Origin of the sequence: Vibrio kasasachensis, from assembly GCF_050337565.1 — a bacterium.
GTDB lineage: Bacteria > Pseudomonadota > Gammaproteobacteria > Enterobacterales > Vibrionaceae > Vibrio > Vibrio kasasachensis.
In genome coordinates this window covers 1-54,952 of record NZ_JAKJTB010000027.1, presented here as the reverse complement: position 1 = coordinate 54,952, position 54,952 = coordinate 1, and the positions used below count along the sequence as shown (strand labels likewise).

Genomic DNA, 54,952 nt, shown 5'->3' with positions numbered 1-54,952 from the left:
CGAAGATCTTAGCAACAACACCAGCACCTACTGTACGGCCACCTTCACGGATAGCGAAACGTAGGCCATCATCCATTGCGATTGGAGCGATTAGCTCTACAACCATTTGGATGTTGTCGCCAGGCATTACCATTTCTACGCCTTCTGGTAGAGAGATATCACCAGTTACGTCAGTTGTACGGAAGTAGAACTGTGGACGGTAGCCTTTGAAGAACGGAGTATGACGGCCGCCTTCATCTTTAGAAAGTACGTATACTTCTGACTCGAACTTAGTGTGTGGAGTGATTGAACCAGGCTTAGCTAGTACTTGRCCACGTTCAACGTCATCACGCTTAGTACCACGTAGAAGTGCACCAACGTTCTCACCTGCACGACCTTCGTCAAGCAGYTTACGGAACATTTCAACACCAGTACAAGTAGTAGTTGTAGTCTCTTTGATACCTACGATTGCTACTTCGTCACCTACGTTTAGGATACCGCGCTCGATACGACCAGTTACTACTGTACCACGACCTTGGATTGAGAATACGTCTTCGATTGGCATTAGGAATGGCAGATCGATTGCACGCTCAGGTTCTGGGATGTAGCTGTCTAGTGCTTCAGCTAGCTCAACGATTTTCGCTTCCCACTGCTCTTCGCCTTGTAGTGCGCCTAGTGCAGAACCTTGGATAACTGGTAGGTCATCACCTGGGAAATCGTATTCAGAAAGAAGCTCACGAACTTCCATTTCTACTAGTTCTAGTAGCTCTTCGTCATCTACCATRTCACATTTGTTCATGAATACGATGATGTAAGGGATACCAACCTGACGGCCTAGTAGGATGTGCTCACGAGTTTGAGGCATTGGACCATCTGTTGCAGCAACAACTAGGATACCACCGTCCATCTGTGCAGCACCTGTGATCATGTTTTTAACATAATCCGCGTGTCCTGGACAGTCTACGTGTGCGTAGTGACGTGCTGGAGTATCGTATTCTACGTGTGAAGTAGAGATAGTGATACCGCGCTCGCGCTCTTCTGGAGCGTTATCGATAGATGCGAAATCTTTAGCAACACCACCGTACACTTTAGCAAGAGTAGTACAGATAGCAGCAGTTAGAGTTGTTTTACCGTGGTCAACGTGGCCGATAGTACCAACGTTTACGTGCGGTTTTACACGTTCAAATTTTTCTTTAGACATGAGTTGTCCCTCTAGGTACGGATTTAAGTGGCGCAGATGACCACGTAACCAAACTTATTGGTGATAAAGTATATATCAAAAGGAAAATTTTGCTTTAGAGCTGGTGCTGATACCCAGAATCGAACTGGGGACCTCATCCTTACCAAGGATGCGCTCTACCGCCTGAGCTATATCAGCACTGTATAATAAGTGGAGCGGGCAGCGGGAATCGAACCCGCATCATCAGCTTGGAAGGCTGAGGTAATAGCCATTATACGATGCCCGCACACGTAACTCTTCGAGCTATTTCCTAAAGAATATGGTGGAGGGGGACGGATTCGAACCATCGAAGGCAGTGCCGGCAGATTTACAATCTGCTCCCTTTGGCCACTCGGGAACCCCTCCAAATTTTTATTCCATTCTCATCACTGCTGTTTCAAAAAAAAAAAAACAGAAGAGAATGGTGCCGACTACCGGAATCGAACTGGTGACCTACTGATTACAAGTCAGTTGCTCTACCTACTGAGCTAAGTCGGCATAAGTGGTGCGCATTCTATTGAATGATTTTATAGCTTGCAATAGCAAATTTAAAAAAAGTATTTATTTTACTGAGATTCCGTTCATTTGCTGAATTTTCGCACAGTTTTGCCGATAAAAAATGATTCTTGCTCGCTAGTGATTTGATTTCTTGCACTCTTGATGTATGTTCGCAGTTTTCGTGCGATAAAAACTAGTTAGGAAAACTATGACGCCATACCTCTCTTTCAATCGACAACGGTGGGCTGAATTGCGCAATTCAGTTCCTATGACTTTATCCAAAGAGGATTTGAGAGAGTTGCAAGGCGTCAACGAAAACCTGACTATGGAAGAATCGGTGGAAATCTACTTACCACTTGCACGACTGCTAAATCTTTACATTGAAGCTCGTCAAAGTCGTAATAGCGTATTGCATAATTTCCTTGGCGCAACCAATAGTTCCCCTCCCTTTATTATCGGTATTGCAGGCAGTGTCGCGGTCGGTAAAAGTACCACAGCACGTTTACTTAAGGCGTTGCTCTCTCGCTGGGAAAACCACCCAAAAGTCGAGTTGGTTACCACCGATGGCTTTCTCTACCCCAAACACGTACTTGATGAGCGTGGGATCATGCATCGCAAGGGCTTCCCTGAGTCCTATGATATAAAACGATTGGTAGAGTTTGTTTCCGATATAAAAGCGGGCAAGCCAAATTTACAAGTGCCATTATACTCCCACATTACTTACAATATCACTGACGAAGTCAAAACCATCGATCGACCGGATGTTTTAATCATTGAAGGTCTTAACGTACTGCAAAGTGGTATGGACTACCCTCACGAGCCTCATCGAGTATTTGTCTCCGACTTCCTCGATTTCACGCTGTATGTCGATGCCGATACGGATGTTATCGAAAGCTGGTATGTCGAACGATTTTTAAAGTTCCGCCAAGGAGCTTTTACTAAACCAGGCTCTTACTTCAGTCATTACACCCAACTGACTGAACAGCAAGCCATCGCAAAAGCGCGTGATATTTGGCGTAGCATTAACGGCATCAATCTAGAAGACAACATCTTACCCACTCGAGGACGAGCGCAGTTGGTATTGAAGAAAGGTGCCAATCATCTAGTCGAAGAGATATTACTACGCAAGTAAATGATGAAGGATATAAAAAGAGCAAGCTGATTAGCTTGCTCTTTTTATATGAATTTAACTATTCAACCTGAACTGATTTTTATCTAGGCTCTGGACCATACTGATTGTCACTAGCCTTCCCAGGTAGAAAACCGCACTCAATTAAAATCCACACACCACATGCTAGGGCAGCAAGCGATATCAGCATCTCTAATGTAGTGGTATCTGTGATAATAGTCGGATCCGCGGCTGGCACCGTCATTCGCCCTATGACTAGGGGAATATTGAGCAACAACCACCAACTCGATTTACCTCGGTCATGCCACCGCTTTGCAGTAATCGCCAAATCCGGTATTAAGACAAAAATTAAAAACACGGGGAAAATCAGATGAGCATACGCAGGGAAAAGTGAGTTGACCCCAACGCCAAATCCAACAATCATCAAGTAATAAAACACATTCCAAGCCCAATAGACTTTACGTCCAATTCGCCCTTGAAAGGAAAACAGTAACTCTTTCATCGACATTATTCTTACCTAAAAAATACTAAGATCTAATTAACCACTTTCTGACAACATTCTCGGTCCATATCACGAACGTTGATCGTTAAGCTACGAACATGACTGGCTTGCCCTTGCAGAACTGACATCAACTGACGAGATAGATCTCTTTTCTGTTCGGCTGATCGACCATCTAACAACTCAAACGTAACATGGATAAAATCTACACTATCAGCTTCTTCCCCTACGAGCCAATCGTGATAACGAAGTGAGCGTGACTTTAACGAGGGGGCATCAAACAAACCAGACTGGATCGCAATGTGATGTAAATCTTCCAGTAGTCGTTGAGTATTCACCCGCTCATCAACCGAATTTGAATATTCCATAACCAAATGTGGCATAACTTTCCCTGTTTGCGAATCATCGACAAGGCACTAATACCAATTTCACTCTCAAATTCCGAGCCAGTTGCTATCATTCTGTCTAAGAGATCACTGATACAACTTCAGTCTTACAACACAGTAGCGATTTGTTTTGAGCGTCAATCGAGATCCCATTAAGAAATGATACGGGTCATGATCTAGTGGATTTATTCTGTTATATTCTTACGTAGATTTTTTACATTAATACTTTAATTTTGATATGGAGATATTCCTATGCGTCGTCCTGTAGTGATGGGTAACTGGAAACTTAACGGTAGCAAAGCAATGGTAACTGAGCTGCTAACTGGTCTTAACGCTGAGCTTGAAGGTATTGAAGGTGTAGACGTAGCCGTTGCTCCACCAGCACTTTACATCGATCTAGCTGAGCGTCTAATCGCGGAAGGCGGTAACAAGATCATCCTAGGTGCACAAAACACTGACCTAAACAACAGCGGTGCATTCACTGGCGATATGTCTCCAGCGATGCTGAAAGACTTTGGTGCAACTCACATCATCATTGGTCACTCTGAGCGTCGTGAATACCACGCTGAATCTGACCAATTCGTTGCTAAGAAATTTGCTTTCCTAAAAGAAAACGGTCTAACGCCTGTTTTCTGCATCGGTGAATCTGATGCGCAAAACGAAGCCGGTGAAACTGAAGCGGTTTGTGCTCGTCAAATCAATGCAGTGATCGATGCATACGGTGTTGAAGCGCTTAACGATGCGATTATCGCATACGAACCAATCTGGGCTATCGGTACGGGTAAAGCAGCGACAGCTGAAGATGCACAACGTATCCACGCTTCTATTCGCGCTCTTATCGCCGCGAAAGATGCTGCAGTAGCAGAGCAAGTAATTATTCAATACGGCGGCTCTGTTAAGCCAGAAAACGCTGAAGCTTACTTCTCACAACCAGACATCGATGGCGCTCTAGTTGGTGGTGCAGCTCTTGATGCAAAAGGCTTCGCAGCAATCGCTCGCGCAGCAGCGGCAGCAAAAGCTTAATTTTTTCGACTTAGCTATTGTTGTGGCGATATTCGTGCCTTTCGTTCACTTGATTGTCACCTCGTCACTCAACTAATTGAAAAACGATTTGATTCAAAGGTCAGCTTAAGCTGGCCTTTTTGTCACTGCTATCTAAACAAGAAACAAGCCCAACAAGGTTTCCAGCAAATTAGTCACGAATCCCTGTCACACTGAGTTTGAATCAAGTATTCTACTCTTTTCCTTCAGTTCGACTGTTTTATGCACGATAAACACGGCCTATTAACTGGCTCCATACCTAAAGTGCTACGGCAAATGACCATTCCCATGACTGTGGGCATGATTGCCATATTGATGTTTAACCTAGTCGATACTTTCTTTATTTCCCTACTCGGTACCGAAGCGCTTGCCGCTATCAGTTATACCTTTCCGGTCACTTTCACTGTTAATTGCATCACCATGGGTATTGGCATGGGGCTCTCGACCAATATTGGTCGATTACTTGGTCAGCGCCAAGCTCAAGATGCCGCAAGGTTTACCAGCCATGGCGTATTACTTGCTGTCATATTGGTTACCTTCGCTTCAACACTGGGGTTATTTACCATTGAGCCACTGTTTCTTGCGTTAGGTGCGGAAGAAAAACTCATCCCGCTTATCGAGCAATACATGGCGATCTGGTATTTTTCTATCCCACTACTGGTGATTCCAATGGCGGGAAATAGCGCCATACGAGCAACAGGAGACACCAAAACCCCCGCTAAAATTATGTTACTCGCAGGCATGATCAATGGTCTTCTCGATCCATTACTTATCTTTGGTTACGGTCCTTTCCCTGAGCTAGGTATTCAAGGAGCCGCCATCGCGAGTGCATTCAGTTGGCTTGGCGCACTGCTTAGTTCTCTCTACGTACTGATCAAGCGCGAGAAGTTGCTCGCTTGGCCAAATCTGCGATTTATCAGCGAAGATTGGAGAATGATATTAAAGATTGGCACACCAGCAGCCCTGTCTAATGCGATGTCCCCACTTTCTGGTGCGTTGTTTATGATGATCCTTTCAACCCACGGAACGGCTGTCGTCGCAGCTTATGGGGCTGCACAGCGAATAGAGTCAATCCTGATCTTAGTTTTGATGTCTCTCACCTCTGCACTCACGCCATTCATGGCACAAAACTTTGGTGCCAATAACCCGGAGCGCAGCTTCGATGGGCTGTTCTTAAGTATGCGGTTCGCTATCATCTTTCAGTTGGGGGTATTCATTGTGATGGTGCCACTGAGCATTCCATTATCTGCTCTTTTTTCTCAAGAACAAGCCGTTCAAAATCAGCTATGGCATTACTTAATAGTGGTCCCCTTCAGTTACGGTTTTCAAGGGGTAATGATGATGTTGGTGTCAGGTCTAAATGCTTTGTACCAGCCAATTAAAGCATTTCAATGGAGTGCGATGCGCCTCTTTTTGTTCACCCTACCTTTGGCTTGGTTAGGGGGCATAATCTTTGGTGTTGAGGGCGTTTTCTTCGGCATTGCAGCGGGTAATATCTTAGGTGGGATACTCAGCTATCTTTTTGCGCTCAAATTAAGACAGCAATATAGACACAGACCGGACAGTAACAAATAAAATAGCCAGCGAATCGCTGGCTATTTTAAAAAATCAAATGTCGTTATCTTCAACCTGTTCATCTAACTCAAGGTCGATGTTGAGTGGTTCTTGAGAAAGGATAACGCCAGTATTGTCTGCGTAGAGGTAATCTTCTGGGATAAACGTAACACCACCAAAATTGACGGGGATATCAGTTTCACCATCTCCTTTACTGGTTGCGCCAACAGGGATTGAAGCAAGAGCTTGAATACCAATACTCATGTCTTCCAGCTCATCCACTTCACGCACACTGCCGTAAACAACAATGCCTTCCCATTCGTTCTCTTCGGCTAATGATGCTATTTCTGCATCTACCAGTGCACGGCGCAGCGAACCTCCGCCATCCACTAACAATACTCGACCAACGCCATCTTGTTCCAAAATCTCGCGAATGATGCCATTGTCCTCAAAACATTTAACTGTCGTGATTTGGCCAGCAAACGACGCACTGCCGCCAAAGTTACTGAACATTGGCTCCACAACGTCTACTTGTTCTAAGTAGATATCGCATAATGCTGAAGTGTTGTATTCCATAGCGTTTTTTCTCATAGCATTGGTCATATAATCGAGTATATCCAGTCACTTCATCATTGCAATGACAAGGTGTATTTAACTCACTAGAGTTTGAGCTATAACAACTCCAGCAAATAATAAGTTAGTCAACAATGAACACTTTACAATGACGGGCATCATTGGCGCAATTTCAGCTGGTCTGTTCGCTAACCAAACTGCTTTAGAGTGCTTGTAAATAACAAATATGCTCAATAGAAATGGCAACATGATCCATAACGGTGACGGTTGCAGTAGCAAGTAGGTAATAAAGGCACTCAACGCCCCAGAAAGCAAAGCAAAATGATACAGCTTTGCGCGCTTTTCCCCTAAACGAACAGCAACCGTTCGCTTGCCACACAGGTCATCGTTCTCAATGTCACGCATGTTGTTAATATTAAGTACGGCAACAGCTAATAGACCGCAGCCAATCGCAGGTAATACTAATGATAAGTCAACAATACTGGTATGAAGGAAATAGGTTCCAGCCACACCCAATAAACCAAAAAATATAAAGACCGAGATGTCACCTAATCCAGCATAACCGTATGGTTTGTTGCCTACGGTATAGGCAATCGCTGCAGCTATCGCAAGCATCCCAAGGCCGATGAAGGCAAGAATACTTTCCCAGCTATTGAGTGCATGCAATACCAATGTCAAACCCGCGACTATGGTTAAAACAACGTTCACCATAATCGCTTGCTTCATGGTTTTTGGCGTAACCGCACCAGATTGAATCGCTCTTGTCGGTCCTAAACGTGCTTCGTTGTCCGTTCCTTTGACTGCATCTCCATAATCATTCGCCAGATTCGACAAAATCTGTAATAAGGTTGCCGTGATAAATGCCAATACGGAAACCGATAAAGAAAAATGGTGGCTAGAGAACGCCAAAACACTACCAGTCAATATAGAGACTAGTGCCAATGGCAAAGTTTTTGGACGAGCGGCATCAAGCCAGATTTGCAGCGTTTGATTCATATTTATCAGTGTAGTGAGATATCCGATAATTGGAATTGTGTCATATCAAAGTTAGCATAAAAACAAAAAAGGCCACCTAAGTGACCTTTTTTGTTTTTGCTCAAATTATTTCACGCGGCTTACGTATTCAGCTGAACGAGTATCAACCCGAATCACTTCACCAATTGAGATGAATAGTGGAACACGTACTACTGCACCAGTAGATAGCGTTGCAGGTTTGCCACCCGTACCTTGAGTGTCGCCTTTTAGACCAGGATCTGTTTCTATAACTTCTAGCTCAACGAAGTTTGGTGGTGTTACAGCAATTGGGTTGCCGTTCCAAAGAGTCAGCATACAAGTGTTGTTTTCAACTAACCATTTCGAGCTTTCGCCAACCGCTTTCATATCTGCAGCGATTTGTTCAAACGATTCGCTGTTCATAAAGTGATAGAATTCGCCATCGCTGTATAGGTAATCTAGATCGATCTCCATTACGTCTGCCACTTCTACAGTGTCGCCAGACTTAAATGTTTTCTCTAGAACTTTACCAGAAAGCAGCTTACGGATTCTAACGCGGTTGAATGCCTGACCTTTGCCTGGTTTTACAAACTCGTTTTCGAGAATGACACAAGGCTCGTTATCAAGCATAATTTTAAGACCGCCTTTGAATTCATTCGTGCTAACAGTAGCCATTTTTTCCTCTTACCATTCTTCGAGTTAAATTTAATGCCGTACATCATAACCCGAAATATCGATTCTGTTGAGCAAAACTGGCTCGAACAGCTAGCGAATGGGATCTCCGATCCTACAAAACTGCTAGAACAACTAGATATTGAACCTTCACCTTGGCAACTCGGATTTGAAGCAAGAACGCTTTTTGCACAGCGTGTGCCGCAAAGTTTTGTTGATAGAATGGAAAAAGGCAATCCTTTTGATCCGCTTTTACGTCAAGTATTACCCTTATCGGATGAATTTGCGGTGCATGAAGGGTACTCAAACGACCCGCTTGATGAACAAGACAACGCGATCCCCGGTTTACTGCACAAATATCAAAATCGTGCGCTAATGATCGTTAAAGGAGGCTGTGCTGTTAATTGCCGCTATTGCTTCCGCCGTCACTTTCCTTATCAAGACAACAAAGGCAGCAAAAGAGTTTGGCAAACGAGCTTAGACTATATTCAAACGCATCCTGAACTAAATGAAATCATTTTATCCGGTGGCGATCCACTCATGGCTAAAGATGATGAACTAAAATGGCTTATAGAACGCATCGCCGACATACCACATATTAAACGGTTACGTATCCATTCACGTTTACCCGTTGTCATTCCCGCCCGTATTACACAAGAGTTGGTATCAATACTGTGCGACACTCGATTACAAGTGATACTAGTCACGCACATCAACCACGCCAATGAAATCAATCAAGAGGTGCAAGATAAAACGCTGCAACTAAAAAAAGCCGGTGTGATCTTATTAAATCAAAGCGTATTGCTAAAAGGCGTCAATGATACAGTTGAAGACTTAGTCGCACTGAGCGAAGCATTGTTTGATGCCAATGTTCTGCCCTATTACCTGCATGTATTGGATAAAGTACAAGGTGCTGCACACTTCTTTGTCAGTGATGATGAAGCCAAAGCACTCATGGCAAAATTGATTGAAAGAGTATCAGGATATTTAGTGCCGACACTCACCAGAGAAATTGGCGGTCGCTCAAGCAAAACGCCGCTCGATCTGCATTTGGAATAGTCATACGGCAAACGGTTAATAACTAGCGGCTGCTGAATACAACAACTAAAGTAAACTTAAAGACTCGAATATTTTGCTCATTTGAACGGTCAACTGTAATGATACTCCTTAGATGTTGGAGGTCGACATGCAAGCAACGTTCGAACATTATCTCGACTTAGGTCCCTTTAGCTGGGCGGCGTTACTTTGCTGCGCCTTAAATGGGCTCTTTATTGGGGTTGAACGCCAAACTCGTGGTAAACCCGTCGGGATCCGCACCTCCATTTTGGTTATATCCGGTACCTACTTTTTTATATCTTTGGCGATATCACTTTCAGAAAACACCCTCGAACAAGCCCGTGTGTTAGGACAAATTATTACAGGCGTCGGTTTTTTAGGCGCAGGCGTGATGATGACGCTAGATGGAAAAATTCACGGTGTTACTTCTGCCGCTATTATCTGGGTATTAGCGGCGCTAGGATTAATGATAGGTCTTGGCTACCTACAGCAATCTATCATCATTACCCTGTTAATGTTACTGGTATTGCTTGGTGTCGATAAAGCTGAATACCGAGTCAAATCATTACGCCGTGGTGTACACAAAAATTTTCATCCCCGCACCGCACCTCGACAACCCAGAACGGTTGTAAACAACAAGTCAAAAAAAAACCACCTCAGTTGAGGTGGCTTTCTTACATTTGTAACCCGCGACTTAAAATAGCTCTTCCGCGACTTTATATAGATCATTGCGAACTGGGCGTTTCATATTCTCGATAGCGTCAATGATATCATGGTGAACAAGCTGTTCTTTTTGGATACCAACACAACGACCACCCTCACCCTCTAACAATAGATGTACAGAGTAGTTACCCATACGAGACGCTAGTACACGGTCAAATGCAGTAGGGCGACCACCACGTTGGATGTGACCAAGAACCGTTGCACGAGTTTCACGACCTGTTGCAGCTTCAATATCTTTTGCAAGTTCATTCGCGTCCATCATTAGCTCAGTTAGAGCGATGATGGCGTGCTTTTTACCTTTAGCAATACCATCTTTGATGTTACCGATCAGTTTCTCTTTATCTAAACCAGTTTCCGGTGTGATTATGTATTCACAACCGCCCGCAATAGCAGACATAAGAGTTAGGTCACCACAATGACGACCCATGATCTCTACGATAGAGATTCGTTGGTGAGAAGATGATGTATCACGTAGACGGTCAATCGCATCAATAACTGTATTTAAAGCCGTTAGGTAACCAATAGTGTAATCAGTACCAGCGATGTCGTTGTCGATAGTGCCTGGCAGACCGACACATGGGTAACCCATTTCAGTTAGCTTTTTGGCACCCATGTAAGAACCATCACCACCGATAACAACCAGTGCATCAATATCATGTTTCTTCAGGTTTTTGATCGCTTGCTCACGAACTTCAACTTCTCTAAATTCAGGGAAACGTGCAGAGCCAAGGAACGTGCCACCTTTATTGATCACATCAGACACGCTAGAGCGGTCTAATTTTTCGATGCGACCTTCATAAAGACCTAGGTAACCGTCGTGTACACCGTACACTTCTAAACCTTCAGACAACGCGGTACGCACTACGCCGCGAATGGCTGCGTTCATACCTGGTGCGTCACCACCACTCGTCAAAACACCGATCTTTTTAATCATGCTCACCCTCGATTTTTGGGAATCTTATTTCAAACTTTACGTTAGAGGCTTACAGAAAAAGCCCCCGACAAAATTCTTTTATTTGTGCAATATGTTACATTTCCTTGTAAGGAATACTACTTATATTTGCACAACATTACGTAAGTTTTCTACTTATGTAAGAGTATTACAGTTTTGTCCGTTAACTTTGTTGATACATATCAGTATCGCGTTTATTTACCGCATTGATGAAAAGATAGCCAATTACGGGCAACTTTCCAATACCTGAATCGATTACCAATCTGCCGATTTTTGTACGCGTTCAGAGGTATGTACAACAGAGAATGGATCTTGATGGATTAGAATATCGGCTTGAGGAAAAGCTGCCAGCAATCTTATTTCTACTTGATCAGAAATTCGATGTGCTTCTATTAATGGCAAATGATCTTCCAGTTCAAGATGAAGCTGTATGAAACGTACTGGTCCTGACATGCGTGTTCTTAATTGATGTACACCCAATACGTCCTCGACTTGTGAGCAGATTTTTTTGATCTCCATCAGCTCCTCTTCTGGCAACTCGCGGTCCAATAGGGTTTGTACTGCTTCACTCACCATTTTAAACGCGCTGAACAATATATAAATACCAATAGCCACCGCAAACACAGCATCAGCTTGACCAATACCTACCCAGCTCAAACCCAACGCCACCATAATCGCAGCATTCATGTATAAATCAGTTTGATAATGTAAAGAGTCGGCGGCAATCGCCTGGCTGCCAGTCTTGCGTACTACACTTTTTTGGAACCGCACTAAAGCGAAGGTAACGACAATGGCAAAGAAACTGACATACACACCTAACTCCGGTGATTGCAGTTCATGAGGTCTAAAGAAACGTTCGATACCATTAAGAATAAGAAAGACTGCCGATCCTGAAATAAACATTGCTTGTGCAAGTGCTGCAAGTGATTCAGCTTTACCATGCCCAAAACGGTGTTCTTTATCAGCAGGTTGAAGAGAAAAGCGAATAACGACTAAATTGACCACCGACGCCGCAATATCGAGTACCGAGTCAATCAACGAAGCTAGCAAACTGACTGAGCCAGTGACCCACCAAGCAACCAGCTTAATAATTAATAAAAAGGTAGCAACCAGTGTCGCAGCCCAAGCCGCTAGCGTAACGAGCTTTCCATAATCCTGTTTCATTGCACTTTATTCGTCATCTATGATGTGGCAATTATAACCAGTGAATACGAAAATCGACAAGGCAGCCAATGGCTGCCTTGTATTAACTTAGTTATCTTAATTACGATTTTTGCGTTTCTCGGCACATTTATCCATGCGCTCCTGACTCAATTCAACAAACTTGGTCTTTTGCTCTGGCGTCAGAATGTTGAGCATTTTATGCTGTTTCTCCAGCATTTTAACTTTGCGTTCGCTTTGTTTATCGACCATCTGTTTCGCCAGGTCATTCGCTGCTGCTTGATCAAAATTCTCAGCTAGAACTAATTGCTGAACCTTCTCATGATGCGCTCTACGCACTGCTTGGCGTTCATCGTAGTTCGCTTTCATCTCTTGGTGATTAGCTTCGCGCATGTCTTTGAATTGCGTTTTTTGCTCATCAGTTAGATCCAACTGCTTCATCACGCCGCGATCCATTCCACCTTGACAGTGACCGCCGCGATGCTCGCCCTTGCCACCAAATGCAAATGCACTTGCTGAAGCAAAAGCCAATGGTACAACCGCCGCAACCAAAACAAGTTTCTTAACAGTTTTCATAATATTTACCTTTTAAGTGTATTAGTCAGGCTGCCTTTGCAGCGCTTAAACATAGATTAGTGGCTGGGAGGTAAATTGACGTCTAGAGAGCGTAAAGATACGTAAAGAGGAAAAATTACACTAATGCTTACTCAGAATAATCAGTAATATAATTAGTGTACCTAGCATACAAAGGGCATAGCATGGCACATATCTTATTGATTGATGACGATACTGAATTAACAGGCCTACTCAAAGAAGTACTCAGCTTTGAGGGCTTCGTTGTATCTGAAGCCAATGATGGTGAAGCAGGATTAGCAGCGCTAAGTAAAGAGATTGACCTTATTTTACTCGACGTCATGATGCCAAAGCTCAATGGTACCGAAACCCTCAAGCGAATTCGTGATAAATGGGAAACACCAGTTTTGATGCTAACGGCAAAAGGCGAGGAAATTGATCGCGTTATTGGTTTGGAATTAGGAGCCGACGATTATTTACCTAAGCCATTTAGTGATCGTGAACTGCTTGCCCGTATCCGTGCAGTCTTACGCCGTACCCAATTACCTAGCAATAGCAAAACAAGCGACAGTCTGGAGTATCAAGATATAACCGTATATCCGGGCAAACAAGAAGCATACTGTCAAGGTATGCTAATTGATCTCACCACCACTGAATTTGCGTTATTGAGCCACTTTGTTGTCAACCCTGGTGTAACCGTAACTAAAGAAGAACTCAGCCTTGATGTACTGGGTAAACGTCTCGCCGCTTTTGATCGCGCGATTGACATGCACGTTTCTAACCTGCGTAAAAAACTGCCCGAGCGCACGGATGGAAAACCCCGCATAAAAACACTGCGTGGACGTGGTTATTTGTTGGTGGAGGAAGATTAATGCGCTTTCCGCGTTTTACCAGTCTATATGGGCGAATTTTTGCCATTTTTTGGCTAACGATGTTGTTGGTACTCATAGCTGTGCTCACACTGCCACATCTTGATCCGAGAAAGCCACACACCATTCCAGCCAATAGCTTAGAAAAAATGCAACGATTTGCATCACATGTGGAAAATCGCTATCAAGGCGAAACAGATTTTAAGCGCCTGTTGCGTCGTATTGATGCTGATCGCCCCTCATCTCGCGATCCCAAGCCTCGTTATTTCCTTACCGATTTAGATGGCAATATTGTAAGTTTGCAAAAACATCGCAACTTCAAAGTGCGAGCGCTACAAAACCTAATCTCCAATATTGAATCCGATAATCAACCTAAACAACGTCTCTATGGTCACTTTATGATAGCGGGACCTGTTGCTGTCACTTTAGCGGAGCAACCGCTGCACATGTACCTAGCGTTCAAGTGGGATCAGCCCCCTCCTTTCTTGTTGAAGTTATTTGATAAACCATTCCAACTCTTATTCGCTGTGATGCTAGTAAGCACTCCACTATTACTCTGGCTTGCATGGGCGCTGAGCCAACCCGCTCGTCGCCTTGAACGCGCCGCAAAACGCGTAGCAAAAGGCGAGTTCATCGTGGACCCTAACCTTGAAAAAGGCACCTCAGAATTTCGCCAAGCGGGAACAGCATTCAACCAAATGGTTCAAGATGTAAATCAGATGATTTCCGGACAACAGCGGTTACTCTCTGATATATCGCACGAGCTACGCTCCCCTTTAACTCGCTTACGTATGGCAACGGCATTGGCAAAACGCAAACAAGGTGAAAGCCAAGAGCTGAGCCGAATTGATACGGAAGCACAGCGATTAGAGCAAATGATCAGTGAGTTATTGGAACTCTCACGCATGCAGCTCGACAGCCATACTGACCGCGAGCAGCAACCACTTTCTAGTTTATGGGAAGCGATTTTGAGTGATGCTAAGTTTGAAGCAGAGCAAACAGGTAAGGCACTCCATTACTCCGCGATCCCAGACAGAACCATATCAGGTAAGCCTAAATTACTCATGAGTGCTTTAGACAATATTGTTCGTAATGCCATCCACTACGGTAAAAACCAAATCGAAGTCGAAATTAGAGCTGATCAAGAACAAGTGATCATTCAAGTGGATGACAATGGAGAAGGCGTTCCAGAAGAAGAACTCGAAGCGATCTTTAGACCATTTTATCGGGTTTCTACGGCAAGAGATCGAGTCAGTGGCGGCACTGGACTTGGGCTGGCTATTACACAAAGCGCGGTACGCCAACATAGCGGTACGATTGAGGCGACTCGCAGTCATTTAGGCGGATTGAGGGTGACGATCTGCTTACCGTTACTCTATGAATAGTGACTTATCGAATGATGAACTTGAATAACCTTACAATTATACAGTTGATAATTCATCTCATTATCATTTAAAGTAATCCTGTATTTATGGAGGATATACTATGTCGCATTTGTTTCCCGAACTTCCTTACGCTTACCATTCACTAGAGCCGTATATTGACGCGAAGACAATGGAAGTTCATTACAGTAAACACCATCGAACTTATTACGATAAATTTATTGCTGCCATCGCCGGCAGCGATTTAGAACAAGTAAGTTTGTCAGAGATTTTTGCTAATATTTCGAAACTCCCAGCTGCAGTACGTAACAATGGCGGCGGTTACTACAACCATATTTTGTATTGGAACTGCATGAGTCCAAATGGTGGAGGACAACCAAAAGGGGAACTTGGTCAAGTGATCAACGATACCTTCAATGATTTTGATTCATTCAAAGAGCAGTTTGTACAAGCCGCCATCAACACCTTTGGCTCCGGGTTTGTTTGGTTAGTGGTGAAAAATGGTCAACTCGAAATAATATCAACACCTAACCAAGATAATCCTTTGATGGACGTGGCAGCAACGCAGGGCGAGCCCATTCTCGCGTTAGATGTGTGGGAACACGCTTACTACATTAATTACCAAAACCGTCGCCCTGAGTACATTGAAGCTTGGTGGAATGTCGTCAACTGGGATGCCGTCACAGACAATTACACAGCGGCAATATCTGCCAATAAGTAATAATGCCGTATTTGGCGGTGGCTGTATTCCGCCGCTAAATTACCTTTATCTATCCCGCCAACTAAATCATCCTGTTATACTCAAACTCAATTTTCTCATTGATACAATTTGACTCCATGTTTGATATCGCTCTATACGAACCTGAAATTGCGCCAAATACTGGCAACATTATTCGTCTGTGTGCCAACTGCGGCGCCAACTTACACTTGATCGAACCACTAGGCTTTGATTTAGAAGAGAAAAAAGTACGTCGAGCAGGTCTTGATTATCACGATTTAGCGCGAGTAAAACGCCACAAAAATCTGCAAGCGTTTTTAGACTATTTGCATGATGAGCGTGAAGGTGAGTTCCGCATTTTTGCCTGCACCACAAAAACCACCGGTCATCATGTCGATGCTCAATTCCAAAACGGTGACGTATTGTTGTTTGGTCCAGAGACGCGTGGCTTACCAGCTGAGTTGATTGAGAGTTTGCCAATGGAACAACGTGTTCGCATTCCAATGATGCCAGATGCGCGCAGCCTTAATCTATCCAATGCCGTCGCAATTATTGCCTATGAAGCTTGGCGTCAAATGGGTTTTGAAGGCACGCTATAACCTTTAGCCAAACTCAATAAAAACAAGTTTAGGAAGCAGATAGGTAGAAAAAGGGGCGCTTCAGCGCCCCTTATTAGTTTAGTTTGTTGTGATCGTTGTCATCATCTTTTCGTTCATATTCACCTTCGAAGGTGTCACCGTTATTACCACTCTGATCGAATGGGTTACGCTGGAACGGATCTTGACCAAAACCACCTTGGTTACTAAAGCCGCCATGGAAACCACCACCAACGGATTTCACTACCATCTTGCTCATCAAATACTTGGCAATCGCCGCGCGTGGCGCAGGTAAGAGCACTAACATACCTAATGCATCAGTCATGAAACCCGGAGTTAACAGCAGCACACCGGCAACTGCTAACATCACACCTTCAAAGATCTGCTGCGCTGGTAGCTCACCCTGTTGCATTCGATTTTGTACGCTCATCAAAGTCTGTAAACCTTGACTACGTACGAGCGATGCTCCAGCAAATGCGGTAATCACAACCAAGCCAATCGTTGGCCATAAACCTAGAAATCCGCCCACTTGAATAAATAGGCCAATCTCGACAATTGGTACTACAATAAACAGTAATAATAAGATAGGAAACACAAGCCCTCCTTTGTTAAGCACACATTAGCGCTAACCTCGCTTTGCCACAATAGTTTCTGATAGCGAAATGTTAGGAATCGTGACTAGCAAATTAATTTAGAATGGTCTACGGTATAAAAGGTAATCGCGAGTGATACATCAAAATGAAAAGACTACTGCGTATTAGCAAAAATATGCTGGTCTTGTGGTTAGGCTTAACACTGATCCCGCTGCTCTACTATTGGTACGTAAGTTCAAAAACACAAGACGAGATGCATACTCAACTGCAAACTCAAGGTATGCAGTTTTTGTCATATGTGGATGAAAGAGCCAATAGAATCTACACAGAGATCAATCAAACTATTTATGAGATTGGTCATTCTTCACTTTTATATGATTTTGCTCGCTATCAAGACCCAAAGCTAAAAAGCTATCTAGAAAAGCAATGGTACATTTCATCACTCAACTCCTCTCGTTTTGACCAACTGCGTTTTATTGATGGGAAAGGTCAGGAAATCATCCGTGTCGACTACCCTCATGGCAGTGAACACCCTTTTGTAGTTCCTCCTGAGCAACTACAAAACAAGTCCCATAGAGACTACTTTTTAATTAGTCAGAAGCTCACATCCAATCAAGTTGGATATATTGGCATCGACTTAGAGTACGAACATACTAAGCTTATTATCCCTTATAAAGCGGGTTTCAGGATCATCCATCCTATTGATGAGCAGCAAAAAGGAAACATACAACGCCTTGGCTACTTCATTGCCAACTTGGATGTATTGCAATTGATTGATGACATCACACAAAACACTCAGCAACTTCCGGTCCATTTTATCAACCAGCAAGGCTTCTATGTACTAAGCTCTGACCAACACAAGCTATTTGGTCACCTTATTGATGAGCGGCAAGGCTTTCAATTAACAAAAGAAAATCCGGACATGTGGCGACAAATTCAAACTCAGCCACACTCTGGAGCCTACCTGGCAAAAGAAGGACTTTATGTCTATCAGAGCATCAAAACACCTCTATTAGGTAGCATTGAGAACCTAACTCTTATTACCCTCTACCCCCAATCTCTACTTTCACAAACCTCGGCAGCATCACTTGATTTGTTGATGCTTGAAGTGGGTATTATTTGGTTTGCTCTAGGTATGTTAGCGTGCATGAGTGCCGTGATGTTTGATATCTATCGCCGGGGACAAATTAACCATGCTTTTACCAACTTATTATTAGAAAGCAGTAACGCCATAGTCCTTACTGATAGTAAATTCAATATTCTCAGAGCTAATGCCCGCTATATCGAGCTAACTGGATTTCAACATGAGCAGTTACTGGGAGAGAAATTGAACCAGTTACAACAGCTACCTATCTCTTTGGGTAATTTACAAAAAACGTTAGAGCTACATCGCTATTGGAAAGGGAGTCTAGAAGTTTGTACTGCGAATCAGCAACTGGTAAGTTGCGAAGTGGAAATACGGCCACTCACTACGCAGCAGTCTAATCCTCACTATTTCGTCCATTCCTTCACTGATATCAGCGCTCACTGCCAACGTATTGCTGAATTGCAAACATTAAGCGAGTGCGACAGTGCGACAAAACTATGGAATAAAGCCAAATTTGAAACCTTGCTCGCCAATCAATCTCGACTAGTAGCTCGTTATCAGCATCACCCGACGAGTTGCCTTGCTTTCATAGATATCGATGATTTCAAATCAATAAATGACAACCAAGGGCACGCGTTTGGCGATAAAGCAATTTTGCATGTCGCAAGCAAACTCCAACAAGTACTACGTGATAGTGACTCCATCGGCAGAATTGGGGGCGATGAATTCGCTATGATCATTCAACATATTACCCCTGAAAATGCACTACAGTTAATGTTGCGCGTCAAACAACAGATCACTGAATGGTCCGAGTACCCTTTAACCATTAGCGTGGGTCTGGTCGAAATTGGACCACATTGGAAAGAAAGCTTTGAACTGGCTGATCGCGCCTTGTATAGCGCTAAGCAAGCAGGAAGAAACTGCGTTATTGCGCATGGTATTAACAATATCACATCGATTGATCATCACTCCGCGTAACATGTACCAAGCACTAAAATGGACCACATCAAAGGAATGATAAAATTTTCATTCCTTTGATGTAAATAGTGATCCAGCCACTATGTGTAATGAACTGGGTCCAGTAATATGTGCTACATAAAGTCGGGACGGATTTTCAGCCAAGCTTTCTGGCGAATGGATTCTTTAATTACAGAATTGGCGATTAAACCAAGCTTAATTTCAAATAATTCTTTAAGGATCCACCTATGGCTACCCTATCAGAAGCTACATCAGCTAACACAGCCACTCGTATCGAAGAAGATCTATTAGGTCAACGTCATGTTCCGGCAGACGCGTATTACGGTATCCACACTCTACGCGCTATCGAAAATTTCAACATTTCTCACGCAACTATTTCTGACGTGCCTGAATTTATACATGGCATGGTGATGACTAAAAAAGCAGCCGCTCTCGCAAACAAAGAGCTCGGTGCGATTCCAAAAGATGTTGCTGATGTCATCATCCAAGCATGTAATTTGATCCTTGAAACAGGAAAGTGCATGGATCAATTCCCATCAGATGTTTATCAAGGCGGTGCCGGCACTTCTGTTAATATGAACACCAACGAAGTGATTGCCAACCTTGCTCTAGAATTAATGGGCAAAGAGAAAGGTCAATATCAATTTGTTAACCCAAATGATCATGTAAACAAAAGCCAATCCACCAACTGTGCTTACCCAACCGGTTTCCGTATTGCTGTTTACAACAGCGTGCATAAATTGATGGACGCAATTGAATACCTGAAAGGTGCATTTGAACTGAAGGCGCAAGAATTCAAAGGCGTGCTGAAAATGGGTCGTACACAGCTTCAAGACGCTGTGCCTATGACTGTTGGACAAGAATTCCACGCTTGGGCTGTCACATTAAACGAAGAGATTCGTGTACTGGACTACACATCAAAACTGTTGCTTGAAATCAACCTAGGTGCGACAGCTATCGGTACGGGTCTTAACGCACCAACCGGATACCAAGCACTTGCCGTGAAGCACCTTGCTGAAGTTACTGGTATAGATGTAGTACCAGCAGAAGACTTGATCGAAGCAACTTCTGACTGCGGTTCTTATGTAATGACACACGGTGCATTAAAGCGCCTTGCCGTTAAGCTATCTAAAATCTGTAATGACCTACGTCTACTGTCTTCTGGTCCTCGTACGGGGCTAAATGAATTGAACCTTCCTGAGCTTCAAGCCGGTTCTTCGATCATGCCTGCGAAAGTAAACCCCGTAATACCAGAAGTGGTGAACCAAGTTTGTTTCAAAGTATTGGGTAACGACACGACTATATCATTTGCAGCAGAAGGCGGTCAGTTACAGCTAAATGTCATGGAACCCGTCATCGCGCAATGTATGTTCGAGTCTATCTCGCTACTACACAATGCGTGTGTCAATCTACGAGATAAGTGTATTGACGGCATCACAGTGAATAAAGAAGTCTGTGAGAACTACGTTTACAACTCTATCGGTATTGTCACTTATTTGAACCCATATATTGGTCACCATGAAGGAGACATAGTAGGTAAAATCTGTGCTGAAACGGGTAAAAGTGTACGAGAAGTCGTCTTGGACCGTGGATTATTAACCGCAGAAGAGCTGGATGACATTCTTTGCGTTGAAAACTTCATGCATCCAACGTATAAAGCCAAGCGTTACGAATAACGATTACTACAAGGGTCCCAAGCGGACCCTTTTTTTACGCCATCATTTGGCGACTAAACTAAAGTAATGGTGTTCTCAAAGCTTTTCTTGCTCATTTTTCTTGCAGGCAGCTATCACCATGAAATAAAACAAAATAAACGAGGGTCTTTCTATGGTAGCAGTCGAACTGTTCGTCGTTCTGCTCTTTATATTTATAGGAGCAAGAATTGGTGGGATTGGAATTGGCTTTGCTGGCGGTGCTGGGGTTATCGCCTTATCACTGGGATTAGGTGTACCTACCAGTCAAGCTTACATTCCGGTGGATGTTATTTTAATCATAATGTCAGTCATTACTGCAATAGCAGCAATGCAAGTTGCCGGCGGTATGGACTGGTTGGTACAAGTCGCGGAAAACTTCTTACGCAAAAACCCTAAGCGAATCACCTTCTACGCGCCAATTGTTACCTTCCTGATGACATTAATGGCTGGGACAGGACACACCGCTTTTTCAACTTTACCCGTTATTGCTGAAGTCGCAAAAGGTCAAGGTGTTCGTCCTTCTCGTCCACTTTCCATCGCCGTTATTGCCTCGCAAATTGCCATTACTGCATCACCGATTTCCGCTGCGGTGGTAGCTTTTTCAGCTATGCTGGCACCGGTAGGTGTTGACTATTTAACCCTGCTTGCAGTGTGTATTCCAACCACATTTATTGCCTGCATGATCGGCGCGTTTGTTGCTAACTTTATGGGACGCGATCTTAAAGATGACCCAATTTATCAACAACGCTTAGAGCAAGGTTTGATCAAGCTAGCTAGCGAAGAGCAGCGTGTATTATTGCCAACAGCAAAAAGAGCGACATATATCTTTTTAGCTGCCATTGCATTTGTCGTTTGTTACGCAGCGGCTATTTCCAACTCAATCGGCTTGATTGAAAACCCAGCTCTAGGGCGAAATGAAGCAATCATGACAGTGATGCTGACAGCAGCAGCGATCATCGTACTCACAACGAAGATCGATGCTAACCTAATTCCGGCAGCAGGTACCTTCCGCTCAGGTATGACAGCCTGTGTTTGTGTGCTTGGTGTGGCATGGTTAGGGGCAACGTTTGTTAATGCGCACGTTGATGGGATTAAAGAGATCGCAAGTGAACTGCTTGCCGACTACCCATGGATGCTCGCATTGGTGCTGTTCTTTGCTTCGATGCTGCTTTACTCACAAGGCGCAACTACTGTCGCGCTGATGCCTGCCGCCTTAGCAATTGGCGTAGCGCCTCTCACTGCGGTGGCTTCGTTTGCTGCGGTGAGTGCGTTATTTGTGTTACCTACTTACCCAACGTTGCTTGCGGCTGTTGAGATGGATGATACCGGTTCAACCCGTATTGGTAAGTATGTATTCAACCATCCCTTTTTCATTCCGGGGGTGGTTACGATTTCATCAGCAGTAGCACTTGGCTTTACCTTCGGTGGCATGGTGATTTAATTCTTTTGTTAGATAGGCGCTTCGGCGCCTTTTTTATTCCCTTCACACAATCACCACCACTCAAGCATTACCGAACAACCATAACCAAAGAATTAATTTAGTTTGAAACTAATTGTTTGTTTTTCCTGTCTTATCAAGTCTCGACTTCGATCAACCAGAGCAAATATTTATCGAGCACGAGATAAATGCCCCAAATTGGGTATAAAATACCCTCAAGTTAATTTAAGTGATGTTTGTATGCGCGCAGTTTTTACTCTATTTATTCTATGTCTTAGTGTCATAACGACACCTGCAATGGCGTTGTTTGACAACAATTCAAACACACCAAGCTTTGCCAGTGATAACAATCGTTTTGTCCCCGTTGATGAGGCGTTTACGTTTAATCACTTCCAGCAAGGAGATCGAGTTTTTCTCGACTGGCAGGTAAAAGATGATTACTACCTCTATCAAGAACGAATTTCTGTCAGTGCTGAGAACGTCACTCTTGGCGGTTTAACCATGCGAGATGGTCAACCACACAAAGATGAATTTTTTGGTGACGTTCATATTTATACCGAGCCACTTTTTGTCGAAGTTCCTCTAGAGCAATACCAATCTGGGGCACGCCTAATTGTTCAATACCAAGGCTGCGCTAAGGCTGGTTTTTGCTACCCACCAGAAACTCGAATCATTGACATTGACCCTTTCTCTGGCGAACAAAAATCCGTCATAAAAGCGCCAAGCGAAGATACTACGATCTCTAAAGAGACCAATCTGGCTGATAAGCTAGGGGACAATTGGTGGACTCCATTGCTATTTCTCGCTCTGGGTATTGGTTTAGCCTTCACGCCATGTGTACTGCCGATGTACCCAATTCTGACCAGCATCGTATTGGGTAGCGGTAAATTGACTCACCGCCGAGCTCTGGGATTATCGTTTATTTATGTACAAGGAATGGCCCTGACCTACACCTTACTCGGTTTAGTCGTCGCTTCCGCTGGCATGCAATTTCAAGCGGCAATGCAGCATCCTTATGTGCTCATCGGCTTGAGTATCATGTTTATCACCCTTGCTCTGTCTATGTTTGGCGCTTATACCTTGCAACTTCCTTCTAGCGTGCAAACTTGGCTTAATGGTTTAAGCAATAAGCACCAAGGTGGCAATAACACTGGCGTATTTGCAATGGGCGCAATTTCAGGCTTAGTTTGCTCGCCATGTACCACCGCACCATTATCTGGTGCTTTACTCTATGTAGCACAAAGTGGTGACCTACTCACAGGTGGAGTTGCCTTGTACGCGCTCGCGCTGGGTATGGGTATTCCTCTGATGCTTGCAGCGGTGTTTGGTAACAAGCTACTACCGAAAGCGGGAGGATGGATGGACAAAGTAAAAGTGCTGTTTGGCTTTGTTTTACTTGCTGCTCCTATCTTTTTACTTGAACGTATTCTGCCAGAAATATGGGCTACCGCACTTTGGTCATTGTTAGGTTTAGCCGCATTTGGGTGGCTGTACCATATTAAAAACAATCTCGACTTTGGTGGTTGGAAACAAAGCACTGTGGGTATCATTGCAGTATTAGGTCTATTCGCTTCTGCGCAACCACTGCTGAATTATTGGTTTAATCCACAACAACAAATTTCTCAACATTCGATTGAGTTTATTAAAGTCAGCACGGTAACTGATCTCGAACAGCAGCTATCAGCCGCCAAATTAGCCGGAAAACCAGTCATGCTCGATTACTACGCCGATTGGTGTGTCGCATGTAAAGAATTTGAGAAGTACACCTTTCATGCCGCAGACGTAGAAGCAAAGCTGCAAGATTTTGTTCTACTCCAAGCTGATGTCACTAAAAACGAAATGACCGATATTGCGTTGCTACAAAAGCTCAATGTTCTGGGTCTACCAACCATTGAGTTCTGGGATGCTAACGGTGAACACATTGTTAACGCGCGAATTACCGGATTTATGGATGCGCCAAATTTTCTTGAGCACTTAAAAACCCATCAGCTGTAATGTCAAACCCTGTGAATACCGCCTCAGAATCTTCTGGGGCTTTTTTATTTCTAAGACAAAAGTCGATTTAGTTCAGACTTTTAGCGTACAAACATTGTTCAATAACGCAAACGGAACAATAATTCTATTAACCAAATAACAATAAGTGATTAACGTCATGGATTCGACTTACACCATTATTATTGCTGACGACCACCCACTATTCAGAAACGCACTGTTTCAATCTATCCATATGGCGATTAGCGGAGCGAATCTACTTGAGGCTGATTCACTAGAAGCCCTGTTGGCATTGTTGGAAAAGGAGCCCGATCCTGACCTGTTGTTACTTGATCTAAAAATGCCTGGTGCAAATGGCATGTCGGGGCTAATTCATTTGAGAGCCGAGCACCCCGATTTACCGATTGTGGTGGTATCAGCAAGTGAAGAGCCATCCGTCGTTACACAAGTTAAAAGTCATGGTGCTTTTGGCTTTATTCCAAAATCGAGTGATATGCGTGAACTTATCAGTGCATTGAATCAAGTCCTCGGTGGCGAACCTTTTTTCCCAGAAGGATCGATTACCAACAATGCAGCGTGCACTGATCTGGCTGAGAAAATATCCTCTTTAACGCCGCAGCAATACAAAGTACTCGGTATGTTGTCAGATGGCTTACTCAACAAGCAAATTGCTTATGAGCTCCATGTTTCAGAAGCAACAATCAAAGCGCACATGACCGCTATTTTCCGAAAACTTGGGGTTAAGAACCGCACTCAAGCGGTAATTTTACTACAGCAGCTTGAACCGAATGTATAATTAACATTGAACTAACTTTTCGTCATTTTCCGTATGCTAAACTGATTAAGGTGGTGTTATTAAACTCCCATCCCTCTGTTATTCATCTAGGTAAGTCGCCGTTCCATTTCGCGTGAATGCTATCATTGCTGATAGCCATTTGTGTGGCATTTGAATGTGATTTAGCACGTATCTAGCATGACTACCCCTAACTCTGGGAGCTTACTTTGCTTAGTATCGTATTAACACAATTTGTTGTTCTTTGGGCTGTTATTGACCCTGTCGGAAGCGTACCTGTTTACCTATCACAAACCCAACACTTATCGGCAAAACAACGCCGAGTCGTTGCACTAAAAGCGGTCGCAATCGCCACTGGATTGTTACTGTTCTTCTTAGTTGCAGGACAATTATTACTTGAAGCAATGCAGATCCCCCTACCTGCGTTCCAAGCCGCTGGCGGATTAGTACTCTTGCTATTCGCATTGACTATGATCTTTGGCGAAAGTAAACCGGAGCAAGAGCAAAAGCTCTCCCAAGATCTAAGCCACTCTGAACTATCAGACCTTGCCGTTTATCCACTTGCGATGCCTTCGATTGCCTCACCTGGTGCAATGATGGCTATAGTGATGCTTACTGACAACCATCGTTACTCGTTAGTTGATCAAGCGATTACCGCCAGCGTCATGCTCAGCGTTCTAATCATTACTCTGCTATTTTTGTTGCTTGCAAGTCATATTCATAAGGTGATCGGTAACGTGGGTGCCGCCATTATTAGCCGCGTTATGGGGCTTATCTTGGCTGCTGTTGCTTTAAATAATCTTATGATGGGAGTTCGCGACTTCTATTTTGTGTGATCTAACCACCATTCCTCGTGCGACAGCATTAGACCTTCGGCTTAGTTAACACATTATTAACATCATACAATCACACCCTATCCGTACAAGTGATTGTTTTTTAGCGCCTTTATCAAAAATCATTGCCGACTAAAGTTGAAAAGAGATCTTGTCACGTCACTGCTATTGTAAATCGTGAAACATTTTCTTAACAACAAACATGCGTAAGGAGACGGCAATGGCATTTGAAAGTCAGGAACGAGCCAAAGCCTATTGGGAAAGAAACGTAAAACTAATGATCCGCTTAATGGTTGTTTGGTTTGTCGTATCTTTTGGCTGTGGCATCTTATTTGTTGATGTGCTTAACCAATTTCAACTTGGTGGCTACAAACTTGGCTTCTGGTTTGCTCAACAAGGATCCATCTATACCTTCCTAGGGATCATTTTCTACTATGCGTGGAAGATGCGTCAAATCGACCGCGAATTTAATGTAGATGAGTAAGGAGTAGCTCAGATGGATTTGAAAACAATCACTTACCTAGTTGTAGGGGCGACCTTTATCCTCTACATAGGTATCGCAATTTGGGCTCGTGCAGGCTCAACTAAAGAGTTCTATGTTGCTGGCGGTGGCGTAAACCCAATAGCTAACGGCATGGCGACAGCGGCTGACTGGATGTCGGCAGCATCATTTATCTCGATGGCGGGTTTAATTGCCTTCATGGGATACGGCGGTTCTGTATTCCTAATGGGTTGGACAGGTGGTTACGTACTGCTTGCTCTTTTACTGGCTCCTTACCTACGTAAGTTCGGTAAGTTCACAGTTCCAGAGTTTGTTGGTGAGCGTTTCTACTCAAATACAGCACGTATTGTAGCGGTAATTTGTCTTATCATCGCATCGGTAACTTACGTTATCGGTCAAATGAAAGGCGTTGGTGTTGCATTTGGTCGCTTCCTAGAAGTTGATTACTCTACAGGTCTCTTGATCGGTATGTGTATCGTATTTATGTACGCGGTAATGGGCGGCATGAAAGGTATTACGTACACGCAGATTGCCCAGTATTGCGTACTCATTCTTGCTTACACTATTCCAGCAATCTTTATCTCTCTGCAATTTACTGGTCACCCACTTCCTCAAATTGGTTTAGGGAGTACCATATCCGGAACCGATGTCTATCTGCTCGACCGGCTCGACCAAGTGGTCACTGAGCTCGGGTTTAGTGAATACACGACACAAGTCCGGGGTGACACTCTAAACATGTTCGTATACACGCTGTCACTAATGATCGGTACAGCAGGTCTACCCCACGTAATTATCCGTTTCTTTACGGTACCTAAAGTGCGTGATGCTCGTACGTCAGCAGGTTGGGCACTATTCTTTATTGCCATCTTGTATACAACGGCACCAGCTGTATCTGCTATGGCTCGTTTGAATCTAATGGACACGGTTAACCCTGCTCCAGGTCAGCACCTTGCTTATGACGAGCGTCCTGATTGGTTCAAGAACTGGGAGAAAACAGGTCTACTTGGATTTGATGACAAAAATGGCGATGGTCTGATCGAGTACACATCAAGCCCTGAAACTAACGAGCTGAAAGTGGACCGTGACATCATGGTACTAGCGAACCCTGAGATAGCGAAATTGCCTAACTGGGTAATCGCGCTTGTCGCAGCCGGTGGTCTAGCAGCAGCACTATCAACCGCAGCAGGTCTATTGTTGGCGATATCCTCGGCGATATCCCACGACTTAATCAAAGGCGTAATAAATCCCAATATTTCTGAGAAGAAAGAACTGCTCGCCAGTCGGATAGCCATGGCGGTGGCAATTGCGGTCGCTGGCTACTTAGGGCTCAATCCGCCGGGATTTGCCGCTGGTACGGTGGCTCTGGCATTCGGCCTGGCAGGGTCCTCAATATTCCCTGCCTTGATGATGGGTATCTTTAGTAAGAACATCAATAAAGAAGGCGCAATTGCAGGTATGATCACCGGTATCAGTATTACTCTATTCTATGTTTTCCAACACAAAGGCATTCTATTCGTTGCTGATTGGAAATTCCTAGAAAGCTGGGGTAGCAACTGGTTCCTAGGCATTGAACCAAACGCATTCGGTGCAATTGGTGCACTATTCAACTTCATCGTGGCATTCGCTGTATCTAAAGTGACTGCAGAGACTCCACAAGAAGTGAAAGATTTAGTCGAACACGTACGTGTTCCAGCTGGTGTAAGTGACGCCATTGACCACTAAAATCTAACGCAAACCACAAAAGCCCCTGCGGGGGCTTTTTTATTCCAAAAACACTGTTTATCTTAGATTTTGTAAAGCACAGTCTGTATAACTAATGGCTTAAAAGTAAACGCTTTTACCATGAGCCATTAATTATAGTGATTGCCCCAAATCCCTTAAGTCGTAGTAGCAAGGAAGCCCTATGTTCAAAAACAAGCACATTATCATTGCCCTGTTGATTGCCCCTGTACTGTCAATTATTGCCTATGTGGGGACAGATATGGCTTTGAGTGAGAAGCCACATGCGGCCAAAGAAGGGCAAGACTACAAACTACGTAGTAAATCAAATTGCCGTTATACCAGTGGTTTATGTGATATGGAAAATGGCGAGTTTAAAGTGCAATTCCGCTCTGAAAAACTCACCAGTAATCAACTTGAGCTGTCTCTATCTTCTGCTTTTCCTCTTGAGGGCATCAAGTTGTCTTTAGTTGATAACCCTGAAAATAATGCACAGCCGATTGATATGCAGTCTAGCAGTAACGATGGTAAACATTGGTATATCACTCTACCAGCACCGGCTTCTGAAGAGAGTTGGCTACGTGTTGCGATTCAAGCAGATGGCATACTTTATTATGGTGACACCCAAACCGCTTTCATTAAGTATGAAACACTCCTAAGCGAATAAATCCAAATCAGAACTTAGGCGATACGATTGAGTATCGCCCTTAACTTCAATGGTTTAACTGGCTTGGGTATAAAGCTAAATCCATTAGATTTAATACCATCAAGCATATCCGGCGTACGATCAGCACTGATGATCACACCAATAAAACTATCCCCTAAACGTAATCGACATTGCTGTAGTATTTCTAATCCAGTACGACCATGATCAAGTCGATAGTCTGACAAAATCACATCCGGAACCCATGCCTCATCGATCGCTTTCAAGCTTTCTACAATATCTGTCGCGCAACGAACATCACATCCCCAGCGGGCTAACAGTTGTTCCATACCGATTAGGATATCGGTTTCATTATCAACACACAGTACTTTAATATGACTAAGATCCGACACCGCTTGTATTGGTGAAGCTATCACTTGAGGCGCCACCTCCGATGCTCGTTTCAAGCTAATAGAAAATACACTACCTTCTCCCGGCCATGAGCGCATTGAAATCTGATGCCCGAGAACATTTGCGATTCCTTTCGATATTGCCAACCCTAATCCTAAACCTTGATCTGAGCGAACTTGGCTACCACGATTGAACTCTTCGAAGATCTCTTGTTGTTTATCTTGGTTGATACCTTCGCCGTTATCCCACACTTCAATCCGAACTTCTCCAGCAACTCGACGAACACCAAGAACCACCTTACCTTTAGGGCTATAGCGAAAGGCATTGGTTAAAAAGTTTTGTACTACGCGGCGTAATAACTTGGGATCCGAGTGCACAAGTAATTGGCTAGGAGCCATGCTGAATTCAATTCCTTGCTGCTTAGCTAAGGCACTAAACTCTGCATTAAGGTTTGCCAACACGTCATTAATCGCAAAACCATATACATTGACATCAAGTTTTCCTGACTCTAAACGAGATATATCTAACAAATCTCCAATCAAATCCTCAGCCGCTTCTAGAGCACTTTCTATATGATGGGCTAACTGTTGAGTTTCACTCTCTTTGGCAACCTCTGATAATGATGAAGCAAACAAACGCGCCGCATTCAACGGTTGCATTAAGTCATGACTCACCGCTGCTAAGAAGCGAGATTTAGAGCGTGATTCATGTTCCGATCGTTGAGTGGCACTAACCAACTGTTTATTCAGTCGCTCTAGCTCTTGGGTACGCACTTGAACACGTTCTTCTAATGTCTCATTCGCATCTTTTAATGCCTGCTCTGCATCACGGAATACGGTGATATCGGTAAAGCTCATAACAAACCCGCCGCCAGGCATAGGGTTTCCCTGCACTTCAATCACTCGCCCATCTGCTCGCACGCGAGAAGAAGTATGCCTTGTCCCTTGATCTAAGTGGTAGATACGTCGACGTACATGATCTTCTGGATTACCGGGACCACACAAGCCTTGCTCTGCATTGTGACGAATCACATCCGCTATTGGTCGACCGACTTGAATTAATCCCTGAGGGAACTCGAACAACTCTAAATATCTTTGGTTCCATGCCACCAGCCGCAGTTGTTTATCAACCACAGCAATCCCTTGTCCAATATGCTCAATCGCACCTTGCAACAGACCACGGCTAAAATCGTAAAGTTCAGAGGCTTCATCGACAATGGTAGCGACCTCTTCAAGTTGCATATTCCTGCCTTGCAAGGCAGAAGTAAGCACTAACTTAGCCGAAGAGGCACCGAATACGCCAGCAAGCACGCGCTCGGTATGACGAATAAGGCTCGACGGTGCTTGTTGATTAGGCATCAAAGTTTGTCGTTGAGCACCCCAGTACTGTTTGAAAGCACTACGAACTCGCTGCCGACCAACAAATCGAGATGCAAGCATTTCAAGCTCAGCTACCGTCACTCGGCTTTGGTACAAACTCATGTTCTCGCTTTCCGGTAGCGGCGTACCGATAAACGAGGCTGATTGCAGGCGTTCACTTAAACTAGCTCGTGTGACCATTGATATAAGTACATAGCACAGTGTATTGATGCTCAAGCTAAGTACTATGCCCCAATCCGATGATTGTAAGCCGATATCACTTAACATAAGTGGCGGTTCAACTATCCACAACAAGATATTATTGTCGCTGTCACCAGCAAGCAAACCGGTCGCGTTCATCAAAGTAATCAACCATAAGGTAAAACCAAACAGCAGCCCAACATAGACGCCTTTACGATTACCTTGTCGCCAATACATACCACCGATTAAGGCGGGAGCAAATTGGCTGATTGCCGCAAAAGACAAAAAACCAATCGCGGAAAGAGAATGGATATTACCGAGAACTTGGTAAAAACCCCAAGCACCGAGTAAAAGCAGCAAGATCAGCGCTCGACGGATCACCAACAGCAGCCCCGAGAACTGGCGGTGACCACGGCTGCTTAACTTCATTCTGCGTAGCAACAATGGCATCACTAAATCGTTAGATACCATAATCGCGAGCGCGATAGTTGAGACAATAACCATGCCACTCGCCGCCGATGTACCACCTAAAAATGCCAGCAATGCCATATCACTAGCACCGACAGCCATTGGCAAACTGATTACATAAGTATCTGCGCTCACGCCGGACAGCATCCCTTGCCCAACCCAAGCAATAGGCAAGACAAAAATCCCCATCAGTACTAGGTACAAAGGAAATAACCAACGTGCAGTATGAAGATCTTTAGGTCGCTCGTTTTCCACCACCATTGTATGGAACTGTCGCGGTAGGCACAAAATCGCCATCATAGTCAAAATAGTGTGGATGACCAGAGTTGGCCAATTAGGCGATTGATAGGTCTGTGCCGCCAAATCCATCAACACAATATCGCTTCGGTTTAGGGCTATAAACAGAATGAAACAACCGACAACCATGAACGCAACAAGCTTAACGATAGATTCAAAGGCAATCGCCATCATCATACCGCGGTGATGCTCCGTATTATCAATATGACGGGTACCAAATAGCATGGTGAAAATCGCCAGCGCCATTACTACAAACCAAGAAACATCCACACCACCTAGCATGCCTTCAGCTTGTAGCACCGGAGCTACCACTTCTAACCCCATAGTAATGCCACGTAACTGCAAGGCGATATAAGGCAATATACCAACCACGGCAATCAAGGTGATCACCATAGCTAAGCCCTGAGACTTGCCATAACGAGCCGCGATAAAATCAGCAATAGAGGTAATATGTTCACGTTTGGCGACAATGATCAGCCGAGCGAGTACTCGCCAACCGAAAGTAAAAACAATGATGGGGGCAACATAGATAGGAAGAAATGACCACGGATTGCTGCTAGCTTGCCCAACCGTGCCGTAGAAAGTCCAAGAGGTACAATAAACCGCAATTGATAGACTGTAGATCCATGGTCGCCACTTTGCCAGCCAACCACGTTGTCTATCTCCATACCATGCGATCCAGAATAATAACCCGAGATACAATAATGATACGGGAATCACCAGCCATCCTTGCATGCGATATCCTTATTTTACACTCTTGTTTAGTCACCTAAGTGGCCAATGACCACCTAGGTCTAGTTTGCTCTATTAAACTAACAGAGTGTATAAATATCAATCAGATGTGGTTAATTCTGTGCTTCAAGCTCCGCTTTATTATCGTGATCTTTATTCGCGCGAGTTTTCGGTTCCACTCGAATAAAAAGAGCAATCGCGCCCATTACAGCCATACCCCAGAACACCTTCGCTCCCCAATTTTCGTACCCCCAACCACTTAGCGCAGTCATAAGAGCGATAAATGCACCTAACGGAATTGCATTATAAAGCGCTTGTAATGCAACCATTCTGTTTTGACCTGACGCTTGGATATATTGAATCGCCCCAATATGCGCAATAGCAAACGTCACACCGTGCAATAGCTGGATCGCAACTAAAGCGACCAAAGCCGTTGTTGAGGCAGTGATTCCCCAGCGAACCATAACTCCGACAGATGCGACCAAAAATAATGCACGCAAGCTCCAACCAACAAATAATCGCTTGCTTAGAGCAAAAATAAGTACTTCCGAGACCACACCAAGACTCCAAAGATAACCAATGATAGCCTCTGAATAACCCGCCTCTTTCCAATAAATCGAACTAAAACTGTAATAGGCAGCATGACTTCCCTGAATTAAAGCCATCAAAAGCAAAAATCGAATAACACTGTTTTCACGCAGTAACTCAGTGAGCTTAGGACGTACCATTTGCTCTTGAGTGTCGGTGATCGGCATTGGATTAATACGTCGCATCGAAAATATTAACGACATCAGCATTCCCGCCAAAGCCGTATAGAGGATCATATCCGTCCCGTACAGTGACACCAAATAGCCCACGACTGTCGAACCTGCGATAAAGGCAATAGAGCCCCATAAACGAGTGCGACCATAATCGAGCATTTTTAAACGCCCATAATGGTTCGCCATGGCATCAGAGATCGGGATAATTGGTCCGCAGCACAGGTTGAATAAAACCGTGGCAACACCCATCAACCAGAAGCTCCCTCCTGTAAAAAAGTGAAAGCCGACAAATATCAATCCAGCAAAACTCAACACTCGTAACGCAGGCATTAAGTGCTCTACTTTATGAATGCGCGGTGTTAGCACTAGGTTTGCAACACAACGAGTCGCAAAACCCATACCAACTAATATACCTATGTCTGATGCCGATACACCTTGTTCCTCAAACCACAACGACCAAAATGGTAGATAAACACCATAGGCAAAAAAGAAACCAATTAAATATTGAGAAATCCAGCCATAGGGCGATGGGGTAAACATGGTAACCTCTAATTCAACATATTGAGTTGGCGGCATTATCTACCGAGAGTCGGAAGATAAAAAGGGAACATTCTGATTTAGACTCTTTCCTCTTTGAATTTTCCTTGCTTTGCTTCGACCAAAGTCGTCTAGCGCCTTTACGTATTTTTGTCACACTTAGTCAGTAGCGACTGAGAATCAAAGGTATGCCATGCCAGACAAATTCAATATGCAATCTCCCCCGTTTGACCGACTTGATGACATGCAACAAAAAACTCTGCGTGCTTCACTTGACGTTGCGTACTTCCGTGGGCGCGATGCCATTTTACGTAACGGGGAAGAAAGCAAACACCTACATATATTGATTAAAGGTGTTGTCGAAGAACAATCTGCGGACGGTAAAGAAATATTCGCCCATTATGCCAATGACGACTTATTTGACGTTCGCTCCTTAATAGAAGGCACGGCGCGCCACAGCTATATTGCGCTTGAAGATACGCTTTCCTACCTGCTACCTAAAGAAGTATTCCTCGATCTTTACCAGCAAAATGGACAATTTGCGGCATACTTCGATAGTAATCTCTCAAAACGACAAGCATTAATAGAAGCGGCTCAGCAGCAACAAAATCTCGCCGAGTTCATCCTGACTAAAGTCGACAGTGACATTTACCATCCACCAAGAATTCTGCAATACGATCAGCCGTTGGATCAAGTTACCCAGTTCCTTAAATCCAATGCGGTTGACTCAGCACTAATTGCGCTCAACCCTGATGATGATCGTCTGAAAAGAACCCCAAATGCGTTGCCTTATGGCATTATTACGCGCACTAATATGCTGCACGCCGTTATGCTTGATCGGCTACCACTTGATACCCCTGTCGGTGAAGTCGCTACGTTCCCAGTAATGTATGTAGAAGAGGGGGATTTTTTATTTAACGCCATGATTTCCATGACGAGAAATAGAATGAAGCGATTGATGGTTTGTGATGGCAATCAACCCGTTGGCATGCTGGATATGACGCAGATTCTAAGTGCCTTTTCGACACACTCACACGTGCTCACGCTTAGTATTGCGAGAGCCACCAGCATTGAAGAACTGGCAATTTCATCCAATCGACAGCGTCAGTTGGTCGACAGCCTGCTCAACAACGGTATCCGTACTCGCTTTATTATGGAGCTGATCTCAGCCGTCAACGAACAGATCATTGAAAAAGCATTTGAATTAGTTGTCCCACCCGCACTGCATGATCACTGCTGCCTAATCGTGCTTGGCTCTGAAGGTCGAGGCGAACAGATCCTAAAAACCGATCAAGACAATGCACTGATCATGAAAGACGGACTGGAGTGGGAACAGTGCAGTTCGGTCATGGATGAGCTAACGCGTACCCTGCAGCAGCTTGGTTACCCGCTTTGCCCTGGAAACGTAATGGTCAACAACCCAGAATGGGTAAAACACCAATCAGAGTGGAAGAAAACCTTAAAGCAATGGTCGAGAGCAACCAATGCAGAACAAGTGATGAAACTGGCTATTATCGCAGATGCTCATGCGGTTGCGGGCAACGAGGAATTACTAAAACCGGTAAGTGAACACTTACATAAAATCATGTTCAACAACATGCTCACCTTACAAGATTTCTCAAGACCAGCATTGCAATTCTCTTTGCCTTTAACCTTATTCGGTAATGTAAAAAGCGATAAACAAGGTTTAGATCTTAAGAGTGGTGGGATCTTTCCGATCGTTCATGGTATTCGAACACTCGCTCTCGAATACGGTATTGAAGATAAAAATACCTTTGAGCGTATTGAAGCCTTACGCCATAAAAAGATCTTAGAGCCTGAAACTGCCGATAATCTGAATGAAGCGTTAAAACTCTTCTTTAAATTACGCTTAGGGCAACAACTATCCAACCAGCATAACCATAATAGAATTGATCTCAAACAGCTCGATAGAAGTGAACGCGATCTACTTCGCCATAGTCTGCATGTTGTCAAAAAGTTTAAGCAACTCCTTGGCTATCACTATCAAATCCGAGATTAATGGAGTACATAGATGAACTGGCTACAACGACGCTACTGGTACTACAAACTCAAAGGCTCACCATTTCAACACTATTTTGGGGCACTCTCGAAAGGTGAATATGTCTCTCTCGATTGTGAAACCACCAGCTTAGACCCAAAACGCGCTGAGCTCGTCACGATAGCAGCAACAAAAATAATTGATAATCGCATCATTACCAGCAAGCCTTTTGAGGTCCGTTTGCGTGCCCCGCAGTCACTCGATTCAGGTTCAGTCCGTATCCATAAAATTCGTCACAAAGATCTTGAAGATGGTATCGATGAAAAACAAGCGCTACTCCAACTGATCAACTTCATTGGTAACCGACCTCTTGTTGGGTATCACATACGATATGATAAGAAAATTCTCGATCTTGCTTGCCGAAAACAACTCGGTTTTCCGCTCCCCAACCCGCTGATTGAAGTAAGCCAGATCTACCATGACAAATTAGAGCAACACCTCCCCAATGCATACTTCGACTTAAGTTTAGATGCGATATGTAAGCACTTAGACCTACCTTTGCAAGACAAACACGATGCGCTGCAAGATGCCATTTCTGCCGCTTTAGTCTTCGTTCGGTTGACCAAAGGCGACTTACCCAGTTTGAGTTTCCCTTATCATCGCTGATTCTTCATTTGGTTAATTACCACACTAAGCAGTACAAGTTTTAATCTCACTCCACTCCCATTAATCCTAAAGTCTAATTGTGAAAATAGTCGCTGTGATTGACAGTTATAGTATTGCTAGGTTCAGGCTTTTCGGCTTACTAGGCTAAAGTTTGAATAATAAAAGATGTGACTTTAAATGCCTCAATACTATTTTCGCGTTTAAAGAATCGCTCAATTCACAAGGAGAGAAGCAATGAGTGAAGTCCATGTTTATCCAGTTAAAGACAATATCAAAGCGACCACACACGCGGATAAAGATACCTATCTTGCCATGTATCAGCAGTCAGTTTCCGATCCTGAAGGATTTTGGAGTGAACACGGTAAAATTGTTGACTGGATTAAACCATTCACCCAAGTAAAAAGTACTTCATTCGACACCGGACATGTAGATATCCGCTGGTTCGAAGACGGCACACTCAACGTTTCTGCTAACTGTATCGATCGTCACTTAGCCACACGCGGTGATGAGGTTGCCATCATTTGGGAAGGTGACGATCCCGCTGATGACAAAACCTTAACCTTTAATGAACTGCACCACGAAGTATGTAAATTCTCGAATGCGCTAAAAGATCAAGGCGTTCATAAAGGTGATGTGGTTTGTCTATACATGCCAATGGTCCCTGAAGCTGCCATCGCGATGCTAGCGTGTACCCGCATCGGCGCTGTGCATACAGTGGTATTTGGTGGTTTCTCGCCAGAAGCATTATCTGGACGAATCATCGACTCAGATTCAAAAATCGTCATCACCGCAGACGAAGGTGTTCGCGGCGGTCGCGCAGTACCATTGAAGAAAAATGTCGACGAAGCATTAACCAACCCTGAAGTGAAATCAATTGAAAAAGTGATCGTCTTCCAACGCACTGGCGGCGATGTCGATTGGCATGAGCACCGTGACGTTTGGTGGCACGAAGCCACAGCCAAAGTCTCGGCTGATTGCCCACCTGAAGAAATGAAAGCCGAAGATCCACTGTTCATCCTCTACACTTCCGGCTCTACAGGTAAACCCAAAGGCGTACTTCACACAACTGGCGGCTACCTTGTGTATGCCACAATGACCTTCAAGTACGTGTTTGATTACCAAGAAGGTGAAACCTTCTGGTGTACTGCCGATGTAGGTTGGATCACCGGTCATACTTATCTAATTTACGGTCCACTGGCAAATGGTGCCAAAACGATTCTATTTGAAGGTGTACCTAACTATCCAAAAACCAACCGTATGAGTGAAGTGGTTGATAAGCACCAAGTAAACATACTCTACACTGCTCCTACCGCAATTCGTGCTTTGATGGCGAAAGGCAATGAGGCTGTTGAAGGTACTTCGCGCACCAGTTTGCGTGTTATGGGTTCCGTCGGTGAGCCCATCAACCCAGAAGCGTGGGAATGGTATTATAGAACAATCGGTAATGAAAAATCCCCGATTGTAGATACGTGGTGGCAAACCGAAACTGGCGGAATTCTTATCGCGCCACTACCCGGAGCTGTGGATCTAAAACCAGGTTCAGCAACTCGCCCGTTCTTTGGTATTCAACCCGCGTTGGTTGATAACATGGGTAATATCATTGAGGATCAAGCGGCTGAAGGTAACCTCGTTATCCTCGATTCTTGGCCAGGGCAAATGCGCACAGTATATGGTGATCATGAACGCTTCGAGCAGACTTACTTCTCAACCTTCAAAGGTATGTATTTTACCAGTGATGGCGCTCGTCGTGATGAAGATGGTTACTACTGGATCACAGGTCGTGTAGATGACGTACTAAACGTATCAGGACACCGCATGGGAACGGCTGAGATCGAATCAGCATTGGTTTCACACGATAAGATTGCCGAAGCCGCGATTGTAGGTATTCCGCATGATATTAAAGGACAAGCAATCTATGCTTACGTCACGCTTAACGACGGTGAATTCCCATCAGCAGAGCTGCACAAAGAAGTGAAAGACTGGGTTCGCAAAGAAATAGGTCCGATTGCCACCCCAGATATACTTCATTGGACAGACTCATTGCCTAAGACTCGCTCTGGTAAAATTATGCGCCGTATCCTACGCAAAATTGCGACGGGTGATACCAGCAACCTTGGCGACACTTCTACCCTCGCAGATCCAAGTGTGGTTGATAAGCTAATCGCAGAGAAGGCAGAGCTCGCTTAACCTTTGCTTAAAATTCAACCAGCCGTCACTTAGTGGCGGCTTTTTAATGCTCAATCGCAAGTATTTGTCATCTATTTTACTTTCCCGCACAGCGTTTATGTTATCTCGGTTACATAAATAAGATGTGAACATGGGAGATTAGACCAGTAAATTGCTGCTAATTGCGCTGAATTAGCTATAATCGTGGACGATTAAAAAAAATCGCCCAATCTGCACTGAAAAATCGTGCTGATTTATCGTATATTAGGAAACCGACTCGTTTCACTCACGATAAAGGAAGATAGCCACATAATGTCAGCAAAATTACGAATTCTACTTCTGAATGGCCCAAACCTTAATTTATTAGGGTTACGAGAGCCTGCACATTATGGGTCGAATACACTCGACCAAATCGTCGATGCACTGTCGCAACAAGCAACAAATGCGGGCGTAGAGCTCAAACATCTGCAATCCAATCGTGAGTATGAACTAATTGAAGCGATTCATACTGCATACAACCAAGTAGATTTTATTATTATAAATCCCGCAGCATTCACTCATACCAGTGTTGCACTGCGTGATGCGTTACTTGGCGTAGCAATTCCTTTTATTGAAGTACATTTGTCCAATGTGCATGCCCGAGAACCGTTTCGCCATCACTCTTACTTGTCTGATAAAGCACAAGGCGTGATCTGCGGTTTAGGCGCACAAGGCTATGAATTTGCATTGTCTGCAGCGATTAACCATCTGCAAACAAAGTAACCTAACGCTCTGCAACCTCAAGGGGTTGTCTTACTCACAAGATAAAAGAGAAAGTAAACATGGATATCCGTAAAATTAAGAAGCTGATTGAATTAGTAGAAGAATCTGGCATCGCTGAGCTAGAGATTTCTGAGGGTGAAGAGTCGGTACGCATTAGTCGCCATGGCGCAGCACCTATACATGCAGCACCGATTCAATATGCAGCAGCACCTATGCCTATGGCAGCACCTGCACCAGCACCAGTTGCGGCAGCAGTAGCTGAAGCAGCGCCAGCAGCTCCATTAGGTCACCAAGTTCTTTCTCCAATGGTAGGTACTTTCTACCGTTCTCCAAGTCCTGAATCAAAATCATTCATTGAAGTGGGTCAAAGCGTAAAAGCTGGCGACACACTATGTATCGTTGAAGCGATGAAAATGATGAACCAAATCGAGTCAGACAAATCAGGTGTTGTTACGGCAATCTTGGTTGAAGACGGTCAACCAGTAGAATTCGACCAGCCACTTGTTGTAATCGAATAATCGAGGCTGAAGCTATGCTAGATAAATTAGTCATCGCGAACCGAGGTGAAATTGCACTTCGTATTCTTCGCGCATGTAAAGAGCTCGGCATCAAAACCGTAGCGGTGCACTCCACCGCTGACCGTGACCTTAAGCACGTACTGCTAGCAGATGAATCTATCTGTATTGGTCCCGCTCGCGGTATTGATAGCTACCTAAATATTCCACGTATCATTTCAGCAGCAGAAGTGACAGGAGCTGTCGCCATTCACCCTGGTTACGGTTTCCTCTCAGAAAATGCAGATTTTGCAGAGCAAGTTGAACGTAGTGGCTTTATCTTTGTTGGTCCTAAAGCCGATACCATTCGCATAATGGGCGATAAAGTATCTGCAATCAACGCAATGAAAAAAGCTGGCGTTCCTTGTGTACCAGGCTCTGATGGTCCGCTTGACAACGACGATGCGAAAAATAAATCACATGCGAAGCGTATTGGTTACCCAGTAATCATTAAAGCGTCTGGCGGCGGCGGTGGCCGTGGTATGCGTGTGGTTCGAAGTGAAGCTGATCTGGTTCAAGCGATTGCAATGACACGTGCAGAAGCAAAAGCAGCCTTCAACAACGACGTCGTTTACATGGAGAAATTCCTAGAAAACCCACGTCACGTTGAAGTACAGATCATCGCTGATGGTCAAGGCGGAGCTATCCACCTAGGTGAGCGCGATTGTTCTATGCAACGTCGTCACCAGAAAGTCGTTGAAGAAGCACCAGCACCAGGTATTACAGAAGAAATGCGTAAGTACATCGGTGAACGCTGTACTCGCGCATGTCTTGAAATCGGTTACCGTGGTGCCGGTACTTTTGAATTCTTGTATGAGAATGGTGAATTCTACTTCATCGAAATGAACACTCGTATTCAAGTAGAGCACCCAGTGACTGAGATGGTAACGGGTGTTGACCTTATCAAAGAGCAACTACGTGTTGCCGCAGGTCAGCCTTTATCATTCACACAAGATGATATTAAGATCCGTGGTCATGCGATCGAATGTCGAATCAACGCAGAAGATCCTGTGCGATTCCTCCCTTCTCCGGGTAAAATTGAGCGCTTCCATCCACCAGGTGGTATGGGTGTTCGTTGGGAATCTCACATTTATGCGGGCTATACTGTGCCGCCGCACTACGATTCAATGATTGGTAAGTTGATCACATACGGTGAAAACCGTGATGTCGCCATCGCACGTATGAAAAATGCGTTGGGCGAGATGATCATCGAAGGCATCAAAACCAACATTCCACTACAAGTGGCTATTATGAATGACGAGAACTTCCAACATGGTGGGGCAAATATACACTACCTAGAGAAGAAGCTTGGTCTGCAATAATTCACTCGCTTAACCGAGTTAAATGCCCACATAGCGTGGGCATTTCTATTTCTGGCTGCTACACTCTGCGCCATTATTCTGATCCACCCACGTTAAGAGTACTTACTCATGCCTTGGATTCAAATCAAACTCAATGCGACCAAAGACAACGCTGAAATGGTCAGCGATATGCTTATGGAAGAGACCGGCGCGCTATCTGTAACCTTCTTGGACGCGAAGGATACGCCTATATTCGAACCTCTACCTGGTGAGACTCGTTTGTGGGGTGATATCGACATCCTCGCTCTGTATGATGCGGAAGCTGATACTCAGTTTATCACTAACCAAATTCAAGCCAGTGGTATGCTAGCTGAAGGCTTTGCTTACAAAGTTGAGCAACTAGAAGATAAAGACTGGGAACGTGAGTGGATGGACAACTTCCACCCAATGAAGTTTGGCGAACGTCTATGGATTTGCCCGAGCTGGCGCGAGGTTCCTGAACCAGAAGCAGTCAATGTAATGCTAGACCCAGGTCTTGCTTTTGGTACTGGTACTCACCCAACAACGGCTTTGTGCCTTGAATGGCTAGAGAGCATCGATCTAACCGGTAAAACGGTTATCGACTTCGGTTGTGGCTCTGGCATCCTTGCGATCGCTGCGATCAAACTGGGGGCAGAAAAAGTGATAGGGATCGATATTGATCCTCAAGCGCTATTAGCTTCAAAAGATAACGCTGAACGCAACGGAGTTGCAGAACAACTGAACGTCTTCTTGCCACAAGATCAACCAGAAAACATGATTGCAGACGTTGTGATTGCCAACATACTGGCCGCTCCCCTACGCGAACTTTCACCGATAATTAAAAGCTTGGTTAAACCAAATGGTCTATTAGCTATGTCCGGTGTTTTGGATACTCAAGCAGAAGACGTAGCCAACTATTATCGTGACGAGCTTCACATCGATCCAATTAAAGCCCAAAGCGAGTGGTGTCGCATCTCTGGTCGCAAGCAAGGCTAGGTAAGGTTTTCACCTCTAATAGATTGAAATTTATACAAATTAACAAAACAATTTGGTAATGCTCAAATATTAGTCTTTTCACGCAGTGAAAAAATGCGTAAAATGCGCGCCCTTGCTAGTACAGAACTGTGAAGACGTTTTGAAAATAGGTAATCATCAACTCAAGAACAAACTAATCGTCGCTCCTATGGCAGGAGTTACGGATAGACCATTTCGTGAGTTGTGTCTCCACTATGGTGCGGGAATGGCAGTCAGTGAAATGATGTCCTCCAACCCAAAGCTCTGGAAGACAGCCAAATCAAAGCAACGCATGGTACACGAAGGTGAATCAGGCATTCGCTCTGTACAGATCGCGGGATCGGATCCACAGCTCATGGCTGAAGCAGCTCAATTTAGTGTTGATAACGGTGCGCAAATCATCGATATCAATATGGGTTGCCCAGCTAAAAAAGTGAATAAAAAGCTAGCAGGCTCTGCACTACTTAAGTATCCAGATATCATCGAAGATGTTCTGAAAGCGGTAGTAGACGCAGTCAATGTTCCTGTAACATTGAAAACGCGTACTGGCTGGGACCCAGAAAATAAAAACTGTGTCCAAATCGCTAAATTAGCCGAAGACTGCGGCATACAGGCGTTAGCTCTACACGGGCGAACAAAAACTTGTATGTACAAAGGTGAGGCAGAATACGACAGCATCAAAGCGGTAAAACAAGCAATCTCTATTCCGGTTATCGCTAACGGTGACATCGATAGCCCAGAGAAAGCTAAATTTGTACTGGATTATACCGGTGCAGACGCTTTGATGATTGGACGCCCTGCCCAAGGTCGTCCTTGGATTTTCCAGGAAATCCAACACTATTTGGAAAACGGCACCGAGATGCCTGAACTGCCAATTTTGGAAGTGAAAAGCATTCTGCTTGGTCATGTGAACGCTCTACATGAGTTTTATGGAGAGTACTTAGGCCCTCGCATCGCTCGTAAGCATGTGGGTTGGTACCTAAAAGAACATGAACAGGCAATCGAGTTTCGCCGTACCTTCAATGCTATTGATATTGCGCAAGCGCAGATCGATGCACTAGAAGGTTATTTTGATAACGTTGCACCATAATTACGAGAAGAGCTAGACCGAATATGTTCGAACAAAATCTAACTTCAGAAGCATTGACAGTAACTACAGTAACTTCACAAGATCAAATCACGCAAAAGCCACTACGTGATTCTGTTAAAGCATCTCTTAAAAACTATCTTGCACAATTAAACGGTCAGGAAGTTACAGAACTATACGAATTAGTTCTAGCTGAAGTTGAACAGCCACTACTAGACATCATCATGCAGTACACTCGCGGTAACCAAACTCGCGCAGCAACTATGATGGGCATCAACCGCGGTACTCTTCGTAAGAAACTGAAAAAATACGGCATGAACTAATTCAGATTAGTTTATCAATAGGTCATGCTAGCAATAGTATGACCTTTTTTTTACCCCCTTACCCCCGACTGTTCTTACCTTCTTTTCAAAAGCCACATCACTTCTAGCACGTTTTTTTGTACGATTCGTATTGCTCATTCTCAGTCTTGCGTGATTCACCGCCCGTTTAAATAAATTACCCACATCATTAATTTGAATAATTCTCATTCTCCACCCAGTTTTATAGACCAAGCCCATTTTGTTACATACAAACAATCAGCAATGATCGTTTGTTTAAAAAGAAACGGAGCATAAAATGATGAAAGCTGCAGTCGTTAATGAGTTCAAAGGACCATTGGTCATTAAAGACATTCCACTACCGAACGTAAAACCTAGAGATGTGTTAGTAAAAATACATGCATGTGGCGTTTGCCACACCGACTTACATGCTTGCCATGGTGACTGGCCAGTTAAACCTAAAATGCCTTTGGTTCCTGGGCATGAAGGTGTCGGTGAAATAGTTGAAGTAGGCAGTGAAATACACCACCTCAATGTAGGTGATCGTGTAGGTGTGCCATGGCTCTATAGTGCTTGTGGACACTGTGATTACTGTTTTGATGGACAGGAAACCCTCTGTTTAGACCAACACAACGCGGGTTACTCTGTTGACGGAGGTTATGCTGAATACTGCTTAGCCAATGGCGAATACGTGATTAAAATTCCCGATGGGATCAATTATGTTGATGCCGCTCCGCTCTTCTGCGCCGGTGTAACCACCTATAAAGCATTAAAGGTTACTGAAGTAAGACCGGGGCAATGGGTCGCTCTGATTGGCGCTGGTGGATTAGGGCATCTAGCAATCCAATATGCCGTTGCAATGGGGATGAAAGTTATCGCTGTTGACACCGGTGAAGAAAAGCTGGCACTGGCCAAAGAGCTAGGTGCCATACATTGCATTGACTTTATGAAGGAAAGCCCTTCAGAGCGCATTCGCGAAATAACAAATGGAGGTGTTCATGGTGTGGTATGCACTGCTGTCTCTCAGCCCGCTTTCAAAGAAGCCTATTCATCGATTCGCCGCGGCGGAGCTTGTGTCTTAGTTGGACTTCCACCAGAAGAAATGCCAATCCCAATTTTTGACACAGTGCTAAATGGGGTAAAAGTTATTGGTTCAATTGTGGGTACACGGAAAGATTTACAAGAGTGCTTACAATTTGCGGCAGATGGCAAAGTGAAAGCAATCACTCAAGTAAAACAGCTCGAAGACATTAACGAGATCTTTAGTGATATGGAGAAAGGAGAGATCACGGGGCGTATTGTTATGTCTCTCGCATAACCTCCAGGCAAACGGTATTGTATACTGTTTGCCTGCCATTCCTTACCTATTAACACCGTCCACAACGGTATGAACAATTCCAGTAAAAATAAATAGTTAAACTGTGATTAAAGTAAATTGTCTTCTCTATATAATACGTTAGAATGTTTGTTTGCACTTTTATAGGGTCACCTACATTCTATGTTAAACAATCGAGAGGCATGGTTAGATTTCGTTCTAAACTCCTTGCCTGATCATGTCTTTATATTGAATGAAAGTGGTCACTATGTAGATAGTTATGGCGGTCAGTACAACTCGGAAAATTTCGATGCAAAACGCTATATCGGCTTAACTTTAGAACAGGTGCTTTCCGCTGAAAAAGCCGAAGAAATGCAAGCGTGTATCACGCAAGTGATCGAGCAGCGTGATACTTTAGTTATTCGGTACAGTTTAAGGCTACAAGACTACCTGCTACTCTCTGTTGAAGAACTACAAAATTCAAATTTGCCTGAAGAAAGCTGGTTTGAGGCGATCATCAACTATATCGCTCCAACTACCGAGAGATCTCATCATGTTATGTGGTCTGTACGCAATGTCACTCAAACACACCTGCTAGAGAAAAAACTGAAGAAGCTATCTGAAACCGACGAACTAACTGGCGTATTAAATCGCCGCGCGTTTATTTTAGAACTGGAGCAAAAATTTAACACTCAGTTAGAAAAAAAAGAGCATCTCGTTTGTTTGATGATCGACATCGATCATTTCAAAGAAATTAATGACATGGTCGGACATTTATCGGGTGATGAAGTTATAAAGCAAGTTGCGAAAATCTGTCAAAATCAAATTCGTAACAGTGACCATATCGGGCGATTGGGTGGTGAAGAATTTGGCGTTGTATTAAGCAATACTAATGCGATTCAAGCATTCGACATTGCCGAGCGAATCCGTCAATCAATTAGTTTGACAGCTTGTCCGGTCGATGGTCATGATATTTACCCGACAGTCAGTATTGGTATTGCCGAATTTAATCAAGAAGTCACTTCGGTTAAAGCCTTGCTAATCAATGCCGACAAAGCAATGTACTACTCTAAACGTACGGGTCGAGACCAAGTGACCATATATCACGATAACTTACCAGATCTTAAAATTCACTCCGCCGCAAAAGCCTGCATTCTTAAAGCATCCTAATAGCTCCGCACCAACGTCATTTATGCTGATGGCTACACGTGTTTTTATTTTCCCCACTCGCAAGCGCACCTAGTATTGAGCAGTGGCTAGCATTATCGCCAACATCTCCACAGCAAGCATCATTGATTTTTTTAAGCGCCGAACGAATACGGGTTAACTCTTGGATTTTTTCATCAATCACTTGTAGTTTCGCCGTGGTAATAGCTTTAACTTCTGCGCAGCTGTGTTCTGTCGCCTCTAATTTAATCTCAAGCAACTCTCTAATTTCTTCCAAACTCAAACCTAGATCTTTCGCTTTTAAAATAAATACCACTTGTTCCTGGTTTTCTACACTATAAAGGCGATAGCCTGAATCACTTCTTCCTGCTGGTTGAATTAGAGCATTTTTTTCATAAAACCTAAGCGTATCAGCGGTTACACCACAACGCTTAGCTAACTCTCCGATTTGAAACATAACTTATCCTATTAACTCTCTCGTTACTTTTTAGCCTGAAGATGGCGTGATTTGCAATTATTTTTGAGATGCCAAACGATTGCGCAAGCTTTTTTGTAATAAATTAGTTAGAATGCGCCATCAAATTCAGAGCGACTTGAGCTCTTTGAAATGGCAAAAGGTCTTTACCAAAAATGGCCAATATTCTACTCCCATGATGTAGAAACAAGTTCATTTTTGGCAAACATCTTTTAATTCGTGAATTTGAGGAAAATGGAAGCATGAATAACGCTCGTCCTATTCGCCGTGCGCTTATCAGCGTATCAGACAAAACAGGTATTGTTGAGTTTGCACAAGCTCTAGTAGAGCGCGGTGTCGACATTTTGTCTACAGGTGGCACTGCTCGCCTACTGGCAGCGAAAAGCATCCCAGTAACAGAAGTATCTGATTACACTGGCTTTCCAGAAATGATGGATGGTCGAGTTAAGACCCTGCATCCTAAAGTTCACGGTGGTGTTCTTGGTCGTCGTGGTCAAGATGATAGCGTAATGGAACAACACGGTATCAACCCAATCGATATGGTTGTCGTCAACCTATACCCATTCGCGGAAACTGTCGCAAAAGAAGGCTGCACTCTGGCTGATGCGGTAGAGAACATCGATATCGGTGGTCCTACTATGGTTCGCTCTGCCGCGAAAAACCACAAAGATGTGACTATCGTAGTTAATGCTTCTGACTACGACCGTGTGATTACTGAAATGGATAGCAATGAAAGTTCTCTTACGCTTGAAACGCGCTTTGATCTTGCTATTGCTGCATTTGAGCACACAGCAGCTTACGATGGCATGATCGCTAACTACTTCGGCACTATGGTTCCATCTTATGGTGAGAACACCGAAGGCGATGTAGAAAGCCAATTTCCTCGTACTTTCAATCAGCAATTCATCAAGAAACAAGATATGCGCTACGGTGAAAACAGTCACCAGAATGCCGCGTTTTATGTCGAAGAAAATCCGCAAGAAGCTTCAGTATCGACTGCGCGCCAAATTCAAGGCAAAGCTCTTTCTTACAATAACATCGCAGACACCGATGCTGCGTTAGAGTGTGTGAAAGAGTTCGACGAACCTGCATGTGTCATCGTTAAGCACGCAAATCCATGTGGTGTTGCTTTAGGTAAAAACATTCTAGAAGCCTACAACCGCGCCTACCAAACCGATCCAACATCAGCATTTGGCGGCATCATTGCATTCAACCATGAACTCAATGCCGAAACCGCTTCCGCGATTGTTGAGCGCCAATTCGTAGAAGTTATCATCGCGCCTTCTATTTCAGTTGAAGCAATCGAAATCGTTGCGGCGAAAAAGAACGTTCGCTTACTAGAGTGTGGTGAATGGTCCACGAAAACGACTGGGTTTGATTTAAAACGTGTTAACGGTGGTCTACTGGTTCAGGACCGTGACCAAGGCATGGTTTCTGCTGATGACCTTAAAGTGGTATCTAAACGTCAACCAACACAAGAAGAACTGAAAGACGCTCTCTTCTGTTGGAAAGTAGCAAAATATGTAAAGTCTAATGCGATCGTTTACTCGAAAGGCGATATGACTATTGGTGTAGGTGCTGGTCAAATGAGCCGTGTTTACTCTGCAAAAATTGCTGGCATCAAAGCAGCTGACGAAGGTCTAAAAGTTGAAGGCTGTGCAATGGCATCAGATGCCTTCTTCCCATTCCGTGACGGTATTGATGCCGCAGCTGAAGCGGGCATCAAGTGTGTTATTCAACCGGGCGGCTCTATGCGCGATGACGAGGTTATTGCAGCAGCAGATGAACATGGTATGGCGATGATCTTTACCGGAATGCGCCATTTCCGTCACTAATTCTCTTATCATCACTGGAGCGGTAACTTTGTTAGCGCTCCCATTGATTTAAAGAGGGCTCAATCTAATTTGAGAAAAGATTCATCGTTTTGTTTTTTAAATATTTAGATATTTGAAATGCGCTAGAGCAAGTCAGTGATTTTAGTTCTAGGAAAAAGCGCGCAGTTTATAAGTATAAATGAGCACTTTTGACACCGAAATAAAACCACTGACACAGCTATAAGGATTTGAAAATGAATGTATTGATTATTGGTGCTGGCGGTCGTGAGCATGCGCTGGGCTGGAAAGTGGCTCAAAACCCAAATATTGAAACTATTTTTGTTGCACCAGGAAATGCTGGTACAGCGCTTGAGCCGAAACTAGAAAATGTAGCTATCGATGTGGAAGACATTGAAGCGCTAGTCGCTTTTGCAAAAGAAAAATCAATTGAACTGACTATTGTTGGTCCTGAAGCGCCTTTGGTTATCGGCGTGGTTGATGCGTTCCAAGCTGTTGGCTTACCAATCTTTGGACCATCTCAGGCTGCCGCTCAACTCGAAGGTTCAAAAGCTTTCACCAAAGATTTCTTAGCGCGCCATAAAATCCCGACAGGTGCTTACGCAAACTTCACTGAAATTGAACCTGCATTGGCTTACGTTCGCGAGCAGGGAGCTCCTATCGTGGTTAAAGCTGACGGTCTCGCGGCAGGTAAAGGCGTCATTGTCGCCATGACTTTACAAGAAGCTGAAGATGCGATTGAAGATATGCTTGCTGGCAACGCTTTCGGCGAAGCTGGCAGCCGAGTTGTTATCGAAGAGTTCCTTGAAGGCGAAGAAGCAAGTTTCATCGTAATGGTTGATGGCGAAAATGTACTGCCGATGGCGACCAGCCAAGACCATAAGCGTGTAGGCGATAAAGATACAGGTCCGAACACAGGTGGTATGGGAGCTTATTCTCCAGCACCAGTTGTCACAGCAGATATCCATAACCGTATCATGGAAGAAGTTATCTACCCTACCGTTCGCGGTATGGCTGCAGAAGGCAACCCTTACACTGGTTTCTTATACGCTGGTCTAATGATCGATCTAGATGGCACACCTAAAGTAATCGAATACAATTGTCGATTCGGCGACCCAGAAACACAACCAATCATGATGCGCATGCAATCCGACATGGTTGAACTTTGTCTGGCTGCGATTGATAAGAAGCTCGACCAAGTCGAGTCTAAATGGGATCCAAGAGCTTCAATCGGCATCGTATTGGCGGCTGGCGGTTACCCTGCGTCATACAACAAGGGCGATGTCATTACAGGGCTGCCTCAAGTTGAAATCGACGGTGAAAAAGTTTTTCATGCGGGTACAGATAATAACGTAGGTGATATCGTGACTAATGGTGGCAGAGTACTGTGTGCAACCGCATTAGGGAACACAGTTTCTGAAGCTCAGAAGCGCGCTTACGAGCTTGCTAAACAAATTAGCTGGAATGGTGTGTTTTATCGCAACGACATTGGTTACAGAGCGATTGAGCGCGAAAACGAAGCTTAATTAGTTTACAAAAGTAAAAAGGCGCTCTAGGAGCGCCTTTTCTATTCTTCTAATATCTGCGGACGTTCAATACAGCTCTGATTGTCATCTTTTAGCATCAGCAAGTCTTCAACAATCAATCGATCACCACTCTTGCTACCGACAAATACGACGTAATTGTCTATCCCAGCTAAACGATCAACAATAAAACTAGGCAAGCTCTGATTGAACTCTAATGTTTGAAACTCTTTACCGGCACAAGTTTCAAACTCACGTCCATCCCAGTAACCTTGAATTAGCTCCACGCCCGCTTTGTCTTGTGCTTTGGTTTTTTGTACAACATTAGCGGCTTCATTCTTAAGTTGCGTCAGCATTGCTGACTTTAATGGTAAAACCTTACCATCTATGCGGTATTGCTGATAAACCGCTTCGCCTTGCTGATTAAACCGCACATGTATCTTATATGGAACTAAACCAGCGCCAGTTCTTAATTGCTCACCTTCGCGAATCAGCTCTCTAACACTGCCATTTTCCCAACGATAGTTACTTTTATAGCTACCATAATCACCAGCAACCACATAGTCGGCAGCACTTAATGGGACAGTTAAACGATCAGTAAACCAATACAAACTGGTTGCATCCCCCATACTCTGACCACCAGAGTGCTGTAGGGTTGTTTCGAGCGTTGAATTAGAAATATCGGCAGAACAACCGAAAAGAAAAGAAATGATTAGTGAAGGAAGAAGAATTTTTTTCATATTTTCAAGTAAACGCCAAGGTCAATACAGACCTTGGCGTAAATTTATTATTTCACTGCATCTTTAAGAGCTTTACCAGCAACGAAAGCAGGAACATTAGCTGCTGCAATCTGGATTTCTGCACCAGTCTTAGGGTTACGACCTGTACGCGCTGCGCGGTGATTTACTTTGAATGTACCGAAACCAATTAGTTGGACTTGGTCACCCTCTTTTAGTGCGCCTGTTACGCCCTCAAGAGTTGCTTCAAGAGCAGCTTTAGCTTGTGCTTTTGATAGGTCTGCTTTCTCTGCGATAAAGTCGATTAATTGGGTTTTGTTCATTAGGTTTCCCTTCTCATATGTTATCGAATTAAACTCACTCTAAAACATAAATGCCCCATCTGGCAAAGGTTTGTAGGCATTCTTTAGCTTCAATGCCTTACTTTTAACCACAATATGAGTAATAACTCACAAATTGTTACTAGCTGAGCCATAATCAATACTTGTTTTTCAACCAATTTAACCTTATTTATAAACAGATCAACCTACGTGAAGCCTGATATTACTGGGTTTGAACGATTACAAAATACACACACCAATAATGCCCAGGTATAATGACTTGCTTTCACTTTGAACAGTGATAGCATTCGCAGCAAAATTAGGTCGTGATTATAACTATCATAGGAACAATATGTTGCTGTTAACTATATACGTCAGTATCGCAATTGGCGTATCGTTTGTTTGTTCAGTTCTTGAAGCGGTCTTACTAAGCATTAGCCCTAGTTATATCGCTCAAATGCGCCACAAAGGGCACCCTGCCGCGGATAAGCTTGCGAGCTTAAAGAAAGATATTGACCGCCCATTAGCCTCCATCCTAACCCTAAATACTATTGCTCACACAATCGGTGCTGCAACTGCTGGCGCTCAAGCTGCCGTGGTATTTGGTAGCGAATGGCTAGGCGTTTTCTCGGGCGTATTGACCTTAGCGATCCTCGTGCTATCAGAAATTGTACCTAAGACCATTGGTGCCACCTATTGGCGCCAGCTTGCACCATTCTCAGCAACAACCTTGCGATGGATGGTTTGGTTGTTAACACCATTTGTATGGTTCTCAGAACAAATAACCAAACGCCTTGCTCGCGGACACGTAGCGCCAAAAATGCGTGATGAGCTTTCTGCAATGGCACTACTCGCTAGAGAAAGTGGTGAGTTCGCCGAAGGTGAATCAAAAATTCTCAGTAATTTGCTTGGCATTCAAGATGTACCCGTCACTCAAGTAATGACACCACGCCCAGTGGTATTCCGAGTTGATGCAGAGATGACTATCATCGAGTTTCTAAGAGAACACCGTGATACCCCATTCTCACGCCCGCTTGTATATAGTCAAAGCAACGATAATATCGTCGGGTTTGTACATCGATTAGAGCTATTTAAACTTAAACATTCAGGCAGTGGCGACAAACAGCTTGGATCGGTAATGCGCCCAGTGCACGTAATCTTGAATAACATGCCGCTACCTAAAGCATTCGACCAAATGCTATCTAAACGTCTCCAATTGGCGCTAGTGGTGGACGAGTACGGTACAGTTCAAGGTTTGCTGACTCTAGAAGATATTTTCGAGCATCTAATCGGTGAAGAAATTGTCGACGAAGCGGACAGTACGACTGACATGCAAGAACTGGCATTCGAACGTTGGGAGAAATGGAAAAAGCAACATGGTGTAATTGAAAGCCGTGATGACGACGACGAATCTGATTCAAGCAAAAAAGAACGATAATTGAAAATGGAAAACAAAAGGGAGCTTACGCTCCCTTTTTTAATTTTGTTTAAAGACTAATGCCGATATTACTAACGGCTTCTTCTTTAATTTCATCTCGAAGATCTTTAATCAAATCAATATCACGTTCTTCGGCGTCTTTTAAAGGACGGAAGATAGCCCACTGAACATCCCACTCAGCGCAAACAGCTTCATTGTCTTTCTGGTTTTCATCTGTAATTTCGGCATCTGTTTGCACTTCTTCTAATTGTGCGACTGTCATTACAGACTGTTGACTCACTTTTTGCATACTTTCAAAAAGATCATCACGGTCGAGTAAGCCATGAAGCAATGTCGACAAGCCTATACAAGCATCAATAGCTGGGTAAACACCGTAGAAATCGTAATCTTCAGAGCTTGGAATTATTTCTTCCAACTTCTCAAGTTGACGCTCGAAGTTAACCTTCGCAGTCTTGACAGTAAGTTGTTCCCAAATACTATCTAGGATGTCACGATAGGTGCGAGCTGGAGCAAACTGGGAGGTTTCACAAAACATCGCGTAGTTTGGATACATACGCTCACACAGACAAGCCATGAAGGTTATCTGTTTCCAAGGTTCTAACTTCTCAAGACGAAGCTGAAGCGGGTTTCTTAGCATATTGACTCAATTGGTTGCAGGAAAATACAGCGGCAGTTTACTTGATAACCAGCAGGGAACAAAGAAAAGCCTATGAACATTTTTACAAATAAACTCTATATATTGACCGAGCAAAACGATATCTATCGAGATCTCATTGAATCCCTAGCGTTACCAAACCTGCACTTAACTACAAATAAACAAGAAGCTGACGTGGTTTTAGCTGCTCCCCCTTTACTTGCTTCACAGCTCGATGAGTTTGAAAATCTTAAATGGGTTCAATCAGTATATGCAGGTGTCGACTCTCTAATGCACCATAGGATGCGCCAAGATTATCTACTAACTAATGTCAAAGGCATATTTGGACAACAAATCGCTGAATATGTACTTGGCTATACTATTGAGCACTATCGTCACTTCCTCACCTATCGAACACAACAACAAGCACAGCGGTGGGTGCCATACCAATACCAAACTCTGAGCAATAAAACGATGTCGATTGTAGGAACGGGTACGATTGGAACGCACTTAGCGAAAGTATCAAAAGCATTCGGCATACGGACCATAGGTGTGAATACTCGAGGAATACCAACGAAAGACTCACCTTTTGATGAGATCTACCATATCGACGAACTAAACAATGCGATTGAAAAATCTGACATTGTTGTTAGTACATTACCCAGTACACCCAATACAATCGGCGTATTCAACCAACAAGTACTATCTTCAGGGCAAGGTATATTGATCTTTAACGTGGGCAGAGGAAGCAGTATCAACCAAGATGATCTACTTGAAGCTCTAGACAAAGGCTATATTGAGCAAGCCTTTCTAGATGTATTCGAGCAAGAACCATTGAATATTGAACATCCCTACTGGAAGCATCCAAAAATAACGCTCACCCCTCATATCGCGGCTCTTAGCTTTCCAGAACAAGTCGTAGAGGTCTTTGCTAACTATTATAAAAACTGGGAGAAGGGCTTTACGATACGCGACTGTATCAATTTTGATAAGGGCTACTAATGCTAGAGAAGCTGTTAGCTGAAATACGTCAATGTCGCTTATGCGAACCTCAATTACCTTTGGGTGCAAACCCTATAATACAAGCACATGAAAAAGCGCGCATTTTAATTATAGGTCAAGCACCAGGTACTAAAGTGCATACAACAGCAATCCCCTGGAATGATGCAAGTGGCGACAGGCTTCGCTCTTGGTTACAAATCGATAAAGACGTTTTTTACGATGCAACGAAAATCGCCATAATGCCGATGGGGCTTTGTTACCCAGGAAAAGGACGTTGTGGTGATCTACCGCCACGAAAAGAATGCGCCCCTCAATGGCACCAGCAAGTGCTCGATCAACTGCCGAATATAAAAACAACGCTGCTCATTGGTCAATATGCACAACATTACTACTTGAAACAGAAGCCTAAAAGTCTTACCGAAACCGTTCAATCTTGGCAACAATGGGCACCTCAGTGCATCCCTATTCCTCACCCATCTCCACGCAATACACTTTGGCTCAAACGCAATCCTTGGTTTGAACAACAAGTCGTTCCTTATATCCGTCGATACCTACACTCACAATTGAGCATCAAGTAATAACGATATATTTCGAACAAAGTTATTTACACGGTATTTCGCGCATACGAAAAAGCCCTGCTATTGCTAGCAGGGCTTTACGATTAATGGCGGAGTGGACGGGACTCGAACCCGCGACCCCCGGCGTGACAGGCCGGTATTCTAACCAACTGAACTACCACTCCGCAGCGGTATATCTTACTAAATAAAGTCTTATGGTTAGATTGCTTTATCTAGTTTTGCCTTTAGATTTTTTAAAATCTAAAAACAAGTAATCAAGCCTGGCGATGTCCTACTCTCACATGGGGAGACCCCACACTACCATCGGCGCTATTGCGTTTCACTTCTGAGTTCGGCATGGAGTCAGGTGGGTCCGCAACGCTATGGTCGCCAAGCAAATTCTTTAATTCGGAAAGCTGGTTTCTCTAAAATAGAGAGTAAAGTTCTAATAC

General features: G+C 44.0%; 50 protein-coding genes, 5 tRNA genes and 1 rRNA gene. 34 read left to right on the top strand and 22 right to left on the bottom strand.

Translation table 11 applies throughout. The features are described 5' to 3' along the window. The 5 genes from tuf to L4C38_RS19505 all read right to left on the bottom strand — a co-directional run. On the bottom strand, positions 1-1,180 hold a 1,180-nt coding region (gene tuf / locus L4C38_RS19525), incomplete at its 3' end, for an elongation factor Tu (protein WP_428799215.1). Between the two features lie 101 nt (positions 1,181-1,281). Continuing rightward, a tRNA-Thr gene (locus L4C38_RS19520) sits at positions 1,282-1,357 on the bottom strand. 13 nt (positions 1,358-1,370) lie between these two features. After that, positions 1,371-1,445, bottom strand: a tRNA-Gly gene (locus L4C38_RS19515). A gap of 34 nt (positions 1,446-1,479) precedes the next feature. Beyond that, a tRNA-Tyr gene (locus L4C38_RS19510) sits at positions 1,480-1,564 on the bottom strand. 56 nt (positions 1,565-1,620) lie between these two features. Further along, positions 1,621-1,696: transfer RNA gene (locus tag L4C38_RS19505), tRNA-Thr, on the bottom strand. A gap of 208 nt (positions 1,697-1,904) precedes the next feature. On the opposite strand from L4C38_RS19505, the gene coaA reads away from it, so the two are divergent. After that, positions 1,905-2,828 (top strand): type I pantothenate kinase, encoded by a 924-nt coding sequence (gene coaA / locus L4C38_RS19500; RefSeq protein WP_428799214.1) that lies wholly within the window; start codon positions 1,905-1,907, stop codon positions 2,826-2,828. A gap of 79 nt (positions 2,829-2,907) precedes the next feature. On the opposite strand, the gene L4C38_RS19495 is transcribed toward coaA, so the two are convergent. Then, entirely contained in the window at positions 2,908-3,333 is a 426-nt protein-coding gene (locus tag L4C38_RS19495) for a DUF805 domain-containing protein (RefSeq protein WP_428799213.1), read from the bottom strand. 26 nt (positions 3,334-3,359) lie between these two features. Further along, entirely contained in the window at positions 3,360-3,707 is a 348-nt protein-coding gene (locus L4C38_RS19490; RefSeq protein ID WP_428799212.1) for a 5-carboxymethyl-2-hydroxymuconate Delta-isomerase, read from the bottom strand. A 255-nt stretch (positions 3,708-3,962) separates the two neighbouring features. On the opposite strand from L4C38_RS19490, the gene tpiA reads away from it, so the two are divergent. Next, positions 3,963-4,733 (top strand): triose-phosphate isomerase, encoded by a 771-nt coding sequence (gene tpiA / locus L4C38_RS19485; protein ID WP_428799211.1) that lies wholly within the window; start codon positions 3,963-3,965, stop codon positions 4,731-4,733. 240 nt (positions 4,734-4,973) lie between these two features. Beyond that, entirely contained in the window at positions 4,974-6,326 is a 1,353-nt protein-coding gene (locus L4C38_RS19480) for an MATE family efflux transporter (RefSeq protein WP_428799210.1), read from the top strand. Positions 6,327-6,359: 33 nt separating this feature from the next. On the opposite strand, the gene rraA is transcribed toward L4C38_RS19480, so the two are convergent. From rraA to efp, 3 genes are all read right to left on the bottom strand, one after another. Continuing rightward, a complete protein-coding gene (gene rraA, locus L4C38_RS19475; protein WP_428799218.1) occupies positions 6,360-6,881 on the bottom strand; it encodes a ribonuclease E activity regulator RraA in 522 nt (173 codons plus the stop codon). 75 nt (positions 6,882-6,956) lie between these two features. Next, a complete protein-coding gene (locus L4C38_RS19470) occupies positions 6,957-7,874 on the bottom strand; it encodes a 1,4-dihydroxy-2-naphthoate polyprenyltransferase (RefSeq protein ID WP_428799209.1) in 918 nt (305 codons plus the stop codon). Positions 7,875-7,979: 105 nt separating this feature from the next. Next, entirely contained in the window at positions 7,980-8,546 is a 567-nt protein-coding gene (gene efp, locus L4C38_RS19465; RefSeq protein WP_428799208.1) for an elongation factor P, read from the bottom strand. Between the two features lie 33 nt (positions 8,547-8,579). Between efp and epmB the strand changes: the two genes are divergently transcribed. Both epmB and L4C38_RS19455 read left to right on the top strand, forming a co-directional pair. Next, positions 8,580-9,602, top strand: coding sequence for an EF-P beta-lysylation protein EpmB (epmB, locus tag L4C38_RS19460; protein ID WP_428799207.1), 1,023 nt, complete (start codon positions 8,580-8,582; stop codon positions 9,600-9,602). Positions 9,603-9,729: 127 nt separating this feature from the next. Continuing rightward, on the top strand, positions 9,730-10,263 hold the full coding sequence (locus L4C38_RS19455; protein WP_428799206.1) for an MgtC/SapB family protein: 534 nt from the start codon (positions 9,730-9,732) through the stop codon (positions 10,261-10,263). A gap of 30 nt (positions 10,264-10,293) precedes the next feature. Here L4C38_RS19455 and pfkA read toward each other — a convergent pair whose 3' ends face one another. The 3 genes from pfkA to L4C38_RS19440 form a co-directional block, all read right to left on the bottom strand. Continuing rightward, positions 10,294-11,256: a 6-phosphofructokinase gene (pfkA, locus tag L4C38_RS19450; protein ID WP_428799205.1), complete on the bottom strand. Its 963-nt coding sequence runs from the start codon at positions 11,254-11,256 to the stop codon at positions 10,294-10,296. 273 nt (positions 11,257-11,529) lie between these two features. Beyond that, positions 11,530-12,438: a CDF family cation-efflux transporter FieF gene (gene fieF / locus L4C38_RS19445; protein ID WP_428799204.1), complete on the bottom strand. Its 909-nt coding sequence runs from the start codon at positions 12,436-12,438 to the stop codon at positions 11,530-11,532. A 96-nt stretch (positions 12,439-12,534) separates the two neighbouring features. Beyond that, complete coding sequence (locus L4C38_RS19440; protein WP_428799203.1) at positions 12,535-13,011, bottom strand: CpxP family protein; 477 nt, start codon at positions 13,009-13,011, stop codon at positions 12,535-12,537. Between the two features lie 182 nt (positions 13,012-13,193). On the opposite strand from L4C38_RS19440, the gene L4C38_RS19435 reads away from it, so the two are divergent. From L4C38_RS19435 to trmL, 4 genes are all read left to right on the top strand, one after another. Then, positions 13,194-13,880, top strand: coding sequence for a response regulator (locus tag L4C38_RS19435; RefSeq protein ID WP_428799202.1), 687 nt, complete (start codon positions 13,194-13,196; stop codon positions 13,878-13,880). Then, positions 13,880-15,262: an envelope stress sensor histidine kinase CpxA gene (gene cpxA, locus L4C38_RS19430; RefSeq protein WP_428799201.1), complete on the top strand. Its 1,383-nt coding sequence runs from the start codon at positions 13,880-13,882 to the stop codon at positions 15,260-15,262. Before L4C38_RS19435 ends, cpxA begins: the two co-directional genes overlap by 1 nt. A gap of 100 nt (positions 15,263-15,362) precedes the next feature. After that, positions 15,363-15,980, top strand: a complete 618-nt coding sequence (locus L4C38_RS19425; protein ID WP_428799200.1) for a superoxide dismutase — start codon at positions 15,363-15,365, stop codon at positions 15,978-15,980. Positions 15,981-16,096: 116 nt separating this feature from the next. After that, positions 16,097-16,576 carry a tRNA (uridine(34)/cytosine(34)/5-carboxymethylaminomethyluridine(34)-2'-O)-methyltransferase TrmL gene (gene trmL / locus L4C38_RS19420; RefSeq protein WP_428799199.1) on the top strand — a complete coding sequence of 160 codons (480 nt, stop codon included), beginning with the start codon at positions 16,097-16,099 and terminating at the stop codon, positions 16,574-16,576. A 73-nt stretch (positions 16,577-16,649) separates the two neighbouring features. On the opposite strand, the gene L4C38_RS19415 is transcribed toward trmL, so the two are convergent. Next, entirely contained in the window at positions 16,650-17,168 is a 519-nt protein-coding gene (locus tag L4C38_RS19415) for an FxsA family protein (RefSeq protein WP_428799198.1), read from the bottom strand. Between the two features lie 143 nt (positions 17,169-17,311). Here L4C38_RS19415 and L4C38_RS19410 point away from each other — a divergent pair, with 143 nt between their 5' ends. The 9 genes from L4C38_RS19410 to L4C38_RS19370 all read left to right on the top strand — a co-directional run bounded on the left by L4C38_RS19410 (position 17,312) and on the right by L4C38_RS19370 (position 28,869). Further along, positions 17,312-19,231 (top strand): GGDEF domain-containing protein, encoded by a 1,920-nt coding sequence (locus L4C38_RS19410; protein ID WP_428799197.1) that lies wholly within the window; start codon positions 17,312-17,314, stop codon positions 19,229-19,231. Between the two features lie 227 nt (positions 19,232-19,458). After that, positions 19,459-20,907, top strand: coding sequence for an aspartate ammonia-lyase (aspA, locus tag L4C38_RS19405; protein ID WP_428799196.1), 1,449 nt, complete (start codon positions 19,459-19,461; stop codon positions 20,905-20,907). A gap of 151 nt (positions 20,908-21,058) precedes the next feature. Continuing rightward, positions 21,059-22,366 carry an anaerobic C4-dicarboxylate transporter gene (locus L4C38_RS19400; protein WP_428799195.1) on the top strand — a complete coding sequence of 436 codons (1,308 nt, stop codon included), beginning with the start codon at positions 21,059-21,061 and terminating at the stop codon, positions 22,364-22,366. A 237-nt stretch (positions 22,367-22,603) separates the two neighbouring features. Continuing rightward, positions 22,604-24,358: a protein-disulfide reductase DsbD gene (locus L4C38_RS19395; RefSeq protein ID WP_428799194.1), complete on the top strand. Its 1,755-nt coding sequence runs from the start codon at positions 22,604-22,606 to the stop codon at positions 24,356-24,358. 157 nt (positions 24,359-24,515) lie between these two features. Next, complete coding sequence (locus L4C38_RS19390) at positions 24,516-25,151, top strand: response regulator (protein WP_428799193.1); 636 nt, start codon at positions 24,516-24,518, stop codon at positions 25,149-25,151. A 206-nt stretch (positions 25,152-25,357) separates the two neighbouring features. Continuing rightward, entirely contained in the window at positions 25,358-25,984 is a 627-nt protein-coding gene (locus L4C38_RS19385; protein WP_428799192.1) for a MarC family protein, read from the top strand. Between the two features lie 217 nt (positions 25,985-26,201). Further along, complete coding sequence (locus tag L4C38_RS19380; protein WP_428799191.1) at positions 26,202-26,465, top strand: DUF4212 domain-containing protein; 264 nt, start codon at positions 26,202-26,204, stop codon at positions 26,463-26,465. Positions 26,466-26,477: 12 nt separating this feature from the next. Continuing rightward, positions 26,478-28,205 (top strand): sodium:solute symporter family protein, encoded by a 1,728-nt coding sequence (locus L4C38_RS19375; protein ID WP_428799190.1) that lies wholly within the window; start codon positions 26,478-26,480, stop codon positions 28,203-28,205. A gap of 181 nt (positions 28,206-28,386) precedes the next feature. After that, positions 28,387-28,869 carry a hypothetical protein gene (locus L4C38_RS19370; RefSeq protein ID WP_428799189.1) on the top strand — a complete coding sequence of 161 codons (483 nt, stop codon included), beginning with the start codon at positions 28,387-28,389 and terminating at the stop codon, positions 28,867-28,869. Between the two features lie 14 nt (positions 28,870-28,883). On the opposite strand, the gene L4C38_RS19365 is transcribed toward L4C38_RS19370, so the two are convergent. After that, positions 28,884-32,315 (bottom strand): hybrid sensor histidine kinase/response regulator, encoded by a 3,432-nt coding sequence (locus tag L4C38_RS19365; RefSeq protein WP_428799188.1) that lies wholly within the window; start codon positions 32,313-32,315, stop codon positions 28,884-28,886. A gap of 110 nt (positions 32,316-32,425) precedes the next feature. Beyond that, a complete protein-coding gene (locus tag L4C38_RS19360; protein WP_428799217.1) occupies positions 32,426-33,613 on the bottom strand; it encodes a 3-phenylpropionate MFS transporter in 1,188 nt (395 codons plus the stop codon). A 190-nt stretch (positions 33,614-33,803) separates the two neighbouring features. Here L4C38_RS19360 and L4C38_RS19355 point away from each other — a divergent pair, with 190 nt between their 5' ends. The 11 genes from L4C38_RS19355 to L4C38_RS19305 all read left to right on the top strand — a co-directional run bounded on the left by L4C38_RS19355 (position 33,804) and on the right by L4C38_RS19305 (position 45,985). Further along, positions 33,804-35,630, top strand: coding sequence for a DUF294 nucleotidyltransferase-like domain-containing protein (locus tag L4C38_RS19355; RefSeq protein ID WP_428799187.1), 1,827 nt, complete (start codon positions 33,804-33,806; stop codon positions 35,628-35,630). A gap of 12 nt (positions 35,631-35,642) precedes the next feature. Then, positions 35,643-36,275: a 3'-5' exonuclease gene (locus L4C38_RS19350; RefSeq protein ID WP_428799186.1), complete on the top strand. Its 633-nt coding sequence runs from the start codon at positions 35,643-35,645 to the stop codon at positions 36,273-36,275. A gap of 234 nt (positions 36,276-36,509) precedes the next feature. Next, positions 36,510-38,462, top strand: coding sequence for an acetate--CoA ligase (gene acs, locus L4C38_RS19345; RefSeq protein ID WP_428799185.1), 1,953 nt, complete (start codon positions 36,510-36,512; stop codon positions 38,460-38,462). Positions 38,463-38,753: 291 nt separating this feature from the next. After that, the gene (gene aroQ / locus L4C38_RS19340; protein WP_428799184.1) at positions 38,754-39,203 is read left to right on the top strand and encodes a type II 3-dehydroquinate dehydratase; all 450 of its coding nucleotides are present in this window, start codon (positions 38,754-38,756) and stop codon (positions 39,201-39,203) included. 59 nt (positions 39,204-39,262) lie between these two features. Further along, positions 39,263-39,721, top strand: a complete 459-nt coding sequence (gene accB, locus L4C38_RS19335; RefSeq protein WP_428799183.1) for an acetyl-CoA carboxylase biotin carboxyl carrier protein — start codon at positions 39,263-39,265, stop codon at positions 39,719-39,721. Between the two features lie 14 nt (positions 39,722-39,735). Next, positions 39,736-41,079, top strand: coding sequence for an acetyl-CoA carboxylase biotin carboxylase subunit (accC, locus tag L4C38_RS19330; RefSeq protein ID WP_428799182.1), 1,344 nt, complete (start codon positions 39,736-39,738; stop codon positions 41,077-41,079). Positions 41,080-41,187: 108 nt separating this feature from the next. Beyond that, complete coding sequence (prmA, locus tag L4C38_RS19325; protein WP_428799181.1) at positions 41,188-42,075, top strand: 50S ribosomal protein L11 methyltransferase; 888 nt, start codon at positions 41,188-41,190, stop codon at positions 42,073-42,075. 139 nt (positions 42,076-42,214) lie between these two features. Then, on the top strand, positions 42,215-43,183 hold the full coding sequence (gene dusB / locus L4C38_RS19320) for a tRNA dihydrouridine synthase DusB (protein WP_428799180.1): 969 nt from the start codon (positions 42,215-42,217) through the stop codon (positions 43,181-43,183). Between the two features lie 23 nt (positions 43,184-43,206). Next, positions 43,207-43,503, top strand: a complete 297-nt coding sequence (fis, locus tag L4C38_RS19315; RefSeq protein WP_004397332.1) for a DNA-binding transcriptional regulator Fis — start codon at positions 43,207-43,209, stop codon at positions 43,501-43,503. A gap of 298 nt (positions 43,504-43,801) precedes the next feature. Then, positions 43,802-44,818, top strand: coding sequence for an alcohol dehydrogenase AdhP (gene adhP, locus L4C38_RS19310; protein WP_428799216.1), 1,017 nt, complete (start codon positions 43,802-43,804; stop codon positions 44,816-44,818). A 180-nt stretch (positions 44,819-44,998) separates the two neighbouring features. After that, positions 44,999-45,985 (top strand): sensor domain-containing diguanylate cyclase, encoded by a 987-nt coding sequence (locus L4C38_RS19305; protein ID WP_428799179.1) that lies wholly within the window; start codon positions 44,999-45,001, stop codon positions 45,983-45,985. A gap of 16 nt (positions 45,986-46,001) precedes the next feature. Here the strand turns inward: L4C38_RS19305 and zntR are convergent, their stop codons facing one another. Then, entirely contained in the window at positions 46,002-46,439 is a 438-nt protein-coding gene (gene zntR, locus L4C38_RS19300) for a Zn(2+)-responsive transcriptional regulator (RefSeq protein WP_428799178.1), read from the bottom strand. Between the two features lie 260 nt (positions 46,440-46,699). Between zntR and purH the strand changes: the two genes are divergently transcribed. Next, complete coding sequence (purH, locus tag L4C38_RS19295; protein WP_428799177.1) at positions 46,700-48,292, top strand: bifunctional phosphoribosylaminoimidazolecarboxamide formyltransferase/IMP cyclohydrolase; 1,593 nt, start codon at positions 46,700-46,702, stop codon at positions 48,290-48,292. A gap of 233 nt (positions 48,293-48,525) precedes the next feature. Further along, on the top strand, positions 48,526-49,815 hold the full coding sequence (gene purD / locus L4C38_RS19290) for a phosphoribosylamine--glycine ligase (protein ID WP_428799176.1): 1,290 nt from the start codon (positions 48,526-48,528) through the stop codon (positions 49,813-49,815). A gap of 41 nt (positions 49,816-49,856) precedes the next feature. Here purD and L4C38_RS19285 read toward each other — a convergent pair whose 3' ends face one another. Together L4C38_RS19285 and hupA are read right to left on the bottom strand one after the other, a co-directional pair. Continuing rightward, positions 49,857-50,552 carry a DUF1481 domain-containing protein gene (locus L4C38_RS19285; RefSeq protein ID WP_428799175.1) on the bottom strand — a complete coding sequence of 232 codons (696 nt, stop codon included), beginning with the start codon at positions 50,550-50,552 and terminating at the stop codon, positions 49,857-49,859. 47 nt (positions 50,553-50,599) lie between these two features. Further along, the gene (gene hupA, locus L4C38_RS19280) at positions 50,600-50,872 is read right to left on the bottom strand and encodes a nucleoid-associated protein HU-alpha (protein WP_040989200.1); all 273 of its coding nucleotides are present in this window, start codon (positions 50,870-50,872) and stop codon (positions 50,600-50,602) included. A gap of 349 nt (positions 50,873-51,221) precedes the next feature. On the opposite strand from hupA, the gene L4C38_RS19275 reads away from it, so the two are divergent. Continuing rightward, positions 51,222-52,307, top strand: a complete 1,086-nt coding sequence (locus tag L4C38_RS19275; RefSeq protein ID WP_428799174.1) for a CNNM domain-containing protein — start codon at positions 51,222-51,224, stop codon at positions 52,305-52,307. A gap of 49 nt (positions 52,308-52,356) precedes the next feature. On the opposite strand, the gene L4C38_RS19270 is transcribed toward L4C38_RS19275, so the two are convergent. Continuing rightward, complete coding sequence (locus L4C38_RS19270; RefSeq protein WP_428799173.1) at positions 52,357-52,944, bottom strand: YjaG family protein; 588 nt, start codon at positions 52,942-52,944, stop codon at positions 52,357-52,359. A gap of 72 nt (positions 52,945-53,016) precedes the next feature. Between L4C38_RS19270 and L4C38_RS19265 the strand changes: the two genes are divergently transcribed. Then, positions 53,017-53,943: a D-2-hydroxyacid dehydrogenase gene (locus L4C38_RS19265; protein WP_428799172.1), complete on the top strand. Its 927-nt coding sequence runs from the start codon at positions 53,017-53,019 to the stop codon at positions 53,941-53,943. Beyond that, positions 53,943-54,521 carry a uracil-DNA glycosylase family protein gene (locus L4C38_RS19260; protein WP_428799171.1) on the top strand — a complete coding sequence of 193 codons (579 nt, stop codon included), beginning with the start codon at positions 53,943-53,945 and terminating at the stop codon, positions 54,519-54,521. Before L4C38_RS19265 ends, L4C38_RS19260 begins: the two co-directional genes overlap by 1 nt. Before the next feature lie 87 nt (positions 54,522-54,608). Here the strand turns inward: L4C38_RS19260 and L4C38_RS19255 are convergent. Next, positions 54,609-54,685 (bottom strand) — tRNA-Asp (locus L4C38_RS19255). A 94-nt stretch (positions 54,686-54,779) separates the two neighbouring features. Further along, positions 54,780-54,895 (bottom strand): 5S ribosomal RNA (gene rrf / locus L4C38_RS19250). Positions 54,896-54,952: the final 57 nt, after the last annotated feature.

What these genes read in the sequence shown, in the direction of transcription:
- coaA (WP_428799214.1), top strand. Translation starts at nt 1,905, where the DNA reads ATGACGCCATACCTCTCTTTCAATCGACAACGGTGGGCTGAATTGCGC.
- L4C38_RS19495 (WP_428799213.1), bottom strand. Translation starts at nt 3,333, where the DNA reads ATGTCGATGAAAGAGTTACTGTTTTCCTTTCAAGGGCGAATTGGACGT.
- L4C38_RS19490 (WP_428799212.1), bottom strand. Translation starts at nt 3,707, where the DNA reads ATGCCACATTTGGTTATGGAATATTCAAATTCGGTTGATGAGCGGGTG.
- tpiA (WP_428799211.1), top strand. Translation starts at nt 3,963, where the DNA reads ATGCGTCGTCCTGTAGTGATGGGTAACTGGAAACTTAACGGTAGCAAA.
- L4C38_RS19480 (WP_428799210.1), top strand. Translation starts at nt 4,974, where the DNA reads ATGCACGATAAACACGGCCTATTAACTGGCTCCATACCTAAAGTGCTA.
- rraA (WP_428799218.1), bottom strand. Translation starts at nt 6,881, where the DNA reads ATGGAATACAACACTTCAGCATTATGCGATATCTACTTAGAACAAGTA.
- L4C38_RS19470 (WP_428799209.1), bottom strand. Translation starts at nt 7,874, where the DNA reads ATGAATCAAACGCTGCAAATCTGGCTTGATGCCGCTCGTCCAAAAACT.
- efp (WP_428799208.1), bottom strand. Translation starts at nt 8,546, where the DNA reads ATGGCTACTGTTAGCACGAATGAATTCAAAGGCGGTCTTAAAATTATG.
- epmB (WP_428799207.1), top strand. Translation starts at nt 8,580, where the DNA reads ATGCCGTACATCATAACCCGAAATATCGATTCTGTTGAGCAAAACTGG.
- L4C38_RS19455 (WP_428799206.1), top strand. Translation starts at nt 9,730, where the DNA reads ATGCAAGCAACGTTCGAACATTATCTCGACTTAGGTCCCTTTAGCTGG.
- pfkA (WP_428799205.1), bottom strand. Translation starts at nt 11,256, where the DNA reads ATGATTAAAAAGATCGGTGTTTTGACGAGTGGTGGTGACGCACCAGGT.
- fieF (WP_428799204.1), bottom strand. Translation starts at nt 12,438, where the DNA reads ATGAAACAGGATTATGGAAAGCTCGTTACGCTAGCGGCTTGGGCTGCG.
- L4C38_RS19440 (WP_428799203.1), bottom strand. Translation starts at nt 13,011, where the DNA reads ATGAAAACTGTTAAGAAACTTGTTTTGGTTGCGGCGGTTGTACCATTG.
- L4C38_RS19435 (WP_428799202.1), top strand. Translation starts at nt 13,194, where the DNA reads ATGGCACATATCTTATTGATTGATGACGATACTGAATTAACAGGCCTA.
- cpxA (WP_428799201.1), top strand. Translation starts at nt 13,880, where the DNA reads ATGCGCTTTCCGCGTTTTACCAGTCTATATGGGCGAATTTTTGCCATT.
- L4C38_RS19425 (WP_428799200.1), top strand. Translation starts at nt 15,363, where the DNA reads ATGTCGCATTTGTTTCCCGAACTTCCTTACGCTTACCATTCACTAGAG.
- trmL (WP_428799199.1), top strand. Translation starts at nt 16,097, where the DNA reads ATGTTTGATATCGCTCTATACGAACCTGAAATTGCGCCAAATACTGGC.
- L4C38_RS19410 (WP_428799197.1), top strand. Translation starts at nt 17,312, where the DNA reads ATGAAAAGACTACTGCGTATTAGCAAAAATATGCTGGTCTTGTGGTTA.
- aspA (WP_428799196.1), top strand. Translation starts at nt 19,459, where the DNA reads ATGGCTACCCTATCAGAAGCTACATCAGCTAACACAGCCACTCGTATC.
- L4C38_RS19400 (WP_428799195.1), top strand. Translation starts at nt 21,059, where the DNA reads ATGGTAGCAGTCGAACTGTTCGTCGTTCTGCTCTTTATATTTATAGGA.
- L4C38_RS19395 (WP_428799194.1), top strand. Translation starts at nt 22,604, where the DNA reads ATGCGCGCAGTTTTTACTCTATTTATTCTATGTCTTAGTGTCATAACG.
- L4C38_RS19390 (WP_428799193.1), top strand. Translation starts at nt 24,516, where the DNA reads ATGGATTCGACTTACACCATTATTATTGCTGACGACCACCCACTATTC.
- L4C38_RS19380 (WP_428799191.1), top strand. Translation starts at nt 26,202, where the DNA reads ATGGCATTTGAAAGTCAGGAACGAGCCAAAGCCTATTGGGAAAGAAAC.
- L4C38_RS19375 (WP_428799190.1), top strand. Translation starts at nt 26,478, where the DNA reads ATGGATTTGAAAACAATCACTTACCTAGTTGTAGGGGCGACCTTTATC.
- L4C38_RS19370 (WP_428799189.1), top strand. Translation starts at nt 28,387, where the DNA reads ATGTTCAAAAACAAGCACATTATCATTGCCCTGTTGATTGCCCCTGTA.
- L4C38_RS19365 (WP_428799188.1), bottom strand. Translation starts at nt 32,315, where the DNA reads ATGCAAGGATGGCTGGTGATTCCCGTATCATTATTGTATCTCGGGTTA.
- L4C38_RS19360 (WP_428799217.1), bottom strand. Translation starts at nt 33,613, where the DNA reads ATGTTTACCCCATCGCCCTATGGCTGGATTTCTCAATATTTAATTGGT.
- L4C38_RS19355 (WP_428799187.1), top strand. Translation starts at nt 33,804, where the DNA reads ATGCCAGACAAATTCAATATGCAATCTCCCCCGTTTGACCGACTTGAT.
- L4C38_RS19350 (WP_428799186.1), top strand. Translation starts at nt 35,643, where the DNA reads ATGAACTGGCTACAACGACGCTACTGGTACTACAAACTCAAAGGCTCA.
- acs (WP_428799185.1), top strand. Translation starts at nt 36,510, where the DNA reads ATGAGTGAAGTCCATGTTTATCCAGTTAAAGACAATATCAAAGCGACC.
- aroQ (WP_428799184.1), top strand. Translation starts at nt 38,754, where the DNA reads ATGTCAGCAAAATTACGAATTCTACTTCTGAATGGCCCAAACCTTAAT.
- accB (WP_428799183.1), top strand. Translation starts at nt 39,263, where the DNA reads ATGGATATCCGTAAAATTAAGAAGCTGATTGAATTAGTAGAAGAATCT.
- accC (WP_428799182.1), top strand. Translation starts at nt 39,736, where the DNA reads ATGCTAGATAAATTAGTCATCGCGAACCGAGGTGAAATTGCACTTCGT.
- prmA (WP_428799181.1), top strand. Translation starts at nt 41,188, where the DNA reads ATGCCTTGGATTCAAATCAAACTCAATGCGACCAAAGACAACGCTGAA.
- fis (WP_004397332.1), top strand. Translation starts at nt 43,207, where the DNA reads ATGTTCGAACAAAATCTAACTTCAGAAGCATTGACAGTAACTACAGTA.
- adhP (WP_428799216.1), top strand. Translation starts at nt 43,802, where the DNA reads ATGAAAGCTGCAGTCGTTAATGAGTTCAAAGGACCATTGGTCATTAAA.
- L4C38_RS19305 (WP_428799179.1), top strand. Translation starts at nt 44,999, where the DNA reads ATGTTAAACAATCGAGAGGCATGGTTAGATTTCGTTCTAAACTCCTTG.
- zntR (WP_428799178.1), bottom strand. Translation starts at nt 46,439, where the DNA reads ATGTTTCAAATCGGAGAGTTAGCTAAGCGTTGTGGTGTAACCGCTGAT.
- purH (WP_428799177.1), top strand. Translation starts at nt 46,700, where the DNA reads ATGAATAACGCTCGTCCTATTCGCCGTGCGCTTATCAGCGTATCAGAC.
- purD (WP_428799176.1), top strand. Translation starts at nt 48,526, where the DNA reads ATGAATGTATTGATTATTGGTGCTGGCGGTCGTGAGCATGCGCTGGGC.
- L4C38_RS19285 (WP_428799175.1), bottom strand. Translation starts at nt 50,552, where the DNA reads ATGAAAAAAATTCTTCTTCCTTCACTAATCATTTCTTTTCTTTTCGGT.
- hupA (WP_040989200.1), bottom strand. Translation starts at nt 50,872, where the DNA reads ATGAACAAAACCCAATTAATCGACTTTATCGCAGAGAAAGCAGACCTA.
- L4C38_RS19275 (WP_428799174.1), top strand. Translation starts at nt 51,222, where the DNA reads ATGTTGCTGTTAACTATATACGTCAGTATCGCAATTGGCGTATCGTTT.
- L4C38_RS19270 (WP_428799173.1), bottom strand. Translation starts at nt 52,944, where the DNA reads ATGCTAAGAAACCCGCTTCAGCTTCGTCTTGAGAAGTTAGAACCTTGG.
- L4C38_RS19265 (WP_428799172.1), top strand. Translation starts at nt 53,017, where the DNA reads ATGAACATTTTTACAAATAAACTCTATATATTGACCGAGCAAAACGAT.
- L4C38_RS19260 (WP_428799171.1), top strand. Translation starts at nt 53,943, where the DNA reads ATGCTAGAGAAGCTGTTAGCTGAAATACGTCAATGTCGCTTATGCGAA.